The organism is Deferrisoma palaeochoriense (genome assembly GCF_054656955.1).
This window is the reverse complement of record NZ_BAAHXI010000036.1, coordinates 1-42,376: the sequence shown is the minus strand read 5'-3', so window position 1 is coordinate 42,376 and position 42,376 is coordinate 1. Positions and strand designations below refer to the sequence as shown.

General features: G+C 68.4%; 42 protein-coding genes. 10 read left to right on the top strand and 32 right to left on the bottom strand.

From position 1 onward, the window contains the following. Window positions 1-68: 68 nt before the first annotated feature. The 6 genes from ACYQ8L_RS11200 to ACYQ8L_RS11175 all read right to left on the bottom strand — a co-directional run bounded on the left by ACYQ8L_RS11200 (window position 69) and on the right by ACYQ8L_RS11175 (window position 6,972). Window positions 69-1,523 (bottom strand): restriction endonuclease, encoded by a 1,455-nt coding sequence (locus ACYQ8L_RS11200; RefSeq protein WP_459941883.1) that lies wholly within the window; start codon window positions 1,521-1,523, stop codon window positions 69-71. Between the two features lie 575 nt (window positions 1,524-2,098). Further along, on the bottom strand, window positions 2,099-2,515 hold the full coding sequence (locus ACYQ8L_RS11195; RefSeq protein WP_459941882.1) for a DNA polymerase III subunit chi: 417 nt from the start codon (window positions 2,513-2,515) through the stop codon (window positions 2,099-2,101). A gap of 283 nt (window positions 2,516-2,798) precedes the next feature. After that, the gene (locus ACYQ8L_RS11190; protein ID WP_459941881.1) at window positions 2,799-3,938 is read right to left on the bottom strand and encodes a radical SAM protein; all 1,140 of its coding nucleotides are present in this window, start codon (window positions 3,936-3,938) and stop codon (window positions 2,799-2,801) included. Then, complete coding sequence (locus tag ACYQ8L_RS11185; protein ID WP_459941880.1) at window positions 3,935-4,714, bottom strand: acyl-CoA dehydratase activase; 780 nt, start codon at window positions 4,712-4,714, stop codon at window positions 3,935-3,937. The genes ACYQ8L_RS11190 and ACYQ8L_RS11185 overlap by 4 nt, the downstream gene beginning before the upstream one ends. 4 nt (window positions 4,715-4,718) lie before the next feature. Further along, on the bottom strand, window positions 4,719-5,960 hold the full coding sequence (locus ACYQ8L_RS11180) for a 2-hydroxyacyl-CoA dehydratase subunit D (protein WP_459941879.1): 1,242 nt from the start codon (window positions 5,958-5,960) through the stop codon (window positions 4,719-4,721). 70 nt (window positions 5,961-6,030) lie between these two features. After that, entirely contained in the window at window positions 6,031-6,972 is a 942-nt protein-coding gene (locus ACYQ8L_RS11175) for an enoyl-CoA hydratase/isomerase family protein (protein WP_459941878.1), read from the bottom strand. A gap of 148 nt (window positions 6,973-7,120) precedes the next feature. On the opposite strand from ACYQ8L_RS11175, the gene ACYQ8L_RS11170 reads away from it, so the two are divergent. Then, window positions 7,121-7,681, top strand: a complete 561-nt coding sequence (locus ACYQ8L_RS11170; RefSeq protein ID WP_459941877.1) for a chalcone isomerase family protein — start codon at window positions 7,121-7,123, stop codon at window positions 7,679-7,681. A gap of 16 nt (window positions 7,682-7,697) precedes the next feature. On the opposite strand, the gene ACYQ8L_RS11165 is transcribed toward ACYQ8L_RS11170, so the two are convergent. The 26 genes from ACYQ8L_RS11165 to ACYQ8L_RS11040 all read right to left on the bottom strand — a co-directional run bounded on the left by ACYQ8L_RS11165 (window position 7,698) and on the right by ACYQ8L_RS11040 (window position 35,464). After that, entirely contained in the window at window positions 7,698-8,324 is a 627-nt protein-coding gene (locus ACYQ8L_RS11165; RefSeq protein WP_459941876.1) for a phosphoribosylanthranilate isomerase, read from the bottom strand. A gap of 73 nt (window positions 8,325-8,397) precedes the next feature. After that, window positions 8,398-9,189, bottom strand: a complete 792-nt coding sequence (trpC, locus tag ACYQ8L_RS11160) for an indole-3-glycerol phosphate synthase TrpC (RefSeq protein ID WP_459941875.1) — start codon at window positions 9,187-9,189, stop codon at window positions 8,398-8,400. Beyond that, window positions 9,186-10,244: an anthranilate phosphoribosyltransferase gene (trpD, locus tag ACYQ8L_RS11155; protein ID WP_459941874.1), complete on the bottom strand. Its 1,059-nt coding sequence runs from the start codon at window positions 10,242-10,244 to the stop codon at window positions 9,186-9,188. The genes trpC and trpD overlap by 4 nt, the downstream gene beginning before the upstream one ends. A 370-nt stretch (window positions 10,245-10,614) precedes the next feature. Further along, window positions 10,615-11,184, bottom strand: a complete 570-nt coding sequence (locus tag ACYQ8L_RS11150; protein WP_459941873.1) for an anthranilate synthase component II — start codon at window positions 11,182-11,184, stop codon at window positions 10,615-10,617. Window positions 11,185-11,492: 308 nt separating this feature from the next. Next, window positions 11,493-12,968: an anthranilate synthase component I gene (gene trpE, locus ACYQ8L_RS11145; RefSeq protein WP_459941872.1), complete on the bottom strand. Its 1,476-nt coding sequence runs from the start codon at window positions 12,966-12,968 to the stop codon at window positions 11,493-11,495. Between the two features lie 667 nt (window positions 12,969-13,635). After that, window positions 13,636-15,090, bottom strand: a complete 1,455-nt coding sequence (locus ACYQ8L_RS11140; protein WP_459941871.1) for an NADH-quinone oxidoreductase subunit N — start codon at window positions 15,088-15,090, stop codon at window positions 13,636-13,638. Window positions 15,091-15,117: 27 nt separating this feature from the next. Further along, entirely contained in the window at window positions 15,118-16,692 is a 1,575-nt protein-coding gene (locus ACYQ8L_RS11135; protein WP_459941870.1) for an NADH-quinone oxidoreductase subunit M, read from the bottom strand. A gap of 22 nt (window positions 16,693-16,714) precedes the next feature. After that, window positions 16,715-18,715, bottom strand: coding sequence for an NADH-quinone oxidoreductase subunit L (gene nuoL / locus ACYQ8L_RS11130; protein WP_459941869.1), 2,001 nt, complete (start codon window positions 18,713-18,715; stop codon window positions 16,715-16,717). Window positions 18,716-18,743: 28 nt separating this feature from the next. Continuing rightward, window positions 18,744-19,046, bottom strand: a complete 303-nt coding sequence (gene nuoK, locus ACYQ8L_RS11125) for an NADH-quinone oxidoreductase subunit NuoK (protein ID WP_459941868.1) — start codon at window positions 19,044-19,046, stop codon at window positions 18,744-18,746. Window positions 19,047-19,091: 45 nt separating this feature from the next. Then, a complete protein-coding gene (locus ACYQ8L_RS11120) occupies window positions 19,092-19,598 on the bottom strand; it encodes an NADH-quinone oxidoreductase subunit J family protein (RefSeq protein WP_459941867.1) in 507 nt (168 codons plus the stop codon). Window positions 19,599-19,613: 15 nt separating this feature from the next. Continuing rightward, complete coding sequence (gene nuoI / locus ACYQ8L_RS11115) at window positions 19,614-20,015, bottom strand: NADH-quinone oxidoreductase subunit NuoI (RefSeq protein WP_459941866.1); 402 nt, start codon at window positions 20,013-20,015, stop codon at window positions 19,614-19,616. A gap of 25 nt (window positions 20,016-20,040) precedes the next feature. Further along, window positions 20,041-21,042 (bottom strand): NADH-quinone oxidoreductase subunit NuoH, encoded by a 1,002-nt coding sequence (gene nuoH, locus ACYQ8L_RS11110; protein ID WP_459941865.1) that lies wholly within the window; start codon window positions 21,040-21,042, stop codon window positions 20,041-20,043. A gap of 55 nt (window positions 21,043-21,097) precedes the next feature. Further along, window positions 21,098-23,770: a formate dehydrogenase subunit alpha gene (gene fdhF, locus ACYQ8L_RS11105; RefSeq protein ID WP_459941864.1), complete on the bottom strand. Its 2,673-nt coding sequence runs from the start codon at window positions 23,768-23,770 to the stop codon at window positions 21,098-21,100. Between the two features lie 111 nt (window positions 23,771-23,881). Beyond that, window positions 23,882-25,855, bottom strand: a complete 1,974-nt coding sequence (locus ACYQ8L_RS11100; protein WP_459941863.1) for an FAD-dependent oxidoreductase — start codon at window positions 25,853-25,855, stop codon at window positions 23,882-23,884. A gap of 21 nt (window positions 25,856-25,876) precedes the next feature. Next, complete coding sequence (gene nuoD, locus ACYQ8L_RS11095; protein WP_459941862.1) at window positions 25,877-27,055, bottom strand: NADH dehydrogenase (quinone) subunit D; 1,179 nt, start codon at window positions 27,053-27,055, stop codon at window positions 25,877-25,879. Between the two features lie 44 nt (window positions 27,056-27,099). Beyond that, window positions 27,100-27,579: an NADH-quinone oxidoreductase subunit C gene (locus tag ACYQ8L_RS11090; protein WP_459941861.1), complete on the bottom strand. Its 480-nt coding sequence runs from the start codon at window positions 27,577-27,579 to the stop codon at window positions 27,100-27,102. Between the two features lie 43 nt (window positions 27,580-27,622). Next, the gene (locus ACYQ8L_RS11085; RefSeq protein WP_459941860.1) at window positions 27,623-28,120 is read right to left on the bottom strand and encodes an NADH-quinone oxidoreductase subunit B; all 498 of its coding nucleotides are present in this window, start codon (window positions 28,118-28,120) and stop codon (window positions 27,623-27,625) included. Next, the gene (locus tag ACYQ8L_RS11080; RefSeq protein ID WP_459941859.1) at window positions 28,111-28,467 is read right to left on the bottom strand and encodes an NADH-quinone oxidoreductase subunit A; all 357 of its coding nucleotides are present in this window, start codon (window positions 28,465-28,467) and stop codon (window positions 28,111-28,113) included. Before ACYQ8L_RS11080 ends, ACYQ8L_RS11085 begins: the two co-directional genes overlap by 10 nt. A gap of 165 nt (window positions 28,468-28,632) precedes the next feature. Further along, window positions 28,633-29,235 carry an electron transport complex subunit RsxE gene (gene rsxE, locus ACYQ8L_RS11075; RefSeq protein ID WP_459941858.1) on the bottom strand — a complete coding sequence of 201 codons (603 nt, stop codon included), beginning with the start codon at window positions 29,233-29,235 and terminating at the stop codon, window positions 28,633-28,635. Window positions 29,236-29,342: 107 nt separating this feature from the next. Further along, a complete protein-coding gene (locus tag ACYQ8L_RS11070; RefSeq protein WP_459941857.1) occupies window positions 29,343-29,915 on the bottom strand; it encodes an RnfABCDGE type electron transport complex subunit G in 573 nt (190 codons plus the stop codon). Next, window positions 29,912-30,919 carry an RnfABCDGE type electron transport complex subunit D gene (locus tag ACYQ8L_RS11065; RefSeq protein ID WP_459941856.1) on the bottom strand — a complete coding sequence of 336 codons (1,008 nt, stop codon included), beginning with the start codon at window positions 30,917-30,919 and terminating at the stop codon, window positions 29,912-29,914. Before ACYQ8L_RS11065 ends, ACYQ8L_RS11070 begins: the two co-directional genes overlap by 4 nt. Before the next feature lie 140 nt (window positions 30,920-31,059). Continuing rightward, entirely contained in the window at window positions 31,060-32,385 is a 1,326-nt protein-coding gene (gene rsxC / locus ACYQ8L_RS11060; protein WP_459941855.1) for an electron transport complex subunit RsxC, read from the bottom strand. Beyond that, window positions 32,385-33,386 (bottom strand): RnfABCDGE type electron transport complex subunit B, encoded by a 1,002-nt coding sequence (locus ACYQ8L_RS11055; protein WP_459941854.1) that lies wholly within the window; start codon window positions 33,384-33,386, stop codon window positions 32,385-32,387. The genes rsxC and ACYQ8L_RS11055 overlap by 1 nt, the downstream gene beginning before the upstream one ends. Window positions 33,387-33,396: 10 nt before the next feature. Beyond that, window positions 33,397-33,978: an electron transport complex subunit RsxA gene (gene rsxA, locus ACYQ8L_RS11050; protein WP_459941853.1), complete on the bottom strand. Its 582-nt coding sequence runs from the start codon at window positions 33,976-33,978 to the stop codon at window positions 33,397-33,399. Between the two features lie 141 nt (window positions 33,979-34,119). Next, complete coding sequence (locus tag ACYQ8L_RS11045; RefSeq protein ID WP_459941852.1) at window positions 34,120-34,794, bottom strand: hypothetical protein; 675 nt, start codon at window positions 34,792-34,794, stop codon at window positions 34,120-34,122. A 52-nt stretch (window positions 34,795-34,846) separates the two neighbouring features. Continuing rightward, window positions 34,847-35,464 (bottom strand): hypothetical protein, encoded by a 618-nt coding sequence (locus ACYQ8L_RS11040; protein ID WP_459941851.1) that lies wholly within the window; start codon window positions 35,462-35,464, stop codon window positions 34,847-34,849. 221 nt (window positions 35,465-35,685) lie between these two features. Here ACYQ8L_RS11040 and ACYQ8L_RS11035 point away from each other — a divergent pair, with 221 nt between their 5' ends. The 9 genes from ACYQ8L_RS11035 to ACYQ8L_RS10995 all read left to right on the top strand — a co-directional run. Next, window positions 35,686-36,078 carry a metallopeptidase family protein gene (locus ACYQ8L_RS11035; protein ID WP_459941850.1) on the top strand — a complete coding sequence of 131 codons (393 nt, stop codon included), beginning with the start codon at window positions 35,686-35,688 and terminating at the stop codon, window positions 36,076-36,078. Then, on the top strand, window positions 36,075-36,848 hold the full coding sequence (speD, locus tag ACYQ8L_RS11030) for an adenosylmethionine decarboxylase (protein WP_459941849.1): 774 nt from the start codon (window positions 36,075-36,077) through the stop codon (window positions 36,846-36,848). The genes ACYQ8L_RS11035 and speD overlap by 4 nt, the downstream gene beginning before the upstream one ends. Before the next feature lie 446 nt (window positions 36,849-37,294). Next, window positions 37,295-38,071: an acyl-CoA dehydratase activase gene (locus tag ACYQ8L_RS11025; protein ID WP_459941848.1), complete on the top strand. Its 777-nt coding sequence runs from the start codon at window positions 37,295-37,297 to the stop codon at window positions 38,069-38,071. Between the two features lie 24 nt (window positions 38,072-38,095). Next, a complete protein-coding gene (bzdQ, locus tag ACYQ8L_RS11020; RefSeq protein WP_459941847.1) occupies window positions 38,096-38,986 on the top strand; it encodes a benzoyl-CoA reductase, bzd-type, subunit Q in 891 nt (296 codons plus the stop codon). Window positions 38,987-39,078: 92 nt separating this feature from the next. Further along, a complete protein-coding gene (locus ACYQ8L_RS11015; protein WP_459941846.1) occupies window positions 39,079-39,348 on the top strand; it encodes a hypothetical protein in 270 nt (89 codons plus the stop codon). A 53-nt stretch (window positions 39,349-39,401) separates the two neighbouring features. Continuing rightward, window positions 39,402-39,851 carry a GNAT family N-acetyltransferase gene (locus ACYQ8L_RS11010; RefSeq protein WP_459941845.1) on the top strand — a complete coding sequence of 150 codons (450 nt, stop codon included), beginning with the start codon at window positions 39,402-39,404 and terminating at the stop codon, window positions 39,849-39,851. A gap of 32 nt (window positions 39,852-39,883) precedes the next feature. Then, the gene (fdhD, locus tag ACYQ8L_RS11005; protein WP_459941844.1) at window positions 39,884-40,702 is read left to right on the top strand and encodes a formate dehydrogenase accessory sulfurtransferase FdhD; all 819 of its coding nucleotides are present in this window, start codon (window positions 39,884-39,886) and stop codon (window positions 40,700-40,702) included. Window positions 40,703-40,796: 94 nt separating this feature from the next. After that, window positions 40,797-41,249 (top strand): GNAT family N-acetyltransferase, encoded by a 453-nt coding sequence (locus ACYQ8L_RS11000; protein WP_459941843.1) that lies wholly within the window; start codon window positions 40,797-40,799, stop codon window positions 41,247-41,249. 289 nt (window positions 41,250-41,538) lie between these two features. Next, window positions 41,539-42,376, top strand: an 838-nt coding sequence (locus ACYQ8L_RS10995) for an aldehyde ferredoxin oxidoreductase N-terminal domain-containing protein (RefSeq protein ID WP_459941842.1), incomplete at its 3' end; no start/stop codon positions are given.

Genomic DNA, 42,376 nt, shown 5'->3' with positions numbered 1-42,376 from the left:
GTCAATTAGTCAGGGACGTCCTGGTTTCCACGGTCTCCACATACTTCATCCCTGGCGCCTGATGAACATTAGGGCTCACCCTCTGGGCCGGCTTCAATTTGGCCGAACTCGGCAAACGCATCCGGGTCCAACTCCAGCAACTCGACGAGCTTCTTGCGAACCCCGATGCCGTGTTCGATGAGCAGGTCCACCAGTTTGCCACCGTCGATGAGCGTAATCGGCGCGGCGCCGGGTTCGAACGCAGCCTCGCGGGTGCCCTTCGAGAACTTGGACGTCGCGATGATGGTTCCCCGCACCGCGCCAAAGCGGTGAAGCGATCCGCGCAGGGCGTCGAGGTCTTTGCGCTGGATAGTGCGCTTGTGACGCTTGGCCTGGACGACCTCGCGGACCGAGGTGATCCCCAACTCGATGTCGGCCACGACGTCGACACCGCCGTCGCCGGAGCGACTGGTGACCTGCACATTGTCGTAACCCATCTCCTCAAGCAGTCGCTTGACCAAGTACTCAAACGCGAACGGGTCAAGCTCAGCCAAGACCTCGGCGATGCTTTCGCGCACCGAGGAATCCTGTTCGCGGACGAGGGCGCGGATCTGCTGGTGTGCATCTCCTGTCGCGGCATCCTCGTCGCCGGTGCGACCAAGGTAAGCGAGCCCCGCATCGGAGATGTTGTACTTGGTGCCTGTTCGCTCGATCAGGCCACGAGCAAGCAGATTACCGAGCCGATAACGTAAGGTGCTTTTGATCGTGCTCTCGGCGCGGAACTTGGAACGCCGGGAGAGGTAGTCGGCCCAATCGGAGACGAGTTCGCCGAAAGAAGCCGAGCCGTGATCGGCAACGATCGCGAGGAGTTTGAGGAGACCCTCGCCTTCGTCGATAGCCGCCTCGACCTCTCCGCCGGGCGAGCGCACGAAATCGGCTCCTCGTTCGGTGAGATGGAGGACGCCCGCGGCGTCCTCTTCGATCAACTTGTAACGTTTGGCCAGAAGCCAGTGCCCGTAGACGTGTCGCGGGTTGACTCGTCCCTTCGTACCTCGCCAAATCGCTTCTGCGAGCTCCCGATCTGTGCCCGTGAGCCGCTCGGGGATCCATGTATCCGGCGAGGTCCAGTCTACCGGGTCCTGTGGCGTGCCGCGCAGGGCTGCGATGGTCGATCGGAGGCCGGTGACCTCGGCGCTAGGCCTTCCGTTCCAGATCGGGAGGACCGCTCGCAGTTCGTCGTACCGGGGAAAGAGAGGGATCCGCACGCGGCGTTCGGCATCGTCTCGTTCACTACCATCGGGTGACTGCGGTGCGCCCGTGTCGCGCAGGCCAAATACACCGGGCTTCACTCGGACGAAAGGGCTCGCGCTCCCGTTGCGTTTGATGTCCACCGCGAGCACCGCGTTGAGGGAGGCCGCCGGCGTCTTCGACTGTGACTGGCTCAATCCGCCCTGGAGAATCCGCTTGGTAATCTCCTGGTAGTGCAGGGGTTCTCCCGCTTCGGCGAGAACCTTGCGGGCCGCGTCCTTGAGCGAGAGGCTCATCGCCCAGCTCCTTCCTCTTCTGCTTGAATGCTCGTGCAAGTCGTCGGGCGCTCCCGCGCCGTTAGCGATCCGGCAGGCGTTGACCTCGAAAAGCCGGAGCTTCCAGGACCCTCCAATGTGGTGGGCAAGCAGAGCTGTATTCCCGATCCCGCTGCAGACCAGGAACTTTTCGACCACGAACGACTTCGCGACTCCTTTAACGGAAACCCAGGGATCGGGCATTGAGCTCAGGGCCTCTTTGTGAGTTGTGAGCACAAGGCGGGCGCATTTGCGGGCTGGGCCGGACCGGGCCCAGGTTGGCGCGCTCGCGGAACTCTGGGGGCCCTGCTATCCCACTGTGGATCCCTGGGATGATGTTTCGGTCATTTGCTGGAGTACATCCCAGCTTTGGGTATGAAACACAACGGCCGCAAGCGCCTCGCCGGGCGTTGCGGCCGTGGGTGGTCTTCGGGATGGGGTGTCGGGACATCGCCTCCCCCGGTCGATTTCCCTGCTGTAGCGGGCTCCTGTTGTATACGGGTGCGCGCTCGTCTGTGTCAAGGTGGGAGGGGGAGTCGGTCGAGCGCGGTCTGGCATCAGCCTTTGTGGAACCGGACGTCGAAGCCGGCGGCGCGGAAGGCCTTGAAGCGGGCCCGGGCCGGGCCGACCCGGTCGGGGAGGTCCACGGGGGCGAAGTCCACGACCTGGTCGAAGCCCTGGAGGTCGGCGGGGGAGGCGTCGCGGGCGAGCACGAGGCAGGTGGCGGCGTTGGGGTTTCCGGGCTTCCAGCCCACGGCCACGGGTTCCTCGACCCGCTCCTCCCCCTGCCACAGGGCGTGGGGCACGAACGAGTCCTCCCGGAACTCCCACAGGAGGTCGTCGAGGTGCCGGGCGTCGGCCTGGGATTCGGCCCACACGTACACCCGCAGGCCCGCCTCGTAGGCCCGCTCCACCGTGTCGCACAGGGCCAGATCCCACCGGGGGCCCTTCACTTCGAAGAAGTCGATGCGCATGGCTCGCTTCGCGGCTGGAAGGCTGGAAAGCTAGAAGGCTAGAAAGCTGGCCCCCCCTCACCCCGGCCCTCTCCCCCGTGTCGGGGGCCAGAGTTCGGAATTCAGAGGACAGGACCCGATCGGTACGCCGACGGCCCCCGGATCGGGATCGGATGGGCCCCCGCCTTTCCGGGTCTGGCGTGCGGAACGAGGGGGTTGGGAAGGGCGGGCTCAGCCGTTGGGACAAAGGAGGGTCGGCCTCCTAGCCTCCCAGCCTCCTAGCTTTCTAGCTTCCCCGCCTTTCTCACACAAACCTGAGCATCATGTCCCGGCAGGCCTCTTCGATCCGGTCGGGGCCGTAGGAGCGCACCACTTCGGCCAGGATCGCCTCGGCCCGGGCGCGCACCTCGGGAATCTCGAGGTCGGCGAGCCCGTTCACGAGCCCGGCACGGCGGGCCACCTGGTAGAGCCGCTGCTCCCCCGGGTCGAGGTTGAGGAACGCGTCGCACCGGGCCAGCAGGGCCTCCTTCTCCTCGGGGAGTTGGCCCTCCAGGTCGCCCAGGAGGTTCATGATGTGGTCGCTCACGAGCCGGCTGTGGATGCCGTCGAGCGCCTCGATGAACCGCCGGATCTCGGCCACGATCTCGGCGTCGGTCTGGCGGGTGAGCCGGGCCTCGGGCCCGTGGAACTCCTGCCAGAGGTCGATCTTGGGGCCCAGGGTCAGGGTGCGCAGCCGGATGAAATCGGGGTCGATGGCGTTCAGGACCCGGGCCGAGTCGAGGGCGTGGCCCTCGCTCATCTCGCGGCCGCCGAGCCCGGGGATGATGTACTCGCTGAGCTCGAGCCCCGCCTCCTTCACCTTGCGGCCGGCCTTGATGTGGATCTCGCTCGTCGCGCCCTTCTTGATGAGTTCCAGGAGCGGGTCGTGGCCGGTCTCCATGCCGATGTGGATCCGGGTGAGCCCGAGTTCGCCGTAGGAGCGCAGCACCCCCACCGGCAGCCGGGCCACGGTGCGCGACCGGGCATAGGTGGTGATCCGCTCGACCTCGGGGAACTTCTCCCGGAACCGGCCGAGCACCCGCCGGAGGTTCTCGGGCTTCATGACCAGGGAGTCGGCGTCCTGCAGGAACGCCGTGCGGCCGCCGTGGGCCAGCGCGTTCGCCACCATCCACTCGGCCTCGGTGGTCACGAGCCCGCGGGCCACCAGGGCCCGGGGGCCGTCGGAGCCCATCTCGGCCCGGAGCCGATCGCGGATGCGGGCCATCTCGTCGATCTGGGCCTCGATCTCCTCCACCGGCCGCAGGCCGAACTTGTGGCGCTTGTAGGTGCGGCAGAACCGGCACCGGTTCCAGGGGCAGTTGCGGGTGAGGCGCAGCAGATAGCTGCCCGCCTCGCTCGGGGGCCGGATCGGCCCGATCTCGAAGGGAACCGCGTCTTGGCTCATGGGTCCGCGCCCAACTCCTCGCGGGCCACCAGGGCCGCGCCGAAGGCGCCCAGGAACTGGGGATCGGGGGGCACCTCGACCCGGGCCCCGGTGCGCTCGGCCATGAGTTTCGCCACGATCGGAAACGCCGCCACCACCCCCCCGCTCATCACGATGAACTCCCCCAGGGGCCCCATCTCCACCACCCGGGCGATCACCGAGTTGAAGATACCCCGGCAGAGGTTCTCGGGCTCCTCGCCCTCGCGGATCAGCTTGATCACCTCGGTGGCCGAGAACACGGTGCAAAACGAGGCCAGGGTAATGTCGCGGGTGGCCCCCTCGGCCAGGGCCTCGATCCGCTCCAGGGGGATGTCGAGCCGGTGGGCGATCTCCTCCACGAACGCCCCCGTGCCGGCCGCGCACTTCCGGTTCATGAGGAAGTTGGCCACCGTGCCGTCGCGGCGCACATGGATGATCTTGTTGTCCTGCCCCCCGATGTCCACCACGTCCATCTCCCGGGGGAAGAAGTGGTACGCGCCCTTGGCGTGGCACGAGATCTCGGTACGCCGGGCGTCGGCAAAGGGCACGTTGCGCCGGCCGTAGCCCGTGGCCACGGTGCAGGCCACCCCCGGCACCCCGGCCTTGGCCAAGACCTCGTCCCGGAGCGCCGCGGCCGCCTCCTCGAACCGGATGCCGGTGCGCCGCAGGGCCCGGGCCGCCACCCGGCCCTCGGGGTCCAGGAGCACCGCCTTGGACCAGGACGACCCCAGGTCGAGCCCCAGCACGTGGGCGGCCATGGGCCTAGCCTCCCACGGCCCGGGCGGGCCCGAGCTGCTCGATGAACGCCTCGATGTTCGTTTTGGCCTGCTCCTCCGAGAAGCACCGGAGGTCGTTCAGGTCGCCGTAGATGATGATGAACGGCACCCCGGTCTTCTCCTTGAGCCGCTGGGGCAGCCCGTAGCGGGTGTTGGAGTTGTGGGGGCAGGTCTTGGCGTCGTGGTACACCACGCCGTCCACCTGGAACTCCCGGAGCAGCCGGGCCATGATCTCCTCCTTGGCCGCGTCGGAGCGCACGATGAAAAGCTCCAGATAGGCCCGGGCCATGCTCTCAAAGGGCTCGTCCGGGTCGAAGGCGTCGAACACCCAGGAGTTACAGTAGGTGCTCACGACCACGGCGGTCCGGAGCTCCTGGAAGAAGAGCGCGAGGTCCCGGAGCTTGCCCCACACGGGCATGCCCTCCCAGTAAAGCCGGTACCGCTCGCCCTCCACCGCGGCCACGCCCTGGGCCACCCGCTCCTTGAGCTCCGCGAGGAGCTCCTCGTAGAACGCCACGGCCTCGGGGGTGCCCCGGAGCACCACGGCCGGCCCCATCAGGATGCAGGCATCGAAGAAGGTGAGCGGGCTCGGCCGGTGGCTCGCCTGCCACAGGCACTCCTTCCACAGCCGGGAGGTCTGGGCCGAGAGCCGCATGACCTCCCGGAACCGGTCCAGGTCGAACCGCCGGCCCGACACCTCCTCCAGGGTGGGGATGAGGGCCTTGTACTGGGCCACCATGGCGCCTACGTGGGCCCCGGTCACCTCGGTGATGCCCGTGGGCGAGTTCACCCCGATCACCGGCACCCCGAAGTGGCGGCCGTAGAACGAGAACCAGTCCTGCACGTCGCGGCACTGGTTCGTGTTGTACACGAGCACGTCGGGCCGGGGCACCCCCTCGAGCCCGTAGGCCCTCTGGAGCGGGGTTTCGCCGGCCAGGAAGGCCCCGATGTCGGAGGTGAGGTAGCTGCAGATGTCGGGGCTGTAGCCCACCGCGTTGGCGAGCGGGATGTACTTTTCGGCCGACCGGGTGGCCCCCAGCATGGCCCCGTGGTTCTCAGGGTAGTACACGTGGAACCCGAAGCTGTGCAGCAGCTCGGCCGGCCCCACGCTGGTGCACCAGGCCACCTTTTCGTTGGGGTCCTTGGCCGCCGCGTCCACGTCGCGGAAGTGGCCGGCCATGAGTTCCTTCATGCGCTTCTGGGCGCGAAACGGCTTGATCTCGGGCATGGTTGTCTCGGCTCGAAAGCTGGGAAGCTAGAAAGCTAGGAAACTGGAAAGCCGTGCGTCGACGGCCCCTCTATTCGCCCGTGAACGCGGGGCGGGACTTCTCGATGACGCTCTTGAGGCCTACCAGGGCGTCTTTGGTGGCGAAGATCGCCGGGAGCTCCGAAAGCTCGAGCTCCAGGGCCTCGTCCAGGTCCTTGCCCAGCCCCTCGTCGATGATCCGGTTCGCCACCTTGACGGCGAGCGGCGCCTTTCGCGACACGGCCTTCACGGCGGCGACCACCCGCTCGTCGGCGTTGGGGGCCTTGCCGGCCAGGACCTCGGCGATGTGGGCGTCGGAGAACGCCTCGACCACGGGCTCCCACCCGGCCGGCACCTGCTTGGGGGCGTACTTGTCCCGGATCTCGCCCTTTTCCACCAGGTCGCGGATGAAGGCATCGGCCTCGGCCGCCGGGGCGAAGTACCCGGCCAGCCCGATCTCATGGGCCGTCTTGCCGTCGAGGAACTGCCCGGTGAGCACCAGGTACTTCCCGAGCTCCTTCCCCACGATCCGGGGCGTGCGCTGGGTGCCCCCGAGGCCCGGAAAGATGCCGATCCCGGTCTCGGGCAAGCCGAAGGTGGCCCGGTCGGTGGCCACGATGGCGGCGCAGGCGATGGCCAACTCGGTGCCGCCCCCCAGGGCCAGGCCGTCCACCTTGGCGATGACCGGCTTGGGGCTCTTCTCGATCTTTCGCAGCACCTTCTGGCCCTTGCGGGCGAAGGCCGCGATGTCGTCGATCCGGCCGGCCTCGATGTTGTCGATGAAGAACTTGATGTCCGCGCCGGCCACGAAGGCCTTGTCGCCCGCCCCCTGGATCACCAGGGCCTTCACGTCGGGCCGGGTCACGGCCTGGTCGAACGCCGCCTCCAGCTCGGCCACCACCGCGCCGTTCAAGGCGTTCAGGGCCTTGGGCCGGTTGATCGTGAGCGTGGCGATGCCGTCCGAAACCTCCACGAGCACCAGGTTCTCCGCCATGGCCGATCCTCCCATCTCCCGCTTGCTGGTTGAAAAGAAACCGCGATCTGGTGAACACTCACCGAGCGGCCCGCCGGAAGCACGCGCCGGCCGGGCCAGCGGGTCCTACATTACAAGATGCGTGCCTTCCGGTGAAAGGAGGATTCCCATGCGCCGTGCCCTCGCCCTTGTCCTGTGCCTCGCCCTCCTCGCGCCCGCCGCGTTCGCCGCCGAGCTTGCGGGCGTGTCGCTGCCCGACACGGTGACCGTGGAGGGCCAGACCCTGAACCTTCAAGGCCTGGGGCTCCGGAAGAAGTTCTTCTTCAAGGTGTACGTGGGGGCCCTCTATCTCGCCACCCCGACCTCCGACGGCAACCAGGCGGCCCGGGCCGACGAACCCAAGCGGATCACCATGCACTTCCTGCGCGACGTGGGAGCCGACAAGCTCAAGGAGGCGTTCGAGGACGGCTTCTTCAAGGCGGCCCAGGAGCGGCTCGACGCCCTGCGGCCCCGGATCGACCGGTTCCTCTCCCTGTTCCCCGAGGAGGTGGAGGAGGGGCAGGCCGTCTCCCTGACCTACCTGCCCGGGAAGGGCACCCAGGTGGAGATCGGCGGGGAGATCAAGGGCACGATCGAGGGCCGGGACTTCATGGAGGCCCTGTGGCTCATCTGGCTCGGCGACGCCCCGGCCGACGCCGACCTCAAGAAGGGGATGCTGGGGATCAAGTAGCGGGGCGGCTTGGCGGCTAGGCGGCCGGTCGCTCCCCGTCGGCCCGGCGGACGGCCTCCAGGAACGCCCGGAGCTTTGCCGGGTCCTTGATGCCCGGCCGGGCCTCGGTGCCCGAGGCCCCGTCCACCGCCCAGGGGTGCACGGCCCGGATCGCCTCGGCCACGTTTTCGGGGGTGAGCCCCCCGGCGAGCACGATCCTCCCGAAGCGCTTGGCCTCCCGGGCCAGGCCCCAGTCGATGGTGCGGCCGGTGCCGCCCCCGGGCGCGTCCAGGAGGAAGGCCCGGCATCCGGGGTACCGGGCCAGGGTCTCCAGGGACTCCGGCCCGGTCACGCCCACGGCCTTGAGCACCGGCACCCCGAGCCCCGCCACATAGTCGGCGTCCTCCGTGCCGTGGAGCTGGGCCAGGTGGAACCCGCACGCGCGGACGATCCCTCGGACCTCGTCGGCCGGCTGGTTCCGGAACACCCCCACCGCCGTGACGAACGGCGGGAGCTCCTCCACCACCCGGGCCACCACCTCGGGATCGGCCGGCCGCTTGGTGCCCGGCGCGAACACGAACCCCAGGGCGTCGGCCCCGAGGTCGGCCGCCAGGAGCGCGTCGTCGCGGCGGGTGAGCCCGCAGACCTTGACCCGGGTTCTCATGGCCCGCGCCCCAGGCTCGCCCGCCCTCCCGCCGGGGGATTGGGCCGGGCCCCGATGGGATCCGACGTCGGCCTCATGCCCCGCGCTCCACGAGGCGCCGCAGGGCCTCGCCCGGGTCGGGGGCCGTGACCAGGGCCTCCCCGATCAGGAAGGCCCGCACCCCCAGGGCCTCCAGGTCGTCCAGGTCCGCGGCCGACCGGAGACCGCTCTCGCTCACCACGACCCGGTCGTCCGGGATCCGGGGCAGGAGCCGCCGGGTCACGTCGAGGGAGACCTCGAACGTGGCGAGGTTGCGGTTGTTGATGCCCAGAAACCGCGCCCCGCTCACGAGGGCCAGGTCGAGCTCCCCCTCGTCGTGCACCTCCACCAGGGGCTCCACGCCCACGATCCGGCACAGGTCCACGAACTCCCCGAGCCGCGGGCCCAGGACGGCCGCGATCAGGAGCACGAGGTCGGCCCCCCAGGCCCGGGCCTCCCAGACCTGGTAGGGGTCCACCACGAAGTCCTTCCGGAGCACGGGGATGTCCACGGCCTCGCGCACCGCCCGGAGGTCCTCGAGGCTCCCCCCGAAAAAGTCGGGCTCCGTGAGGACCGAGATCGCGAACGCGCCGGCCTCGGCGTAGGCCCGGCCCAGGGCCGCCGGGTCCAGGTCGGGCCGCAGGTCCCCCTTGGAGGGGCTCCGGCGCTTCACCTCGGCGATCACCGCCCGACGGCCCGCGGGCCAGGCCGCCAGCCGATCCCGCGGGGCCTCCCCCCGCCGGCCCCGGCCGCACCGGTCCCATAGGAACTCCAGGGGCACCTTCTCCTGGGCCTCGGCCACCCGGCGGCGCCGGACGGTCACGATGCGGTCGAGGATCGTGGTCATCGGTTCGTGATCTCCACGAGCTGCTCCAGCTTCTGGAGGGCGCGGCCCGAGTCGATGGCGTCCTGGGCCATGCGGATGCCCCACATGAGGTCCTTGGTGGCGCCGGCCACGAGCAGCGCTGCGCCGGCGTTCAGAACCACCACGTCGCGGCGGGGCCCCTTTTCACCCTCCAGGATCCCCCGCACGATCCGGGCGTTCTCCTGGGCGTTGCCGCCGTGGATCGACTCGGGCGGGGCCGAGGAGAGCCCGAACTCCTCGGGGGTGATCTCGAACTCCTCCACCTGGCCGTTTCGCAGCTCGGCCACGTGGGTGGGCCCCGTGATGGTGATCTCGTCGAGCCCGTCGGAGCCGTGCACCACGAAGGCCCGCTCGCTCCCGAGCCGCTGGAGCACCCGGGCGAGCTTGCCCGTGAGATCCTTGCGGTACACCCCCAACACCTGGCGGCTCGCGCCGGCCGGGTTCGTCAGGGGCCCGAGCACGTTGAAGATCGTCCGGATCCCCATCTCGCGGCGCACCGGGGCCACGTGGCGCATGGCCGAGTGCAGGAGCGGCGCGTACAGGAACCCGATCCCGATCTCCCGGATGCAGGTCTCCACCACCTCGGGGGTCACGTCGAGATTCACCCCCAGGGCCTCGAGCACGTCGGCGCTGCCGCACCGGCTCGACACGGCGCGGTTGCCGTGCTTGGCCACCCGCACCCCGGCCGCGGCCACCACCAGGGCCGTGGTGGTGGAGATGTTGAAGGTGTTCGTGTCGTCGCCCCCGGTGCCGCAGGTGTCGAGGATCGACTCGTACTCCACGTTGATCTCGTCGCGGTCGAGGGTGAGCACCTCCTTGCGGGGCTCCACCCGGATCGGGGTGGCGTGCTCCCGCATCACCCGGGCCGCCCCCGTGATCTCCTCGATGGTCTCGCCCTTGATCCGCAGGGCCGTCAGGAACGCGGCCATCTGGGCGTGGGTGGCCTCGCCGCCCATGATCGCCTCCATGGCCTCGATCATCTCCCCCTCGGTGAGATCCTGGCCCTCGACCACCTTGTGAATCAGTTCCTTCAGCATGGGGCGCTCCTTTGTCGGCTGGAAGGCTGGAAGGCTGGGAGGCTGGAACGCTGGGAAGCTCGAACGTCGCCCCCCCGGGGACCGGGCATTCGAGAGTTCCTCCGTTTTCCAAGTGACCTCCGCTAGGCGGCTGGGCTGCTCGGCAGCTTGGCGGCTAAGAGCATTCGGGATTCCGGCGTCATCGCGCCCGCGAACCTGTGGGAGCGGCTTCCGAGCCGCGACGCCCTTTCTTTCGGGCCTTGCGGCCCGGATCGCGCCTTGGAAGGCGCTCCCACACCGAACCCCTGACTCGCACGTTACGGTCCTGCGTAGCGGGGGCCCCAAAGGCGCCCTGGGGAGTTTCCAACTGACACCGACCCGTCACCCAGACTCAACGGATCTCCAGAAAGTTCTTAAGGATGTTCATGCCCTCTTTCGTGAGGATCGACTCGGGGTGGTACTGCATGCCGTAGAGCCGGGCCTCGTCGTCGGCGATGCCCATGATCTCGTCGTCCTCCACGGTCCAGGCGGTGATCCGAAACCGCGCCGGCAGGCTCTCCCGACGGATCACCAGGCTGTGGTACCGGGTGGCCTCGAAGGGGTTGGGGATGCCCCGGTAGATCCCGGTGCCGTCGTGGTGGACCATCGAGGTCTTACCGTGCATGAGCCGCTTGGCCCGCACGATCTCGGCCCCGTAGGCGTAGCCCATGGACTGGTGGCCCAGACACACCCCCAGGACCGGCACCCGGCCCGCGAACCGCCGGATCACCTCCACGCTCACCCCGGCGCCCGTGGGATCGCCAGGCCCGGGGGAGATCACGATCCGGCCCGGCCGGAGGCGCTCCACCTCCTCGGCGGTGATCCGGTCGTTCCGGAACACCCGGACCTCCTCCCCCAGGATCCCGAAGTACTGGACCAGGTTGTAGGTGAACGAGTCGTAGTTGTCGATCATGAGGAGCATGGGGGAACTCCATCGGGTAAGCTGGAAGGCTAGAACGCTAGGAAGCTGGGAAGCCAAACCCCCTCCCGCCTCCGTGCTCTCCGTGTCCTCCGTGGTGGTTCACTTCGGTCGTCGGTCAGCGGTCGGTGGGCTAGGCGGCTTGGCGGCTTGGCGGCTAGGCAGCCAAACTCCCCCAACCCCTCCGTGTCCTCCGTGGTGATCAAAACTTCGGTCTTCGGTCTTCGGTCCGCGGTCCTTGGGCTTGGCGGCTTGGCGGCTGGGCGGCCCCCCCTCAACCCCTCCGTGTCCTCCGCGGTTCCATCCCCGCCTCACCCCGGCTCCAGGCCGCGGGCCGCCAACTCCAGGGCCCGGCGCAGGGCGGCGGACTTGTGGAGCGTCTCTTGGTACTCGAATCCCGGGTCCGAGTCGGCCACCACCCCCGCGCCGGCCTGGGCCACCACCCGGCCCCGACAAAACACCAGGGTGCGGATCGCGATGCAGGTGTCCATGTTGCCGTCGAACCCCAGGTACCCCACGGCGCCGGCGTACACCCCGCGCTCCCGGGGCTCCAGCTCGGCGATGAGCTCCATGGCCCGCACCTTGGGCGCCCCCGACACCGTGCCCGCCGGAAAGGTTGCCCCAAGCACGTCAAGCGCGTCCACCTCGGGCCGGAGTTCGGCCGACACGGTGGAGACGATGTGCATCACGTGGGAGTACCGCTCCACCACGAACGACTCCTCCAGGCGCACCCCGCCCGGGGTGGCCACCCTGCCGAGATCGTTGCGGCCCAGGTCCACCAGCATGAGGTGCTCGGCCCGCTCCTTCTCGTCGGCGAGGAGCTCCTCCTCCAAGGCCCGGTCCTCCTCGGGGGTGGCGCCCCGGTGGCGGGTGCCCGCGATGGGCCGGAGGAGGGCCCGGCACCCCTCCTTTCGCACCATGACCTCGGGGCTCGCGCCCACCAGGGTTTCCTCCCCCAGGGCCAGGTGGAAGAGATACGGGCTCGGGTTGAGCGCCCGCAGGGCCCGGTACGCCGTGAACGGCGAAAGATCGGTGCGGCCCTCGAAGGGCTGGGACAGAACCACCTGGATCGCCTCTCCGGCGTGGATCGCCTCCCGGACCCGGACGACCATGTCCTCGAACCGTTCCCGGGGGATCACCGGCCGCAGCTCCGGCACGGGCATCGGCTCCGGATACACCGCCGCCTCGTGCAAGGGGCTTCGGAGCCGGCCCAGCACCGCCTCGACCCGCTCGACGGCGCCCCGGTAGGTCTCCCCGGCCCCCGGCCGCACCAGAACGATCACGTCCAGGGTCTTTCGCACGTTGTCGAACGCCAACAAGGTGCGCGGGGCGAAGAGCCGGATGTCCGGAAGCTCCAGGGGGTCGGGGTGGCACGGGGGGATTCGCTCGAAGAGCCGCGCCGCCCCGTAGCCCACATACCCCACGAGCCCGCCGCTGAACCGGGGCAGCCCCTCCACCCGGGGCATCCGGTGCTCGGCCAGCACCCCGCGCAGGAGATCCAGGGTCGGGCCCTCCCGGCCCCCCTTGAGGCCGTTCCAGGTGCGGCCCACGTTCCCCCGGGCCTCGAACCACAGAAACGGGTCGAGCCCCACCAGGGAGTACCGGCCCCACCGGCTCCCCCCCTCCACGCTCTCCAGCAGAAACGACCACCGGCCCCCGGCCACCTTGAGGTAGGTGCTCACCGGGGTCTCGGTGTCGGCCGGGAGCCGCGCGGCCACCGGCACCACCGGAAACTCCCGGGCGTGGGACTCGAAGGATCGTTCGTCCATCAGGATGTTGTAGGGCATGGCGGGACTCCCTGCTATCGGCCATCGGCTGGGCGGCTCGGCGGCCAAACTCCGCCCTCCGTGTCCTCCGTGCTCTCCGTGGTCATCACAACTTCGGTCGACGGTCGATGGGCTGGGCAGCCCGGCGGCTTGGCGGCTTGGCGGCCAAACTCCCTCAACCCCTCCGTGTCCTCCGTGTTCTCCGTGGTCATCAAGACTTCGGTCTACGGTCTTCGGTCCGCGGTCGGCGGGCCGGGCAGCGGGGCGGCTTGGCAGCCGGGCGCCCAAACTCCCTCAACCGCTCCGTGTTCTCCGTGCCCTCCGTGGTCATCAAAACTTCGGTCTACGGTCGATGGGCTGGGCAGCCTGGCGGCTGGGCGGCTGGGCGGCCAACCCCCTAACGCCTTCGTGTCCTCCGCGGTGTCCATACCACCCCGGTGGGCTCTGGCCCCAATGCAACGAGGGCCGCGGTGTCCCGCGGCCCTCGTTTGCTCCAAACGAAAGCGCCGCGGGCAGCTTCGGGGCTGCCCGCGGCGCGCTGTGTCCCTCGCGTTCGGGAAACGGCGGCGGTCAGCCCCTCTCCTCGGGCCACCACCACCAGCAGGAACGAATCTGGGTTCGTCGTACCGTCATCGCCGTCTCCCTGTGCGGCCTCTACCCTACCAACTCCAGGGCGCCCTGGCAAGCACTACGCCAGGAACCGGATCGCCTGCTCGGCCAGGTCCACCAGCCCGCCCGGCACCACGCCGAAGTAGAGCACGCCCAAGCCGGCCAGGATCGTGGCCACGGCCATCGAGGGCCCGGCCCGGAGCCCCTCCACCACCGGGGTGTCGGGCTCGGGCTTGAAGTACATGGTCACGATCACCCGCAGGTAGTAGTACACGCTCGCGGCCGAGTTCAGCACGCCGAAGATGGTGAGCCAGTAGTAGCCCTGGTGCACGGCCGCCTTGAAGATCAGGAACTTCCCGATGAACCCGGCCGTGGGCGGGATGCCGGCCATCGAGAACATGAACAGGCTGAGGGCGAGCCCCAGGGCCGGGAACTTGAACCCCAGGCCCGAGAGGGCCGTGAACTCCGTGTTCTCCTGGCCCTTGCGGCCCACCATGATGAGGCACGCGAACGCCCCGATGTTCATGAAGGCGTAGGCCAGCAGGTAGTACAGGATCGCGGCCCCGGCCTCGGGGGTGCCGGCCACCACGCCCACCAGGATGTATCCAGCGTGGGCGATGGAGGAGTAGGCGAGCATCCGCTTCACGTCGGTCTGGGCGATGGCTGCCAGGTTCCCCACGGTCATGGTGAGGAACGCGAGCACCCACAGGACCCCGCTCCACTCCAGGTGCAGGGTCTGGAACGCCACGAAGAACACCCGCACCACCGCGGCGAAGGCCGCGGCCTTAACCCCCGTGGCCATGAACGCGGTCACCGAGGTGGGGGCGCCCTGGTAGGCGTCGGGGGTCCACATGTGGAACGGCACGGCCGCCACCTTGAAGGCGAACCCCACGGTCACCAGCCCCACCCCGGCCAGGGCCATGGGCGAGCCCAGGAGCGCCCGGTTCGCCGAGAAGGCCTCGAGGATGCCCCGGATTTCGGTGGTGCCGCAGGAGCCGTAGAGGAGAACGATGCCGTAGAGCAGGAACCCGCTCGAGAACGCCCCCAGGAGAAAGTATTTGAAGCTCGCCTCCGTGGACCGCTCGTCCCGGAAGAACCCGGCCAGGGCGTAGATCGCGATGCTCATGGTCTCGAGCGCGAGAAAGAGCGACATCAGGTGGGTGGCCCCGGCCATCAGCATCATGCCCACGAGCGCCAGGAGTACCAGGGCGTAGTACTCGGCGTGGTCCCGCCCCTCGTCCCGGAGGTACCCGTCGCTCACCAGCAGCGTCAGGGCCCCCACGGCGTAGAGGATGAAGTACACGAACGCGGCGAACCCGTCGCCCGCGAACATGCCCGAGAACCCGGTTTGCGGCGGGCCGAAGAGCCCCGGCGTGGTGAACGCGGCCACCACGATCGCCGCGATCCCCAGGTACGGCAGGAACCCCTTGCGCCGCCCGGGGCTCACCGCCTCGGCCAGGAGAACGAGCAGGGCCGCCGCCGTGAGCACCAGGTGCGGCGTCAGCAGTCGCATGTCGGCCATGGAGAACGTCATCGCGTCACCTCGTCTCGGTCAGGGCGGTTAGTCCGCGAACGGGCCGGGGAGCACCCGCTTCAGGCCGTCTTCCAGCAGGGCCAGGGCGCTGGGGGCCTCCAGCGACCGGCAGGCTTCCTTCTTCGCCTCAAACTTCTGGAGCCAGAGCTCCAGGGTGGCGTCGGTCTTCCGGAGGAACGTGCCCGGGTAGATGCCCATCCAGAAGGCCATCACCACCATGGGGATCAGGTACCCCCACTCCAGGCCGGTGAGGTCCGGGAGGTTCTGGTTCTCTTCCTTGTCCAGGGGCCCGAAGAACACGCGCTTCACCATCCACAGCATGTACCCGGCGGCCAGGATCACCCCGGTGGCCGCGAACACGGCCGCGGGCTTCGACGTCAGGAACGCCCCGAGCATGATCAGGAACTCGCCCACGAACCCGTTGAGGCCCGGAAGCCCGATGGAGCTCATGGTGATGATCAGGAACACCGTGGCGTAGTTGGGCATGGACTTGGCGAGCCCCCCGAAGTCGGCGATGGCCCGGGTGTGGCGCCGCTCGTAGATCACCCCCACCAGAAGGAACAGGGCGCCGGTGGAGATGCCGTGGTTGAGGCTCTGGTAGAGCCCGCCCTGGACCCCCTGCATGTTCAGGGCGAAGAGCCCCAGCATCACGAACCCCAGGTGGCTCACTGAGGAGTAGGCCACGAGCTTCTTCACGTCGTCCTGCACCATGGCCACCAGCGCCCCGTAGATGATGCCGATCACGGCCAGGCCCATCATGAACGGGGCCCAGGCCTCCACGGCGTTGGGAAACAGCGGCATGGCGAACCGCAGGAACCCGTAGGTCCCCATCTTCAGGAGCACCCCGGCCAGGATCACGGAGCCGGCCGTGGGGGCCTGGGTGTGGGCGTCGGGGAGCCAGGTGTGCAGGGGCCACATGGGCACCTTGATGGCGAACGCGAGGCAGAAGGCCGCGAACATCCAGAACTGGATGTTGGGCGCGAGGTCGAGTTCGTAGAGCTTCAGCAGATCGAAGGTGGGGGCGTTGCCGGCCCGGATGTTCAGGTAGTACAGGGCCAAGATCGCCACCAGCATGAGGAGCGACCCCACCATGGTGTAGATGAAGAACTTGATCGCCGCGTAAATCCGGTCGGTGCCGCCCCAGACCCCGATCAGGAAGTACATGGGGATCAGCATGGCCTCCCAGAAGATGTAGAACAGCACGAGATCCAGGGCGATCAGGGCGCCGAGCATGCCGGTCTCGAGAACCAGGAAGAAGAACATGTACTCCTTGACCTGTTTCTCGATGGTCCAGCTCGAGAGCACGCAGATCACGCTGAGGAACGTCGTCAGGAGCACGAGCCACAGGCTGATCCCGTCGATCCCCACGTAGTAGGAGATCCCCAGCGACTCGACCCAGGTGGCCCGCTCCACGAACTGCATGCCGCCCTGGGCGGGATCGAACCGAACCCACAGGGCCAGGCTGATCACGAACGTGACCAGGGTCACGGCCAGGGTCCAGCCCCGGATCGCGCCCTCGCTCCGGCGGGGCATGAGAAGGAGCACCAGCGCCCCCAGCAGGGGGAGGAACGTGATCGTGCTCAGGTACGGAAAGTGGCTCATCCCAACCTCTCCTCCACCCCTCTTAGAACGAGGCCACCACGGCGTAGTAGCCCACCAGGATCACGGCCCCCAGCAGGATCGAGAGCGCATAGGCCTGCACCTGCCCGGTCTGGAACCGCCGCAGACCCGAGCCCACCGCGCGCACCAGGAACCCGACGCCGTTCACGATGCCGTCGATCACCACCACGTCGAAGAAGGCGTAGCAGAACGTGGCCAGGGCCAGGGTGCCCTCCACGAACACCGCCTGGTAGATCTCGTCCACGAAGTACTTGTTGTAGAGGAGCTCGTAGAGCCCCCGGAACTTCTCGGCCACCTTGGCCGGGATGTCGGGCTTGGCGATGTAGCAGATGTACGCCACCAGGATCCCCAGGAGCGCGTAGGCCACACTCAAGAACATCAGGGCGTACTCGGCCGGGTCGTGGTGGCCGGCGGCCTCGGCGGCGTGGCCCGCGGCCTCGGACGCCCAGGCCGTGGTTACCAGGCCCAGCCCGCCCGCGGCGTGCTTCACCCCTTCGGCCGCCTCGTGGGCCCCGCCCATCACCGGGGCTAACCAGTGGTGGAAGTGGTTCGCGCCCCCCAGGGCCGCCGGGATGCCGACCCAGCCGCCCACGATCGAGAGCACGGCCAGGATCCACAGGGGCACGGTCATGGTGGCGGGGGACTCGTGCACGTGGACCTCGTGGGGGTCGAACCGCTCCTTTCCGAAAAAGGTCATAAACACCAGCCGGAACATGTAGAAGGCGGTGATGCCGGCCGCCACGAACCCCAGGAACCACTGGAACTTGAACCCGTTGGCCCAGGCGTTCCAGAGGATCTCGTCCTTGGAGAAGAACCCGGCCAGGGGCGGCAGGCCCGCGATTGCGATGGTGGCGATCAGGAACGTCCAGTAGGTGTGGGGCATGTGCTTTCGCAGGCCGCCCATCTTGCGCATGTCCTGCTCCTCGTGCATGCCGTGGATCACCGAACCGGACCCGAGGAACAGGCAGGCCTTGAAGAAGGCGTGGGTCATGAGGTGGAAGATGCCCGCGGCGTAGGCGCCCACGCCCATGGCGGTGAACATGTACCCGAGTTGGCTCACCGTGGAGTAGGCGAGCACCTTCTTAATGTCGAACTGGGTGATGGCGATGGTGCCGGCAAAGAGCGCCGTCAGGGCCCCGATGGTGGCCACCACGGTCATGGAGGTGGGGGCCATGGAGTAGAGCACGTTGCACCGGCCGATCATGTACACCCCGGCGGTCACCATGGTGGCGGCGTGGATCAGCGCCGACACCGGGGTCGGGCCGGCCATGGCATCGGGGAGCCAGACGTAGAGCGGGATCTGGGCGCTCTTCCCGGTGGCCCCCACGAACAGGAGGAGCGTGATCGCGGTCACGATGGCCCCGCCGGCCACGAGCACGTGGGGCGCCTGCTCCATCACGGCCCGGAAGTCCAGGGTGCCGAACTTCCAGAAGATCAGGAACATCCCGAGCAGGAACCCGAAGTCCCCGATCCGGTTCACGATGAACGCCTTCATACCGGCCGCGGCCTTGGCCGCGTCCTCGAACCAGAACCCGATCAGCAGGTACGAGCACAGCCCCACGCCCTCCCAGCCCACGAACAGCACGAGGAAGCTGTTGCCGAGGACCAGGGTGAGCATGGCGAAGCAAAAGAGGTTCAGGTAGGTGAAGTAGCGGCTGAACCCGGGGTCGTGGGCCATGTACCCCACGGAGTACACGTGGATCAGGAACCCGACCCCGGTCACCACCAGGATCATGACGCAGCTCAAGGGATCGAGCAGGTAGCCCAGGGTCACCTTCGTGGATCCGCTCGCGATCCACTCGAAGATCACCTGCTCGAACACCCGCTCGGCGGGCGGCAGGGCCTTCAGGCTGAAGAACGCGCCCACCGACACGAGGAACGAAAGGAACACGCTCCCGCAGGCCACCGTGGCCACGAGCCCCTTCGGAAGCTTGCGCCCGAAGAGCCCGTTCACCAGGGCGCCCACCATGGGGAAGAACGGGATGAGCCAGATCAGGTCGAGCATGGGACGCCTCCCTCAGGCGAGCCGGTGTTTAGCCCTTGAGCAGGCTGATCTCGTCGGCGTGCACGGACCGGCGGGCCCGGTACAGGGCCACCACGATCGCGAGCCCCACGGCCGCCTCGGCGGCCGCCACCGTCATGACGAAAAAGACGTACAGGAGCCCCTCGACGCTGTTGAGGTGGTCGGCCACGGCCACGAACGCGAGGTTCACGGCGTTGAGCATGAGCTCCACGCACATGAGGAGCACGATGAGGTTGCGCCGCACCATCACGCCCACCACCCCGAGGCCGAACAGCACGGCCGAAAGCCCCATGGAATACTCGAACGGAATCATCGCCTCGTCCTCCACGCCGCGCCGGGGGCGAGCCCCGGTCCGGAACTAGAGCTTCTTCTTTGCCAGCGCCACCGCCCCCACGAGCCCCACCAGGAGGAGCACGGAGGCGATCTCAAAGGGCAGGAGATAGCTGGTGAAGAGCTTTTCCGACAGGAACTGCACGCTCCCCACCCGGGCCAGGACCTCCTCGGTCATGTCGCCGGGCTTGCCCATGAGGCCCGCCCCCGCCGGCACCAGGAGCACCACCACCATGAGCCCGGCGAGCACCATGCCGATCACCCTTCCGAACCCGAGCCGCTCCTGCTCGGCCTCCTCCTGCCGGATGTCCAGGAGCATGATCACGAACACGATCAGGGTCATGATCGCCCCGGCGTACACCATGAGCTGGATCGCGAAGATGAACTCCGCGTGGTGGAGCAGGTAGATCACGGCCAGGCTCACCATGGTGCCCACCAGGCTCAGGGCGCTGTGGATCGGGTTCCGGGCCAGGATCACCCCGATCCCACCCAGCACCGCGAAGGCGGCGAACACGAAGAACATCGCTAGCGCCATGGGGTCGCCCTCCGTCTAGTTGCGGGCCAGAACGTCCCGGGTCATGTGGAACTCCTCCCGGGTGTAGCCGCAGAACTCGTAGTTGCGGGTCAGTTCGATGGCGTCCTTGGGGCACGCCTCCTGGCAGTACCCGCAGAAGATGCACCGGGTGACCTCGATCACGAACCGGTTCGGAAACCGCCGGCCGTCGGGGGTCTCCTTGGCCTCCACGGTGATCACCTTGGCCGGGCATACGGCCTCGCACAGGCCGCAGGCCACGCACTTCAGCCGTCCGTCCTCGGTCTTGAGCCGGTGCAGGCCCCGCCAGCGCTCGGAGGGTTCCCGTTTCTGCTCCGGGTACTGGTAGGTGATCGGCTTCGAGAAAAACCGCTTCAGGGTGAACGCGAGCCCCTTCAGAAGGGGGGTGATGACGGCCATGGGCTCTTCTCCTTGGCTGCCGGGCTTAGGCCATCGCCGTGACCACCACGCCGGTCACGAAGATGTTGGCGAGCGCCAGGGGCATGAGCCACTTCCACCCCAGACGCATGATCTGGTCGTAGCGGAGACGGGGGAACGTGCCCCGCTCCCAGATGAAGAAGAACACCAGCACGAACACCTTGGCCACGAACACCGGGAACTTGAGAAGCCCCGGGGTGGCGATGCCGAAGGGCAGGTTCCACCCGCCCAGGAACAGGCAGGTGATGATCATGGCCAGAGAGATCATGTGGGCGTACTCGGCCATGAAGAACATGGCGAACTTCATGCTCGAGTACTCGATGTTGAACCCGCAGGCGAGCTCGGCCTCGGCCTCGGGCATGTCGAACGGGGTCCGGTTGATCTCGGCCAGGCCGCAGATGAGGAACAGGAAGAACGCCAGGGGCTGCTTGAAGCAGTTCCACCACACCTGCTGGGTGTTCACGATCTCCACGAGCGAGAGGCTCCCGCTCACCATGATCACGCTGATCAGGGTGAGCCCGAGGGCGAGCTCGTAGCTGATCATCTGGGCCGCGGTCCGAAGGGACCCCAGGAGGCCGTACCGGTTGTTCGAGGCCCAGCCCCCGAGCATGACCCCGTACTCCCCGAGCCCCGCGAGGCCCAGGATGTACAGCAGCGCCACGTTCACGTCGGTGATGCGAAGGGCGATCTCCCGGCCGAAGAGGTGGATCGAGTCGCCGAACGGGATCACCGCCACGATCAGGAGCGCGGGCACGATGGACAGGACCGGCGCCAGCACGTACACGAGTTTGTCGGCGTTGGCCGGCACGATGTCCTCTTTGAAGAACCCCTTGATCCCGTCGGCGATGGGCTGCAGCAGCCCGAAGGGGCCCACCCGGTTCGGGCCGTGGCGCACCTGGATCCGGCCCAGGACCCGTCGCTCGAGCCAGGTGGTGTAGGCCACCGTCAGCATGAGCACCCCGAACACCACGAGCACCTTCACGATGCTTTCGATCAGGAAATCCACCATGATCGTCTCCCCGCGCAACGCGCAGGCCCCGGATGGACCCGCCGTTTTCAGCGAACTAGGCCTTCTCCACCCGTACCGCGGTCACCTTGTATTCCGGGATCTTGGCCACCGGGCAGGTGGCCGGGTTGGTGAGCACGTTCACCGGCGATTCGCTGTAGTGGAAGCTCATGAAGACCGTGCCGGGGGCCGGCCGGTCCACCACCTTGACCTTGGTGGTGATCTCGCCCCGCCGGCTCGCCACCCGCACCGTGTCGCCCGTCCGGATGCCGAGGCGCTCGGCGTCGACCGGGTGCATCTCGAGGAATCCCTCGGGGAAGCAGTCGTTGATGCGGGCGCACCGGCGGGTCATGGTGCCCGAGTGGTAGTGGGGGTGCTCCCGGCCCGTGGTGAGCAGCAAGGGGTACTCCTCATCCGGCTCCTCGGCGGGCCCCCTGTACTCCACGGCCTGGAACAGGCCCTTCCCCCGGGCGAACCCGCCCACGTGGAGGATCGGGGTTCCCGGGTGGTCCTTCGAGGGGCAGGGCCAGGGGATGCCTTCCTTCTCGATCCGGTCGTAGTCGATGCCGGCGTAGCTCGGGGTGAGCGACGCGATCTCGTCGAAGATCTCCCGGGGATGGGCGTAGCTCATGGGGTAGCCCATCCGGGTCGAGAGCTCCTGGAGGATCTGCCAGTCGGGCTTCGACTCGCCCCGGGGCGCCAGCGCGGCGCGCACCCGCTGGACCTTGCGCTCGGTGTTCGTGAAGGTGCCGTCCTTCTCGGCGAACGAGCAGGCGGGCAGCACCACGTCGGCCTTGGCCGCCGTCTCGGTGAGGAAGATGTCCTGGACAACCAGGAAGTCGAGGCTGTCGAGGGCCTTTTCGATGTGGTTGAGGTCCGGGTCGGTGATCATGGGGTTCTCGCCCATGATGTAGAGGGCCCGGATCTTCCCCTCCAGAGCCGCGTGGGTCATCTCGGTGAGCGTGAGCCCCGGCTCCCGGGGGACCTTGCGGCCCCAGGCCTCGTCGAACTTGGCCATGGCCTCGTCGTCGGAGACCTTCTGGTACCCGGTGACCACGTTGGGGAGCCCGCCCATGTCGCTGGCGCCCTGCACGTTGTTCTGGCCCCGCAGGGGGTTCACCCCGCCGCCCTCGACGCCCACGTTCCCGGTCATCATGGCCAGGTTCGCGAGGCACTTCACGGCGTCGGTGCCCTGGGTGTGCTGGGTGACGCCCATGGCGTAGAGGATGGCGGCGGGCTTGGCGCCGGCGTAGATCCGGGCCGCCTTGCGGATCAACTCCGCGTCGATCCCGGTGATCTCCTGGACCTTCTCGGGGCTGTAGCCCTCGAGGCTCGCCGCGAACTCCTCGAACCCCTCGCACCGCTCGGCGATGTAGTCCGGATCGTGGAGGTTCTCCTTGAGGATCACGTGCATCATGCCCAGGAGGACCGGGATGTTGTGGCCCGGCTTCACCTGGATGAACACGTTGGCGTACTCGGCGAGCTCGATCCGCCGGGGGTCGATCACCACGAGCTTGGCGCCCCGCCGAGTGATTGCCCGCTTGACCCGGTCGCCGATGATCGGGTGGTTCTCGGTGGTGTTGGAGCCGATGACCAGGAACGCTTCCGACTTGTCGAAGCAGGCGATGGAGTTGGTCATCGCGCCGGAACCGAAGCTGGTGGCCAGACCGGCCACGGTGGCGCTGTGTCAGAGCCGTGCGCAGTGGTCGACGTTGTTGGTGCCGACCACCGCGCGCATGAACTTCTGGAAGAGGTAGTTTTCCTCGTTGGTGCACCGGGCGCTCGCGAGCCCGCCGATGGCGTTGGCGCCGTGCTCGTCCTTTATGGCCTGGAGCCGCTGGGCCACCAGGCCCAGGGCCTCGTCCCAGGTGGACTCCACGAGCTCCCCGTTCTTGCGGACCAGGGGTTTTTCAAGCCGGTCGGGGTGGTTCACGAACTCCCACCCGAACCGGCCCTTCACGCACAGGCTCCCGTAGTTGGGGGCCTTGTCGAAGTCGGTGGTGGTGACCCGGAGGATCTGGCCGTTCAGGGTGTTGAGCTCGAGCTGGCAGCCCACCCCGCAGTACCCGCAGGTGGTGGTCGTGCGCTCGGCCTGCCAGATCCGGGCCTTGGTGGGATGGACGTTGTCGGTCAGCGCCCCCACCGGGCACACGCTCAGGCACTCCCCGCAGGAGATGCACTCCACGCCCGGCACGGGCCCGATGTACGAGTGGAACCCGTTGTCCACGATCTGGATGCACCCGACCCCCTTCACCTCCTTGCAGGCCCGCACGCACCGGCCGCACAGCACGCACCGGTCCGGCCACTGCCGGATGAAGGGGGAGACGTACCGGGGCACGTCCCGCTCGAAGGGCTCGGTGCGGTAACTCTCGGCGGTGACCCCGAACTCGTACACCAGGTCCTGGAGATCGCACTCGCCGCCCTTGTCGCACACCGGGCAGTCCAGGGGGTGGCGCACCAGGAGGAGCCGCAGCACGTCGCGCCGCATCTCCCGGAGCTCCTCGGAGTCGGTGGTCACCACCATGCCGTCGCCGGCCGGGGTGTCGCAGGCGGTCACGGGCTTCGAGCAGCCCTCCACCTCCACCACGCACATCCGGCACGACCCGATGGGGGAGAGCTTCTTGAGGTAGCACAGGGTGGGGATCCGGATCCCCGCCTGCTGGGCCGCCTCGAGGATCGTGGCCCCTTTGGGCACCTCGACCCGGACACCGTCGATCGTCACGTTGACCATGCGCTTCCCCTCGTTGTTTCGGCTAAGAGGCTAGGAGGCTCGGAAGCTAGAAGGCTGGAAGGCTCGGCACCCCCGGAGGTCCGGCGCCCCAAAAGGGATCCCTCGCCCTCCCTACGAACCCGGGGCCTCCGGCTCGGGGGCCACCATCAGCAGCCGGTAGCACCTGAGGCACCGGCTCGCGTCGGCGATGGCCTCCTCGTGGGTGAACCCGATCTCGGCCTCCCGGAAGTCCCGGATCCGCTCCTCCACGGGCACGTGGTGGATGTGGGCCGGCTCGGTGGTGGCCGGCACGCCCACGTCCTCGGCCGCGTCGTAGGGCTTGAGCTGGGCCACGTACTCGTTCATGACCCACTCCTCCAGGGCCTCGGTGCGGCCCTCCCGGAGGAACCGGTCGATCTGGAACGCGGCCTCCTTGCCGCCGGCCAGCCCCGCGATCAGGGTCAGGGGACCGGTCACGCAGTCGCCGGCCGAGAACACCCCCACCCCGTCCACGACCGCGGCAAGCTTGTTCAGGCCCTCCACCTGGATCTGCTTCCAGCGGTCCGCCTTCACCGGGCCGTCCTCGGGCAGGAAGCCCAGATCGATGGCCTGGCCGATGGCCGGGATCACGGCGTCGGTCTCGAGCACGAACTCGCTGCCCTCGACCGGCACCGGGCGCCGCCGGCCCGAAGCGTCGGGCTCGCCGAGCGCCATTTTCTGGAGCTCCACGCCCTTGACCTTGCCGTCCTCGTCCAGGACGAGCCGGGTGGGGTTGGTGAGGAACAGGAACTCGATGCCCTCGGCCTTGGCGTCGGCGATCTCCACCTTGTCGGCCGGCATCTCGGCCTCGGTGCGGCGGTAGACGAGCGTCACCTTCTCGTAGCCCAGCCGAAGCGCCGTGCGCACGCAGTCGATGGCCACGTTGCCGCCGCCCACGACCACCAGGCGCTTGCCCACGAACACGGGCTTGCCGAGGGCCACATCGCGCAGAAAATCGGCCCCCCGCATGAACCCTTCCTTGGCCTCCTTCTCGCCCGGCACCCCGAGCCCCGTGCCGAGCCGCGCCCCCACAGCGAGGAACACGGCCTTGAACTCGCCCTTCACGAGGTCGTCCCAGGTGACGTCCCGGCCGATCTCGGTGTTGTACTTGATGGTGACCCCCATGCCGGCGATGAGGTCCACTTCCCGGCGCAGGATCGGGCGGGGCAGGCGGTAGTCGGGGATGCCCACGGCGGCCATGCCCCCCGGCTCGGGCAGGGCCTCGAACACCGTCACGTCGTACCCAAGTTGCGCCAGGTAGTAGGCGCAGGACAGCCCCGCCGGCCCGGCGCCCACGATCGCCACCTTCTCCTTGTCGATCACGGGCTTGGGGAGCCGGGGGGGGCGGTTCCGGTCGAGCTCGTAGTCGGCCACGAACCGCTTGAGGTACTTGATCTGGATGGGGCCGTCCACGTTCTGGCGCCGGCAGTTGAACTCGCAGGGACGCACGCACACCCGGCCGACGGTGCCGGGCAGGCAGTTGTCCTGCCGGATCACCTCGAGGCTGTCCTCGAACCGGCCCTTCTTGATGAGCTCGACGTAGGTGGGGATGTCGAGGTGGGCCGGGCAGGCGCTCTTGCACGGGGCCGTCAGCTTGAACCGGTACTCGCCCCGGGGGATCGGGGCCTTCGCCTTCACGGCCTCGTCGAGCTCGGCGCGGAAATGGGTGACGAAGTCGGTGAACGCCTTGCCGCAGGAGCGACCCAGGTCGCACATGGCCTGGTCGCGGAGCCGCCCGGCCAGCCGCTCCACGGCGGCCACGTCGGCGGCCTCCCCCCGGCCCTCGCACACCCGGGCCAGGGCGTCGAGGATCACCTTGCTCCCCACCCGGCAAGGCACGCACTGGCCGCAGGAGTAGCGCACCAGCCCCTCGGCGTAGGCCCGGGCCATGTCGACGGGGTTGGCCCGGCCGTCCCAGAGCGCGATGCCGTCCCACCCCATGAGGCCCAGGAGCGGGGTGCCGGAGGGAAGCGACCGGGGCACCGGCAGGTCGTCGGCCCCCTGGGCCGTTCCCTGGCGGCTGTCGAGGACCTGACCGCCCCAACTGGAGAAAATCCGATCAGCCATGAACCCCTCTCCTCGCCCGGCTCAGCGGTCGATCTCGCCGAGCACGATGTCCAGGGAACCGATCACCGCGATCACGTCGGCCACCATCCGGCCCTTGATCATGTCCTCCAGGGCCTGGAGGTTGATGAAGCAGGGCGGCCGCACGCGGAACCGGTAGGGCTTCTCGCTTCCGTCGGAGACCAGGTAGTAGCCGAGCTCCCCCTTGGTGGCCTCGACGCTCATGTACACGTCGCCCTCGGGCGCCTTGAACCCGCCGCTCATGAGCTTGAAGTGCCGGATCAGGCACCCGATGTCCTCGTACACGGTCTCCTTGGGCGGCGGCGTGATCTCGGGCACGTCGGCCATCACCGGCCCGTCGGGCATGCGGTCGAGGGCCTGCTCCACGATCCGGATCGACTGGCGCATCTCCGCCAGGCGCACCAGGTACCGCTCGAACACGTCGCCCACCGTGCCCGTGGGGATCTCGAAGTCGTAGGTCTCGTACCCGCAGTAGGGCAGGGCCTTTCGCACGTCCCATTTGACCCCGGCCGCCCGGAGCACCGGCCCGGTGATGGCGTACTGGATGCACTCCTCCTTCGAGATGATCCCGATACCCTCGGTGCGGTTGCGCCAGATCTTGTTGTTGGTGAGGAGGAGCTCGTACTCGTCGATGCGCGACGGGAACTCCTTGACGAACGCCCGGGCCTTCTCGAAGAACACGGGCGGCGCGTCCTGGGCGAGGCCCCCGATCCGGATGAAGCTCGGGGTGAGCCGGGCGCCGGTGACGTCCTCGAGCAGGTCGATAACGGTTTCACGCTCGCGGAAGCAGTAGAACAGGACCGTCATGGCCCCGATGTCCAGGGCGTGGGTCGCGAGCCACAGGAGGTGCCCGGCGATCCGCTGGAGCTCGGCCAGGCACACCCGGAGCACGTTGGCCCGCTCCGGGATCTGGTCCTCGATGCCCAGGAGCTTTTCCACCGCGAGGCAGTACCCCAGGTTGTTGATCAGCGCCCCGGTGTAGTCCATGCGGTCGGTGAGGGTCAGGGCCTGGTGGTAGGTCTTCGTCTCGGCGAGCTTTTCCAACCCCCGGTGCAGGTGCCCCAGGTGGGGGGTCGCCTTCACCACGGTCTCGCCGTCGAGCTCCAGCACCACCCGGAGCACCCCGTGGGTGGCCGGGTGCTGGGGCCCCATGTTGACGATCATGTTCTTGGTCTCGGACATCTCGACCTCCGGGGATGGCCGGCGCCTCGGGCCGGGCGCGTCGCTCAGCGGTAGACCACCTTCTGGGGAATGCCCTCCAGCGGGAAGTCCTTCCGGAGCGGATGCCCCACATACCCGTCCCACAGGAGGATGCGCCGCAGGTCGGAGTGGCCGTCGAACACGATGCCAAAGAGGTCGTAGACCTCCCGTTCGAGCCAGTTGGCCGCCTTCCACACCCCCTCCACCGTGGGGACCGTGTCGTTCTCCTCCACGGGGGCCTTCAGGCGCAGCCGGCGGTTGTGGGGGAAGGAGTAGAGGTTGTACACGACCTCGAACCGGGGGGTCCGGGGCATGCGGTCGACGGCCGTCAGGTCGGCGAGCATATTGAACGCCAGCCGCTCGTCGTCGCGGCAGAACGTGGCCACGTCCACGATGCGGTCCTTGGCCACCACCACGCTCAGCTGGCCGCGGAACTCGTGGTGGCCGAGGATCGCGTCGCCGAACTCGGCCTTGAGGAGGTCAACGATCGCGGTGAGGTCGCTCATGGCAGCCCCTCTCTCCCTGGAACGCGAAGGAACCGGCTCGGCCCTACCCGGCGGCCGCGGCGGTGTCGGGCCGGTCGGAGAACTTCTCCTGGGCGATCTTGTCCTGGAGCTTGATCAGCGCGGCCAGGAGCTGCTCCGGCCGGGGGGGGCACCCGGGCACGTACACGTCCACGGGCAGGAACTGATCCACCCCCTGCACGGTGTTGTACACGTTGAAGATGCCGCCGGAGCAAGCGCAGGTGCCGTAGGCGATGACCCATTTGGGCTCGGGCATCTGGCGGTAGATCTTCTGGACCATGGCCGCCATCTTCTTCGTGACGGTGCCGGCCACGATCATGAGGTCGGACTGGCGGGGGGAGGGGCGGAACACCTCGGCGCCGAACCGGGCGATGTCGTAGGAGGCCGAGGAGGCCACCATCATCTCGAGGGCGCAGCAGGCGAGCCCGAAGGTGGCGGGCCAGATCGAGTTCTTCCGGGCCCAGCCGACCAGCTTCTCCAGCTTCGTCACCAGGACCGGGGGCAGCTTGGTCTCTACTCCCATTCCAGCACTCCTTTCCTCCAGATGTACACGTAGCCCACCAGGAGGATGAACAGGAACACCAGCATCTCGACGAACCCAAAGAGCCCGAGGGCCTTGAACTTCACGGCCCAGGGGTAGAGGAACACCACCTCGACGTCGAACACCAGGAACGCCATGGCGACCAGGTAGTACTTCACGTCGAAGGGTTGGCGAGCGCCGGGGTCCACCTCCATCCCGCACTCGTAGGTGGAGAGCTTGTCGGGGTCGGGCCGGCGGGGCCCCAGCACCGAGGAGATCAGCACCGTGCCCAGGCCGAACCCGGCCGCCAGCAGAAACAGGATCAGGATCGGAACGTAATTTTGGAGCATCCCATCCTCCCTGGCCCTCCGAGGAACCCCGGGGCCGCCTCACTTTGTGAATCCCCGGTACAAGGCGCGCGGTATGCTACTTGGGCCCAATTTGCGCTGTCAAGCACAAAACCGCCGTTCATTCCGGCACGAATTCTGTAAGGTTTTGAAACCGCCGGAAATTCCTCACGCCCGCCGGGCGGCTCGGCCCTCCCAGGCGTTGATGCAGGCCAGCAAAATACCCAGCGTGATGAACGCGCCCGGCGGAAGGATCATGGCGATCACCGGCTCAAACCCCTGCCCCAAAAGGGGCAGCCCGAACCAGGTGCCGTTCCCCAGGACCTCCCGGATGCTGCCCAGCAGCGTCAGGCTCAGGGTGAACCCCAGGCCCATGCCCAAACCGTCGGCCAGGGCGGGAAGGAGCGGGTGTTTGGACGCGAACGCCTCGGCTCGGCCCAGGATCACGCAGTTCACCACGATGAGCGGGATGAACACCCCCAGGGCCTTGTGCAGATCGTGGGCATAGGCGTTCATCACGAGGTCCACCACGGTCACGAAGGTGGCGATCACCACGATGTAGGCGGGGATCCGGACCTTGGCCGGGATGGCGTTTCGGATGAGGCTCACCACAGCGTTGGAGCAAAGGAGCACAAACGTCGTGGCGAGCCCCATGCCGATGCCGTTGACCGCCTCGGTGGTCACGGCGAGCGTGGGGCACATGCCCAGGACCAGCCGGAAGGTGGGGTTCTCCTTGGTGATGCCTTTCCAAAACTGTTGCACAAGGCTCATGGCGGATTTCCGCGGGGAAGCGAGAAAGCTGGGAAGCTAGGAAGCTGGGAAGCAAGAAAGCTGGGGGGCTGGGAGGCTGGGAAGCCCATGCCCCGGGACCACGGCGCTCATCCCGCACCTCCGGGGGCGAAGAGCCGCGGCTTGGCGGCCTCGAAGGCCTCCAGGGCCTCCCGGATGCCCTTGATGAGGGCCCGGGGGGTGATCGTGGCGCCGGTGATCTGGTCGAAGTCGCCCCCGTCCTTCTTCACCGCCCAGTTGGCGTCGCGAAGGCCCTTGCCCTTGAACTGGGCCAGGTACCCCGGATCGGCCGCCTTGGCCCCCAGCCCGGGGGTCTCGGCGTGCTGCAGGATCACCACCCCGGTGACCCGGCCGTCCCGGTCCACCCCCACCAGGGCCCGGATCCACCCGCCGTACCCCTCGGGCGAGGCCGCCTCGGTGGCGGCCCCCACCGGCTCGCCGCCTTTGCGGGCCAGGTAGAAGGTGCGGCCGTCGATCACCCGGGCGTCCGCGGCCGGGTCGTTGTCGAACTCCGGGAGCACCGCCCGCACGGCCCGCAGAAGCTCCTGGCGCAGGGCCTCCCGGATCGGCTCCTCCGTGAGGTCGTAGACCTTGGCGAGGCCCAGGGCGGCCACCACGCACACGGCGGTGAGCACCCCGACCATCCGGACCATGTCCCTCATGACGCCCCCCTTTCCTGGGGCACCCAGCCGAACTTCCGGGGCCGGGTGAACCGGTCGATCAGGGGCACCGCCGCGTTCATCAGGAGGATCGCGAAGCTCACCCCCTCGGGGTAGCCCCCCCACAGCCGGATCACCGCCGTGAGGAGCCCGCACCCGATGCCGAAGATCCACCGCCCCCGGGCGGTCAACGGGCTTGTGACCATGTCGGTGGCCATGAAACAGGCCCCGAGCACGGCGCCGCCCGCAACGAGCTGGGTCCAGGGGGGGACCACGGCGGCGGGCCGCGCGGCCCAGGCGATGGCCGTGACGCCCACCAGGGTGCCGAGGAACGCCACCGGGATGTCCCAGGTCACGATCCGGCGCCACAAGAGATAAGCCGCGCCCACGAGGAGCAGGAGCTCCGACACCTCGCCGAGGCTCCCGGGCTGGAGCCCCACGAACAGCTTCCACCAGGGGATCCCCGCCAGGGCGTCCCCCAGGGCCCCGTGGGTCGCCACCGCGGTCTTGGCCGCCCCCAGGGGAGTGGCCGCCGTAACCGCGTCGGCCAGCGCGCCCCCCGGGACCCGCCAGTCGGTCATGGCCACCGGGAAGGAGACGAGAAGGAACACCCGGGCCACGAGCGCGGGGTTGAACGGGTTCTGGCCCAGGCCCCCGAACACCTGTTTGCCCAGGACGATCGCCACGGCGCCCCCCACCAGGGCCATCCACCAGGGGCTCGTGGCGGGCAGATTCATGGCGAGCAAGAGCCCGGTGAGCACCGCCGACCCGTCGCCGAGGGCGCTCGGCCGACCCCGGAGCCGCACCGAGACCTCCTCGGCCAGGGCCGCGCCGACGATGCACCACCCGATCACCCACAGGGCCCTGGGCCCGAAGGCGTACACGCCCCAAAGGGCCGCGGGCGCGAGCGCCGCGACCACCTGCCACATGATCCGGGCGGTCGACTCGCCCTCGAACACGTGGGGCGAGGACGACAGGATCCACTTGGGGTCGTTGGGGTTGCTCACGGTCCCAAATCCTTAGGGGAACGGGGGTCGTATTTCGGGAGTCGTGAATCGTGAATCGTAAATCGTTCCCACGCCTTCCAGCTTCCCAGCTTCCTAGCTTTCCAGCCTTCTAGCCTTCCAGCCTACCCGCCTTCCCGCCGCTACGAGCCGGCCTTCCGGCGGCGGGCCATCACGCGGCCCTTGGCCTCGCGGATGGCCTGGACGAGCGGGATCGCCGAGGGGCACACGAACGCACACGAGCCGCACTCGATGCAGTCCAGGGCGTTCCACTCGTCGGCCTCGGCCACGAGATCCCGGGCGATCAGCGACCTCAGGGTCGTGGGGGAAAGTCCCATGGGGCAGGCGTCCACGCACCGTCCGCACCGGATGCACGGGCCCTCCGGCGCGGTGCGCACCTGGCGCCGGGGAAGCACCAGCACCCCCGAGGTGCCCTTGACCGCGGGAACGTCCAGGTCGTGGTGGGCGATCCCCATCATCGGTCCCCCGAGGATGAGCTTTCCCGGCTCGTCTTGGAGCCCCCCGGCAGCCCCGACCAGATGGCGCACCGGGGTGCCGATCCGCACCCGGAGGTTCTTGGGCTCCCGGACCCCGTCGCCGGTCACCGTGGTGATCCGCTCCACGAGCGGGCGGCCGGCGGACACGGCATCCCAGATGGCCGCGGCCGTGCCCACGTTCTGGACCACGGCGCCCACAGCCATGGGGAGCTGCCCCGAGGGCACCTCGCGCCCCGTGACGGCCTTGATGAGCTGCTTTTCCGCCCCTTGCGGGTACTTCACCTTGAGGGGCACGACCTCGGCAAACCCTGCCTCCCGGGCCTTTCGGCCGAGGAGCTCGATGGCGTCGGGCTTGTTCTCCTCGATGCCGATGAATCCCTTTTCCAGGCCGAACACCGCCAAAATCACCCGAAGGCCCTGGAGGATCCGGTCGGGCTCCTCCAGCATGAGCCGGTGGTCGGCCGTGAGATAGGGCTCGCACTCCACCCCGTTCAAGATCACGGTGTCGATGGGGAACTCCGGGGGCGGGGAGAGCTTCACATGGGTCGGAAACGTGGCGCCCCCCATGCCCACGATCCCCGACTCCTGGATTCGCCTGCGGATCGCGTCGGGATCGGCCCCGATGTCCAGGGGTTCGGGGAGCTCGGCCCAGGCGTCCTCGCCGTCCGGCTCGAGGAACACCGCCGGCTGGGGCGGCCCCAGGGGATGGGGCGCGGCCTCGACCCGCACCACCTTCCCCGAGGTGGGGGCATGCACCGGTACCGAGACGAACCCCGTCGCCTCCCCCACCACCTGGCCCGCCAACACCCGGTCGCCCCGCTTCACCACCGGCCGGGCGGGGGCCCCGATGTGCTGGCTCAGGGGCACCGCGAGAAGCTCCGGCAGGGGCGCCGGTTCCACCGGCTTTGCTGCGGTCCGGTGCTTCTGGTCGGGCGGGTGCACCCCGCCCAGGGGGAACGTGCGGGCCGCCATCACGCCGCCTCCCCCTCGCCCCGCTCCAGGGGTTCGCCCTTATGGATCGCGTTCACCGGGCACGCCTCCATGCACTGGTAACACCCGATGCACCGTTCGGGGTCCACACGGTGGGGCTGCTTGCGCTCCCCCGAGATCGCCTCCACCGGGCAGACCTTCGTGCATTTGGTGCACCCGATGCACGTGGCCTCGTCGATCCGGGCCCGGTAGCGCACCTCGACCAGGTCGTCGATGTTCCCGGTGGGGCACGCGGTGGCGCAAAGCCCACATGAGGTACATTTCGCCGGGTCGATCCGCGCCAGATCCCGGTCCATGGAGATCGCGCCGAAGGGGCAGGTTTTCTCGCACCGGCGGCACCCGATGCACCCCACGGAGCACACGGACGTGACGGCCTTGCCCCGGTGGGGGTTCGTGCAGCGGATGTACACGTAGCGGTCGGCGGGGAAAAGGTCGATGATCCGCTTGGGGCAGGCCTCCACGCAGGCCCCACACCCGGTGCACCGCTCCCGGTCCACGTGGGCGAGTCGGTCGGGCCCCACGTGGATCGCGTCGAAGGGGCAGACCCGCTCGCAGGTCCCGAGCCCCATGCAACCGTACGGGCACCCTTTGGGTCCCCCGCCCACGAGGGCCGCGGCACGGCAGTCGGGAATGCCCAGGTACTCACCCCTGTCGGGCGCCACCGCGGGCGTCCCCTTGCAGTGCACCACGGCCACCCGCTTCACGGCCTCCCCCGCCTCCACCCCGAGAATCCGGGCCACCGCCTTGGCCACATCCGCCCCCCCGGGAATGCAAGCCGTGGGCGGGGCCTCCCCGGCCACCAGAGCCTTCGCCAGGGCCGAGCACCCCGCGTACCCGCAGGCGCCGCAGTTCACCCCCGGCAGGATCCCCTCGACCTCCTCGACCCGCGGATCCACCTCCACCCGGAACTTCAGGCTGGCCACGGCGAGGCCGAGGGCTGCCAGAGCGCCCAAGGCTCCGAGCACGGCGACGGCGGTGATCACGGCGCAGCCCTCACTGCTTCACCAGCCCGGCGAACCCGAGGAAGGCCAGGGACAACAACCCCGCCGTCACCAGCGCCACGGCCGTGCCCCGAAACGGGCGGGGCACGTCGGCCAGGTCGAGCCGTTCCCGGATGCCCGAAAACAAGACCAGGGCGAGCCCGAACCCCAGGGCCGCCCCCACGCTGAACACGACGGTTTCCAGAAAGCCGTGCCCTCGCTGGACGTTCAAGACGGCCAGGCCCAAAACGGCGCAGTTCGTGGTGATGAGGGGTAGAAAGATGCCGAGCGCCTGGTACAGGGCGGGGCTCACGTACTGGACCACCATCTCGACGAGCTGCACCAGGGCGGCGATGACCAGGATGAACGCGATGGTCTGGAGGTATTCGAGGCCGAGGGGAACGAGGACGAGGGTCTGGAGGAACCAGGTGACCACGCCGGCCACGGTCATCACGAAGAGCACCGCCAGGCTCATGCCGACGGCGGTCTCGGTGCGCTTCGACACGCCGAGGAACGGACAGATCCCCAGGAACCGTGCCAAAACGAAATTGTTCACGAGCACGGCGCTGAGGAAGAGGAGCGCCAACGCGGCCATGGCCCACCTTTTTGAAGCAAAACGAAACGAGAATTCGGCGAAACCGAAAGAAACGGTTCCCTCCCCCCCGGGGGCGCGGAGGGCGCAGGGTATGAAAACGATCACAAGCCTGTCAAGCGGGAGTCTGGGGGGACCTGCCGACTATCGACGTCCCGACCACCAGGCGTACAGGCCCTCGCCGTTCCCGAACCGTTCCCGGAGGACGGCCGCCCACTCTTGCAATCTCCGTTCCATCTCTTCCACCCGGGCCACGGCCTCCTCCGGCTCCCCGAACACGACGGCCCGGAACACCTCCCGCGCCCCGGCGGCATCGTCGGTATCGGACGCGGGGAGATCCGTTCCCACCGCCTCGGCGAGCGCCCGGGCCGGCTCCCGGCAGAGGAACCCGAAACACAGGGGCGCCTTCCACGGGCCGAGCCGGCAGCCGGCGGGCCCCAGGTACGCGCATCCCATCCCTCGAACGACGCGGCCCGTCGCCCTCTCGCGCAAACGGTACGCCGGGGGGGCGGGCCGGATCCGACAGACGCGCCGGCGCCGGGCCTCCAGGCCCTCCACGAACTCGGGAGGAAACCGCCCTTGCTCCCCCAACCCCGGGATCCAGAACCCGTCCGCCACCCCCGCCTGGCAGCAGCCCGGAAAGATTCCCTCCAGGAGCTCCACGTCGGCCGCCGGGTCGCCGGGATGCGCCCGGCGGGTCACCTCGAGGCACCGGCGGCAAAAGGCCCCTGTCCATTGGCCGAAAAAGTCGGAGAGGGCCCTGCCGGCCCTCTCGTAGAGAACGAAACGGGGCTCGAGACGCCGTCCATCTCGGGTCATGGGTCTCCGGTTGGGCCCGGCCAAACCCGAGGGGGCCTTGGCGCAGGCCCCATCAGCCGCCCAGCCGTTCCACCACTTTTCGGAACTCCTCGCTCTGGTCCAGGGCCCGGAACGTGTCGAGGAGCGCCTCGCGGAACGCCTGCTCGGCCCGCCGCGCCGTGTTGCCCGGCACCTTGATCCGGTTCTGGGCCTCGACTTTCACCTTGCCGAGCACGGTCCCGTTGGGCTCCACGAACGCGACCGTATAGGCCACCCGCACCCCCACCTCGTCCCACAGCGCGCCGGGCACCTCCTCCAGGGCGAACTCCTGGAGCTCCACGTCCACAAAGAGCCTCGCCTTCTCCTGGGACGACGCCTCGAGCCCCCGGTGAAGCAGATAACGACTCAGTTGCTGAGCCACGTACTCCGCGGGATTGGTCTCCAGAAAGGCGTCCTGCGGATTCCGTTCGAACCGGGTGTAGAGCACCCCCACCCGCTGGCCCGCCTTCTCGGGCGGACGCGCATCCTTCGCGCTTCGGACCCAAAGGGACCAGGCCGCCGCCGTGTCGGCCCACCCCGGTTCGGCCTGCATGGGCACCGGGCCCGGATTCAGGATCACCGCCTTCGGCGCGCAAGCCACCGTTAGCCCCAGCAAGGCCGCACTGGCAACCCCAACGATCCAGCGCTTCATTTCGGTCCCTCCTTCCGAGTCACTTCGGTCCACGGTCGTCGGTCCGGCGGGCCTGCGGAAAGCAGCGCCCCACGGGATCCGGGCCCGCCCCTTCCGAACGGGGGCCATGGTAGCCCAGTCGGCGTTCTGCAGAAAGGGGGCCACCCCCCGACGGGTTGAACATTCGGCGTTGACCGGTGCGGTCCTCCCCCGTACACTTGCGCGTTTCTGCGGAAGGGACGATGGACCGAAAACGCTTCGAACAGATCGCAGAAGCCCAGCTCGAGACGCTGCCCGGGGCGATCCTGTCGCGCCTTCACAACGTCACCATCTGGGTGGAGGACTGGCCCGACCCGGAGACACTGGAGGAGATGGGCATCGCCGACCGGTGGGGCCTCTTGGGCCTCTACCAGGGATGGCCCCTCCCGGAACGCACCCACGACCTGAGCGGAACCCTCCCCGATCGGATCGTCCTGTTCCAGCGGCCCATCGAACGATACGCCAGGGACTGGGGGCTTTCAGTGGAGGAGGTCATCCGCGACACCCTCGTGCACGAGATCGGACATTACCTGGGTTTTTCGGAGGCCCAACTCCGCCGTCTCGAGAACGGCGGCTCCGACGGAGGCGACCTGTGAAACGACCTGCCGGGCCCATCAAGCTCCAGGGGTTCAACAACCTGACCAAGAGCCTGTCGTTCAATATTTACGACATCTCCTACGCGCGCAGTCCCCACGCTCGGCAGGAATACCTGGAGTACATCGACGAGGAATACAACTCGGAGCGCCTGACCCGGATTCTCACCGAGGTGGCGGACATCATCGGGGCCAACATCCTGAATCTGGCCAGCCAGGACTACGACCCCATGGGCGCCTCGGTGACCGTGCTCGTGGCCGAGGAACCCGTGACGGTTCCGGCGTCCCAGGCCCACGTGGCCCATCTGGATAAGAGCCACCTTGCGGCCCACACCTATCCCGAGTCGGACGGGTCGAGCGGAATCTCCACGTTCCGGGTAGACATCGACGTGAGCACCTGCGGAAAGATCTCCCCCCTGCGGGCCCTGAACCACCTGATCCGGAGCTTCGAGTCGGAGGTCGTGGTGATCGACTACCGGGTCCGGGGATTCACGCGGGACGTGGACGGCCGGAAGCACTTTCTCGACCACGACATCCGGTCCATCCAGGAGTTCATCGATCCCGAGATCCTGGCCGAGTACCACACGGTGGACATCAACATCTACCAGGAGAACCTTTTCCACACCAAGATGATGCTCCGCGACCTGGAACTCGACCGGTTCTTGTTCGGGGACTCCGAGGCCGAGCGCCCCGCGGAGGAACGGGAGATGATCCGAAGCCTCCTGGAGCGGGAGATCACGGAGATCTTCTACGGAAAGAACATCTTCGACTGAGGAACGGAAAAACCGTTCATTTTTCACCATCCTCTCGGTGGACATTCATCGAGGCGTCCGCGACGGAAGGCTCCCGCCGCGGCGCCGTCCCACCGGGCTTCCGGACGGCCGGGGGGCGTGGCCCCGGCGGCGCCGCCGGCGCTTCTGGGCACCGCACCGGCTCCCCGCCCGATCCTCTGCCGTTCCCCCCGAACCAGAAGAAAACGCGGCCGGGTGTTGGGCCCGACGGAGCGCTTTGCCCGGTACCGCGCGCCGGGAGACGCAGCCCTCCACGGCCGCGATCTTCCAGCCCCCGGGGTGGCGGGGTGCCGATGGCACGGCGATTGCCTCAGGGAACGGTACACGTCTCGTTCGCGCCCGGGCCTTGGGGGCACACGGGGGAACCCCGGGCCACCACCGCCCGGCGGGGGCGGGCGATCGCCGGGCGAGCCTCGGGGAGGCGCAGCGTGATCACAGCAGGCATCGACATCGGTAGCCGCACCATCAAGGTGGCCGTGCTCCGGGGCGGGGAGATCGTGGGAAGCGCCTTCGATACCGCCGGGGCCGAGCCGGCGCGCCGGGCCTCGGCCCTCCTCCGAGACGCCCTGACGACCGCCGGGGTCTACCCGGAGGACGTAGCGCACATCACCGCCACGGGGGCCGGCAGGGTCCTGGCGGAAGACGCGCACAGCACGGTGACCGATATCACGGCGGCGGCACGAGCCACGAACTTCTTCTTCCCGGGCGCAGTGACGGTGGTGGAGGTGGGAGCCGAGGAGAGCCGGGCGGTCAAGACCGACGGCGCGGGCCGGGTGCTCGACTCCGCGGTGAACGAGAAGTGCGCCGCAGGGTCCGGCAGCTTCACGGAGTCCATGGCCCGGGCCCTGGGGATGACCCTGGAGGAATTCGGCGAGAAGAGCCTCCAGAGCACCACCCGGATCGCCATGAACGCCCAGTGCACGGTGTTCGCCGAAAGCGAGGTGGTCGGGCTCATGCATTCCGGGGTGGACCCCCGGGATATCGCCCACGCGGTAAACGACGCGATCGCCACCCGGGTTTCGGCCACGGTCCGGCGCGTGAAGCTCGAAGGCGAGGTGGTTCTCCTGGGCGGACTCGCTCGAAACCGGGGGTTTGTCCGGTGCCTCAGGGAGAAGCTGGAGGTGGACCGAATCCTGATCCCCGAGGCGCCGGAGTTGGCCGACGCGGTGGGCGCCGCGATCGTGGCCGCCGAACGAGCCCCGTAAACGGCGGCCCAACAAGGACGTGGAATGAAGGATCGCCCCGAGTACTGGCGCTGGAGCGAAGGGGTTTGGGTCGCCCCGGAACGCCATTGGAAGGAGGCCCGGGTGGTCACCCTCGGGATCGACGTGGGCAGCGTCAGCTCCGAGGCGGTGGTCTGCCTCGACGGCGAACTGTACGCGTACTCGACGGTACGGACCACCGGCGGATCGCTCGAGTCCGCCCAGCGGGCCCTGGACGCGGTGTTCCGCCCCACCGGGCTCAAGCTCGACGACCTCCACTACGTGGTGAGCACCGGGTACGGCCGGGTGAATCTGCCCTTCGCCGACAAGGCGATCACGGAGATCGCGTGCCACGGCCGGGGGGCCCACCACATGGGAGGCCCAACGGTCCGCACCATCCTGGACATGGGCGGCCAGGACTGTAAGGCCATCCGGATCGACGAACAGGGCCGGGTGGTCAACTTCTTGATGAACGACAAGTGCGCCGCGGGCACAGGCCGGGGCATGGAGGTGATCGCGGACCTCCTGGAGGTCCCCGTCGAGGAACTGGGTCCGCGGTCGTTCGACATCGACCAGGAACCCCCGGGCGTCTCGAACGTCTGCGTGGTGTTCGCCAAGACCGAGGCCATGGCCCGACTCAAGGAAGGCTGGAGCAAGAACAAGGTCATCGCCGCGTACTGCCGGGCGATGGCGGAACGGGTGGCGACGCTGCTGCAACGGGTCGGCGTGGAGCCGGACTTCTTTGTCACCGGCGGGATCTCCAAGAACATCGGGGTGGTGCGCCGCATCGAGGAGATCCTCGGGGTAAAGGCCCTGCCCTCCCGCTACGACACGCAGATCGCGGGGGCGCTGGGGGCCGCGCTGTTCGCCCACGCCCTCTTTCTGAAACGCCGGGGCGAGGCGCCGGCCGCCGCGTGACCGGCGCCCGCCGGCCTCGTCCGAGGCGGACCAGGGGGAAACCCGCCCTTTGGGCCACCTGGAGGAGGCGGGGTTTCGCGACTCGGAGCGCCATGACGAAGCGAAAGTGCACACCGAACCGAGAGAGCGCGTCCGAGGTCTCCCGACTGGAGCGCGAGGGCTGGGTTCGGAGAAACATCGCGTGCGAGCCGCGCCTGAGCGAGATCGTGGAGACCTATCGGTCCCTGGGGTTCGAGGTGCGCCTCGTGCCGGCCCTCACGGTGTGCCGGGCCGGTGCGACGGGCTGCTCGTCGTGTTTCGACGCGGACGGGGGCGCGGAACACTACCGGGCGGTGTTCACCCGACCTCGAAACGCCTCGTAAGCCCCACGGGGGGCCGATCCCCGACCGCGGTGGTAAAACCAAGGAGCGAGTAGATGGGTCTGGAGGTCACGGTGCGGTTGATGCGGCCCGAGGATCTCGACGCCGTGGTCGCGATCGACGAGAGGATCACCGGCAACCGCCGGGAGGAATACTATCGCCACAGGTTCGAGGTGGCGGGCCTCAAGGAGGCCCAGATCAACGCCTCGCTGGTGGCCGAGGCCGACGGCAGAATCGTGGGGTTCCTCATGGGCACCCTGTTCTTCGGGGAGTTCGGGATCCCGGAAAACTCCGCCGTGGTGGACACCCTCGGGGTCGACCCCGCGTTCCAGGACCGGGGGGTCGGCGGCGCCCTGTTCGACCAGTTCCGGGCCAACATGCGGGCGGCGGGGGTGGAGCGGATCTACACCCTGGTGGATTGGAAGGATTTTGGACTCCTGAAGTTTTTCGGCCATATGGGATTCGTGCCGAGCCAGCGGCTCAGCCTGGAATACCCGGTCCCCTAGTCCCCGGGGCCACAGACGCGCTGGGACACGAGATGAGTCAAGAGGAAGAACTCGGCGCGGTCGTGGAGTTCGAGGCCGTTCGGTTCGCCGGCGGCGACCGCAGCCCCGAGGTCGTGCACGTGCCGTCCGAGGTGCCGCTGACCGTTGAGGCCAACGGCGTCGAGGTCGCCACCCTCCTGTGCACCCCGACCGAGATCCCGAGCCTGGTTCTCGGGTTCCTGTTCTCGGCCGGCGTTGTGCGCGGGCCGGAGGAGCTTCGGGAGTGGTCGGTGGACCCTACCCGCTGGAAGGTGGAGTGCGCGGTCGCCCGCACCCCGGACGTGGAGCTGCTGGGGAAGCGGGTCTACACTTCCGGGTGTGGGAAAGGGGTCATGTTCGCCACCGTGGCGGAACTCGCCGGCCGTCGCCCCTTGGAATCCCCCCTGCGGGTCCCCGCGTCCCGGATCGACGACCTCGCCCGGGCCCTCCAGGGCGCCTCGCCCCATTACCGCCGAACCCGGGGCATCCATACCGGTGCCGTGAGCCTGGAGGGGGAGCTGCCGGAGCGGTGGTTCGACGACGTCGGTCGCCACAACGCCGTGGACAAGGCCATCGGAGACGCCCTGTTCCGGGGGGTCGACCTGGCCCGGTGCATCCTCCTGAGTTCCGGGCGCACCTCGTCCGAGGTGCTGCACAAGGCCCGGCGGGCAGGGATCCCGGTGGTCCTCTCCCGCAGCGTGCCGACCCACCAGTCGGTGCTCCGGGCCCGGGACATGGGCATCACCCTTCTCGGCCGGGCCAAGGGCGCCGGGTTCCTGGCATACGCCCACGCGGAGCGGATTGTGCCGAACGGGGCGTCCGCCGAGCGATGATCTCCGGCACCCGGCCCGCGGCTTGCGAGGTCGGGCCAGCCTGGCACACTGGGTTCCCCGCAAACGTGAACCAACCGACAGAAGAGGAGAGGCCATGAGCACGACGCCCTTCCGGATCCGGTTCCTCGAGGCCAACGACTTGGACGCGGTGGTGGCCATCGACGCGAAGGTGTCGGGCGCTCCGCGCCGCGAATATTATCAGACCAAGTTCGAAAAGCTCTTCGGCTCGCCCGACTACGTGCCTGTATCTCTCGCGGCTGAAACCGAGGACGGAAAACTCATTGGGTTCGTCATGGCCGAACTGTACATCGGCCAGTACGGGATCTCCCGGGAGGGGGCCACCCTCGACACGATCGGCGTAGATCCCGACTACCAGAACCTTGGCGTGGGCCAGAAGCTCATCGACGAACTCATCGCGCACCTGCGCAAGCTCGGCGTGGAGAGGATCAACACCCTGGTGAGTTGGGACGACTCCCGCCTGATCCGCTTTTTCAGCGCCAACGGCTTCGCCCCGTCGCGCACGATCAACCTGGAACGGGAGATCTAAGGCGATCGCGTCCCGAGGGCGCCGCGACCGCGGCGCCCTTTCTCGTTTCCGGAGGAACCCGGCTCGATCAGAGTTCACCCCGACTTCGGTTAAGTTTTACCGAATTCGCCCCCTCCTTCCCGTCCCGGCCCGCCAGAAAGCCTTCCCCGCAAGCCCTCATCCCGATAAACCACTGGCACACGGCTTGCTATTCGTGGAAAGACCGCGGGGTCCCACCACGTTCGCAGGAGACCCTGGGAAGGACGGGTGAGCGAGATACGAAGACACCTAGCGGTAAGAGGGACGAGCCATGAGGTACGCCGAGACCGGATATCGGTTGGAGGTGGATCTGACGAAGGGCACCATCGCCAAGGTGCCCACCGACCCGAAGTGGACCGAGATGTTCCTGGGCGGTCAGGGCACCGCGGCGAAGATCCTCTGGGACCGCGTGGGCCCGGAGGTGCAGCCCTTCGACCCCGAAAACCTCCTCATTTTCACGGCCGGCCTGCTGGTGGGAACGCCGGTGCCGGGGGCGAACCGGACTATGGTGAACACGATATCGCCCCAGACCGGACTCTACGCCCACTCCATTTTCGGCGCCTTTTTCGGACCCGAGCTCAAACACGCGGGATACGACCAGATCGTGTTCACGGGCGAGTCCCCGGACTGGGTGTACCTGTGGATCCACAACGACAAGGTGGAACTTCGCGACGCCCGGCATCTCCTGGGGAAGGGGCCCCAGACCGTCACCAAGATGATTCGCGAGGAACTCGGGCAACCCGAAGCCCAGGTGGCCGCCATCGGCCTGGCGGGCGAGAACCGGGTGTACATGGCCACCATCGAGTCCGCGAGCGGGAGCGCCTCGCGCGGCGTGGGCGCGGTCATGGGCGCCAAGAAGCTCAAGGCCATCGCGGTGCGGGGCACCAAGGACATCCAGGTTGCCCATCCCGAGGAACTCTTCAAGCTCTCCCTCGACATGTTCAAGGCCATCGGCGACAACCCGTTCGCCGGCGACATCATGGCCCACGAGGACGACGAAGAGTTCCACGTGAACAACTTCGCCTGGGGCAACGCCCGGAAGCGGATCAAGGGCTACTGGAACAAGGAGCGGGAGGAGCGCTGGAAGAAGATCTCCGAGAGCGTCCGGC

What these genes read in the sequence shown, in the direction of transcription:
- ACYQ8L_RS11035 (WP_459941850.1), top strand. Translation starts at nt 35,686, where the DNA reads ATGGACCGAAAACGCTTCGAACAGATCGCAGAAGCCCAGCTCGAGACG.
- ACYQ8L_RS11150 (WP_459941873.1), bottom strand. Translation starts at nt 11,184, where the DNA reads ATGCTCCTCATGATCGACAACTACGACTCGTTCACCTACAACCTGGTC.
- ACYQ8L_RS11085 (WP_459941860.1), bottom strand. Translation starts at nt 28,120, where the DNA reads ATGGGAGTAGAGACCAAGCTGCCCCCGGTCCTGGTGACGAAGCTGGAG.
- ACYQ8L_RS11045 (WP_459941852.1), bottom strand. Translation starts at nt 34,794, where the DNA reads ATGACCCGAGATGGACGGCGTCTCGAGCCCCGTTTCGTTCTCTACGAG.
- ACYQ8L_RS11135 (WP_459941870.1), bottom strand. Translation starts at nt 16,692, where the DNA reads ATGAGCCACTTTCCGTACCTGAGCACGATCACGTTCCTCCCCCTGCTG.
- bzdQ (WP_459941847.1), top strand. Translation starts at nt 38,096, where the DNA reads ATGAAGGATCGCCCCGAGTACTGGCGCTGGAGCGAAGGGGTTTGGGTC.
- fdhD (WP_459941844.1), top strand. Translation starts at nt 39,884, where the DNA reads ATGAGTCAAGAGGAAGAACTCGGCGCGGTCGTGGAGTTCGAGGCCGTT.
- rsxE (WP_459941858.1), bottom strand. Translation starts at nt 29,235, where the DNA reads ATGAGCCTTGTGCAACAGTTTTGGAAAGGCATCACCAAGGAGAACCCC.
- ACYQ8L_RS11015 (WP_459941846.1), top strand. Translation starts at nt 39,079, where the DNA reads ATGACGAAGCGAAAGTGCACACCGAACCGAGAGAGCGCGTCCGAGGTC.
- ACYQ8L_RS11195 (WP_459941882.1), bottom strand. Translation starts at nt 2,515, where the DNA reads ATGCGCATCGACTTCTTCGAAGTGAAGGGCCCCCGGTGGGATCTGGCC.
- ACYQ8L_RS11140 (WP_459941871.1), bottom strand. Translation starts at nt 15,090, where the DNA reads ATGACGTTCTCCATGGCCGACATGCGACTGCTGACGCCGCACCTGGTG.
- ACYQ8L_RS11120 (WP_459941867.1), bottom strand. Translation starts at nt 19,598, where the DNA reads ATGGCGCTAGCGATGTTCTTCGTGTTCGCCGCCTTCGCGGTGCTGGGT.
- ACYQ8L_RS11165 (WP_459941876.1), bottom strand. Translation starts at nt 8,324, where the DNA reads ATGAGAACCCGGGTCAAGGTCTGCGGGCTCACCCGCCGCGACGACGCG.
- ACYQ8L_RS11080 (WP_459941859.1), bottom strand. Translation starts at nt 28,467, where the DNA reads ATGCTCCAAAATTACGTTCCGATCCTGATCCTGTTTCTGCTGGCGGCC.
- rsxC (WP_459941855.1), bottom strand. Translation starts at nt 32,385, where the DNA reads ATGGCGGCCCGCACGTTCCCCCTGGGCGGGGTGCACCCGCCCGACCAG.
- ACYQ8L_RS11190 (WP_459941881.1), bottom strand. Translation starts at nt 3,938, where the DNA reads ATGAGCCAAGACGCGGTTCCCTTCGAGATCGGGCCGATCCGGCCCCCG.
- nuoD (WP_459941862.1), bottom strand. Translation starts at nt 27,055, where the DNA reads ATGTCCGAGACCAAGAACATGATCGTCAACATGGGGCCCCAGCACCCG.
- nuoH (WP_459941865.1), bottom strand. Translation starts at nt 21,042, where the DNA reads ATGGTGGATTTCCTGATCGAAAGCATCGTGAAGGTGCTCGTGGTGTTC.
- nuoL (WP_459941869.1), bottom strand. Translation starts at nt 18,715, where the DNA reads ATGCTCGACCTGATCTGGCTCATCCCGTTCTTCCCCATGGTGGGCGCC.
- ACYQ8L_RS11200 (WP_459941883.1), bottom strand. Translation starts at nt 1,523, where the DNA reads ATGAGCCTCTCGCTCAAGGACGCGGCCCGCAAGGTTCTCGCCGAAGCG.
- ACYQ8L_RS11175 (WP_459941878.1), bottom strand. Translation starts at nt 6,972, where the DNA reads ATGGCGGAGAACCTGGTGCTCGTGGAGGTTTCGGACGGCATCGCCACG.
- trpD (WP_459941874.1), bottom strand. Translation starts at nt 10,244, where the DNA reads ATGCTGAAGGAACTGATTCACAAGGTGGTCGAGGGCCAGGATCTCACC.
- nuoK (WP_459941868.1), bottom strand. Translation starts at nt 19,046, where the DNA reads ATGATTCCGTTCGAGTATTCCATGGGGCTTTCGGCCGTGCTGTTCGGC.
- trpC (WP_459941875.1), bottom strand. Translation starts at nt 9,189, where the DNA reads ATGACCACGATCCTCGACCGCATCGTGACCGTCCGGCGCCGCCGGGTG.
- ACYQ8L_RS11000 (WP_459941843.1), top strand. Translation starts at nt 40,797, where the DNA reads ATGAGCACGACGCCCTTCCGGATCCGGTTCCTCGAGGCCAACGACTTG.
- ACYQ8L_RS11100 (WP_459941863.1), bottom strand. Translation starts at nt 25,855, where the DNA reads ATGGCTGATCGGATTTTCTCCAGTTGGGGCGGTCAGGTCCTCGACAGC.
- trpE (WP_459941872.1), bottom strand. Translation starts at nt 12,968, where the DNA reads ATGCCCTACAACATCCTGATGGACGAACGATCCTTCGAGTCCCACGCC.
- ACYQ8L_RS11010 (WP_459941845.1), top strand. Translation starts at nt 39,402, where the DNA reads ATGGGTCTGGAGGTCACGGTGCGGTTGATGCGGCCCGAGGATCTCGAC.
- ACYQ8L_RS11180 (WP_459941879.1), bottom strand. Translation starts at nt 5,960, where the DNA reads ATGCCCGAGATCAAGCCGTTTCGCGCCCAGAAGCGCATGAAGGAACTC.
- ACYQ8L_RS11170 (WP_459941877.1), top strand. Translation starts at nt 7,121, where the DNA reads ATGCGCCGTGCCCTCGCCCTTGTCCTGTGCCTCGCCCTCCTCGCGCCC.
- ACYQ8L_RS11070 (WP_459941857.1), bottom strand. Translation starts at nt 29,915, where the DNA reads ATGAGGGACATGGTCCGGATGGTCGGGGTGCTCACCGCCGTGTGCGTG.
- ACYQ8L_RS11090 (WP_459941861.1), bottom strand. Translation starts at nt 27,579, where the DNA reads ATGAGCGACCTCACCGCGATCGTTGACCTCCTCAAGGCCGAGTTCGGC.
- nuoI (WP_459941866.1), bottom strand. Translation starts at nt 20,015, where the DNA reads ATGGCCGTCATCACCCCCCTTCTGAAGGGGCTCGCGTTCACCCTGAAG.
- ACYQ8L_RS11185 (WP_459941880.1), bottom strand. Translation starts at nt 4,714, where the DNA reads ATGGCCGCCCACGTGCTGGGGCTCGACCTGGGGTCGTCCTGGTCCAAG.
- rsxA (WP_459941853.1), bottom strand. Translation starts at nt 33,978, where the DNA reads ATGGCCGCGTTGGCGCTCCTCTTCCTCAGCGCCGTGCTCGTGAACAAT.
- ACYQ8L_RS11040 (WP_459941851.1), bottom strand. Translation starts at nt 35,464, where the DNA reads ATGAAGCGCTGGATCGTTGGGGTTGCCAGTGCGGCCTTGCTGGGGCTA.